This window comes from Litoreibacter ascidiaceicola (genome assembly GCF_900129235.1).
Classification (GTDB): Bacteria; Pseudomonadota; Alphaproteobacteria; order Rhodobacterales; family Rhodobacteraceae; genus Litoreibacter; species Litoreibacter ascidiaceicola.
The window spans coordinates 115,344-169,562 of the sequence record NZ_FQUV01000003.1 but is presented as its reverse complement, the minus strand read 5'-3'; the positions used below and the strand labels follow the sequence as shown (position 1 = coordinate 169,562).

General features: G+C 57.5%; 63 protein-coding genes and 1 pseudogene (2 of these 64 running past the window's edge). 25 read left to right on the top strand and 39 right to left on the bottom strand.

What is annotated here, in order from left to right:
* Positions 1–382 carry the 5' end (the start) of a DUF6473 family protein gene (locus tag BUB72_RS06915; RefSeq protein ID WP_073142137.1) on the bottom strand. It extends 425 nt beyond the left edge of the window, so only the first 382 of its 807 coding nucleotides appear in the window; it begins with the start codon at positions 380–382; the stop codon falls past the left edge of the window.
* A gap of 160 nt (positions 383–542) precedes the next feature.
* On the opposite strand from BUB72_RS06915, the gene BUB72_RS06910 reads away from it, so the two are divergent.
* Positions 543–1,418, top strand: coding sequence for a 3-hydroxybutyryl-CoA dehydrogenase (locus BUB72_RS06910; protein WP_073142135.1), 876 nt, complete (start codon positions 543–545; stop codon positions 1,416–1,418).
* Positions 1,419–1,421: 3 nt separating this feature from the next.
* Here BUB72_RS06910 and BUB72_RS06905 read toward each other — a convergent pair whose 3' ends face one another.
* Genes BUB72_RS06905 through BUB72_RS06875 form a run of 7 tightly spaced genes read right to left on the bottom strand, consistent with a single transcriptional unit; the run spans position 1,422 to position 6,838 of the window.
* Positions 1,422–2,315, bottom strand: a complete 894-nt coding sequence (locus BUB72_RS06905; RefSeq protein ID WP_073142132.1) for a lysophospholipid acyltransferase family protein — start codon at positions 2,313–2,315, stop codon at positions 1,422–1,424.
* 14 nt (positions 2,316–2,329) lie between these two features.
* Positions 2,330–2,599, bottom strand: a complete 270-nt coding sequence (locus BUB72_RS06900) for an HPr family phosphocarrier protein (RefSeq protein WP_073142130.1) — start codon at positions 2,597–2,599, stop codon at positions 2,330–2,332.
* Positions 2,600–2,601: 2 nt separating this feature from the next.
* Positions 2,602–2,991, bottom strand: a complete 390-nt coding sequence (locus BUB72_RS06895; protein ID WP_073142127.1) for a PTS sugar transporter subunit IIA — start codon at positions 2,989–2,991, stop codon at positions 2,602–2,604.
* Positions 2,992–3,007: 16 nt separating this feature from the next.
* Positions 3,008–3,910, bottom strand: coding sequence for an RNase adapter RapZ (rapZ, locus tag BUB72_RS06890; protein ID WP_073142124.1), 903 nt, complete (start codon positions 3,908–3,910; stop codon positions 3,008–3,010).
* Positions 3,907–4,356, bottom strand: a complete 450-nt coding sequence (locus tag BUB72_RS06885; protein WP_073142122.1) for an HPr kinase/phosphorylase — start codon at positions 4,354–4,356, stop codon at positions 3,907–3,909. The genes rapZ and BUB72_RS06885 overlap by 4 nt, the downstream gene beginning before the upstream one ends.
* A gap of 59 nt (positions 4,357–4,415) precedes the next feature.
* Entirely contained in the window at positions 4,416–6,134 is a 1,719-nt protein-coding gene (locus tag BUB72_RS06880; protein ID WP_073142119.1) for a sensor histidine kinase, read from the bottom strand.
* Positions 6,135–6,136: 2 nt separating this feature from the next.
* Positions 6,137–6,838, bottom strand: a complete 702-nt coding sequence (locus tag BUB72_RS06875) for a response regulator transcription factor (protein ID WP_073142117.1) — start codon at positions 6,836–6,838, stop codon at positions 6,137–6,139.
* A gap of 309 nt (positions 6,839–7,147) precedes the next feature.
* Between BUB72_RS06875 and BUB72_RS06870 the strand changes: the two genes are divergently transcribed.
* Both BUB72_RS06870 and BUB72_RS06865 read left to right on the top strand, forming a co-directional pair.
* On the top strand, positions 7,148–8,746 hold the full coding sequence (locus tag BUB72_RS06870) for a phosphoenolpyruvate carboxykinase (RefSeq protein ID WP_073142115.1): 1,599 nt from the start codon (positions 7,148–7,150) through the stop codon (positions 8,744–8,746).
* Positions 8,743–9,312 (top strand): DUF3859 domain-containing protein, encoded by a 570-nt coding sequence (locus BUB72_RS06865; protein ID WP_073142113.1) that lies wholly within the window; start codon positions 8,743–8,745, stop codon positions 9,310–9,312. The genes BUB72_RS06870 and BUB72_RS06865 overlap by 4 nt, the downstream gene beginning before the upstream one ends.
* Here the strand turns inward: BUB72_RS06865 and BUB72_RS06860 are convergent.
* A complete protein-coding gene (locus BUB72_RS06860; RefSeq protein WP_073142111.1) occupies positions 9,309–10,076 on the bottom strand; it encodes a sulfite exporter TauE/SafE family protein in 768 nt (255 codons plus the stop codon). The genes BUB72_RS06865 and BUB72_RS06860 overlap by 4 nt on opposite strands.
* A 147-nt stretch (positions 10,077–10,223) precedes the next feature.
* On the opposite strand from BUB72_RS06860, the gene BUB72_RS06855 reads away from it, so the two are divergent.
* Together BUB72_RS06855 and BUB72_RS06850 are read left to right on the top strand one after the other, a co-directional pair.
* Positions 10,224–11,915, top strand: coding sequence for an acyl-CoA dehydrogenase family protein (locus BUB72_RS06855; protein ID WP_073142109.1), 1,692 nt, complete (start codon positions 10,224–10,226; stop codon positions 11,913–11,915).
* A gap of 46 nt (positions 11,916–11,961) precedes the next feature.
* Positions 11,962–12,348, top strand: coding sequence for an META domain-containing protein (locus BUB72_RS06850; RefSeq protein WP_073142107.1), 387 nt, complete (start codon positions 11,962–11,964; stop codon positions 12,346–12,348).
* Here the strand turns inward: BUB72_RS06850 and recO are convergent.
* The 13 genes from recO to folK form a co-directional block, all read right to left on the bottom strand.
* A complete protein-coding gene (gene recO, locus BUB72_RS06845) occupies positions 12,332–13,063 on the bottom strand; it encodes a DNA repair protein RecO (RefSeq protein ID WP_073142934.1) in 732 nt (243 codons plus the stop codon). The genes BUB72_RS06850 and recO overlap by 17 nt on opposite strands.
* Before the next feature lie 13 nt (positions 13,064–13,076).
* Positions 13,077–13,409 (bottom strand): DUF1491 family protein, encoded by a 333-nt coding sequence (locus tag BUB72_RS06840; protein WP_073142104.1) that lies wholly within the window; start codon positions 13,407–13,409, stop codon positions 13,077–13,079.
* Positions 13,402–14,316 carry a GTPase Era gene (era, locus tag BUB72_RS06835; RefSeq protein ID WP_073142102.1) on the bottom strand — a complete coding sequence of 305 codons (915 nt, stop codon included), beginning with the start codon at positions 14,314–14,316 and terminating at the stop codon, positions 13,402–13,404. Before era ends, BUB72_RS06840 begins: the two co-directional genes overlap by 8 nt.
* A complete protein-coding gene (rnc, locus tag BUB72_RS06830; RefSeq protein ID WP_073142099.1) occupies positions 14,313–14,993 on the bottom strand; it encodes a ribonuclease III in 681 nt (226 codons plus the stop codon). Before rnc ends, era begins: the two co-directional genes overlap by 4 nt.
* Before the next feature lie 7 nt (positions 14,994–15,000).
* A complete protein-coding gene (lepB, locus tag BUB72_RS06825; protein WP_073142097.1) occupies positions 15,001–15,792 on the bottom strand; it encodes a signal peptidase I in 792 nt (263 codons plus the stop codon).
* A gap of 53 nt (positions 15,793–15,845) precedes the next feature.
* Positions 15,846–16,259, bottom strand: a complete 414-nt coding sequence (acpS, locus tag BUB72_RS06820; protein ID WP_073142095.1) for a holo-ACP synthase — start codon at positions 16,257–16,259, stop codon at positions 15,846–15,848.
* Positions 16,259–16,702: a hypothetical protein gene (locus BUB72_RS06815; RefSeq protein ID WP_073142092.1), complete on the bottom strand. Its 444-nt coding sequence runs from the start codon at positions 16,700–16,702 to the stop codon at positions 16,259–16,261. Before BUB72_RS06815 ends, acpS begins: the two co-directional genes overlap by 1 nt.
* Positions 16,699–17,322 carry a LysE family translocator gene (locus BUB72_RS06810; RefSeq protein ID WP_073142090.1) on the bottom strand — a complete coding sequence of 208 codons (624 nt, stop codon included), beginning with the start codon at positions 17,320–17,322 and terminating at the stop codon, positions 16,699–16,701. The genes BUB72_RS06815 and BUB72_RS06810 overlap by 4 nt, the downstream gene beginning before the upstream one ends.
* On the bottom strand, positions 17,319–18,062 hold the full coding sequence (locus tag BUB72_RS06805; protein WP_073142088.1) for a pyridoxine 5'-phosphate synthase: 744 nt from the start codon (positions 18,060–18,062) through the stop codon (positions 17,319–17,321). Before BUB72_RS06805 ends, BUB72_RS06810 begins: the two co-directional genes overlap by 4 nt.
* Before the next feature lie 69 nt (positions 18,063–18,131).
* On the bottom strand, positions 18,132–18,806 hold the full coding sequence (locus tag BUB72_RS06800) for a DUF2062 domain-containing protein (RefSeq protein ID WP_073142085.1): 675 nt from the start codon (positions 18,804–18,806) through the stop codon (positions 18,132–18,134).
* 17 nt (positions 18,807–18,823) lie between these two features.
* Complete coding sequence (locus tag BUB72_RS06795) at positions 18,824–20,947, bottom strand: RelA/SpoT family protein (protein WP_073142083.1); 2,124 nt, start codon at positions 20,945–20,947, stop codon at positions 18,824–18,826.
* Positions 20,948–20,977: 30 nt separating this feature from the next.
* Positions 20,978–21,331: a DNA-directed RNA polymerase subunit omega gene (gene rpoZ, locus BUB72_RS06790; RefSeq protein ID WP_073142081.1), complete on the bottom strand. Its 354-nt coding sequence runs from the start codon at positions 21,329–21,331 to the stop codon at positions 20,978–20,980.
* Between the two features lie 91 nt (positions 21,332–21,422).
* Positions 21,423–22,010 carry a 2-amino-4-hydroxy-6-hydroxymethyldihydropteridine diphosphokinase gene (folK, locus tag BUB72_RS06785; protein WP_073142078.1) on the bottom strand — a complete coding sequence of 196 codons (588 nt, stop codon included), beginning with the start codon at positions 22,008–22,010 and terminating at the stop codon, positions 21,423–21,425.
* A 94-nt stretch (positions 22,011–22,104) separates the two neighbouring features.
* Between folK and BUB72_RS06780 the strand changes: the two genes are divergently transcribed.
* The gene (locus BUB72_RS06780; RefSeq protein WP_073142076.1) at positions 22,105–22,683 is read left to right on the top strand and encodes a LabA-like NYN domain-containing protein; all 579 of its coding nucleotides are present in this window, start codon (positions 22,105–22,107) and stop codon (positions 22,681–22,683) included.
* A 37-nt stretch (positions 22,684–22,720) separates the two neighbouring features.
* Here BUB72_RS06780 and BUB72_RS06775 read toward each other — a convergent pair whose 3' ends face one another.
* On the bottom strand, positions 22,721–23,179 hold the full coding sequence (locus BUB72_RS06775; protein WP_073142074.1) for a GNAT family N-acetyltransferase: 459 nt from the start codon (positions 23,177–23,179) through the stop codon (positions 22,721–22,723).
* Between the two features lie 55 nt (positions 23,180–23,234).
* Entirely contained in the window at positions 23,235–23,678 is a 444-nt protein-coding gene (locus tag BUB72_RS06770; RefSeq protein ID WP_073142071.1) for a c-type cytochrome, read from the bottom strand.
* 146 nt (positions 23,679–23,824) lie between these two features.
* On the opposite strand from BUB72_RS06770, the gene ispH reads away from it, so the two are divergent.
* The 7 genes from ispH (at position 23,825) to BUB72_RS06735 (ending at position 28,496) form a co-directional block, all read left to right on the top strand.
* Complete coding sequence (gene ispH / locus BUB72_RS06765) at positions 23,825–24,775, top strand: 4-hydroxy-3-methylbut-2-enyl diphosphate reductase (protein WP_073142069.1); 951 nt, start codon at positions 23,825–23,827, stop codon at positions 24,773–24,775.
* On the top strand, positions 24,772–25,728 hold the full coding sequence (locus BUB72_RS06760) for a serine hydrolase domain-containing protein (RefSeq protein WP_073142066.1): 957 nt from the start codon (positions 24,772–24,774) through the stop codon (positions 25,726–25,728). Before ispH ends, BUB72_RS06760 begins: the two co-directional genes overlap by 4 nt.
* A gap of 73 nt (positions 25,729–25,801) precedes the next feature.
* A complete protein-coding gene (locus tag BUB72_RS06755) occupies positions 25,802–26,416 on the top strand; it encodes a LysE family translocator (RefSeq protein WP_073142063.1) in 615 nt (204 codons plus the stop codon).
* Entirely contained in the window at positions 26,413–26,850 is a 438-nt protein-coding gene (locus BUB72_RS06750) for a DUF3429 domain-containing protein (RefSeq protein ID WP_073142061.1), read from the top strand. The genes BUB72_RS06755 and BUB72_RS06750 overlap by 4 nt, the downstream gene beginning before the upstream one ends.
* On the top strand, positions 26,847–27,437 hold the full coding sequence (locus BUB72_RS06745; protein WP_073142059.1) for a class I SAM-dependent methyltransferase: 591 nt from the start codon (positions 26,847–26,849) through the stop codon (positions 27,435–27,437). Before BUB72_RS06750 ends, BUB72_RS06745 begins: the two co-directional genes overlap by 4 nt.
* Positions 27,430–27,879, top strand: coding sequence for a ribonuclease HI (gene rnhA / locus BUB72_RS06740; protein ID WP_073142056.1), 450 nt, complete (start codon positions 27,430–27,432; stop codon positions 27,877–27,879). The genes BUB72_RS06745 and rnhA overlap by 8 nt, the downstream gene beginning before the upstream one ends.
* Positions 27,876–28,496: a trimeric intracellular cation channel family protein gene (locus BUB72_RS06735; RefSeq protein ID WP_073142054.1), complete on the top strand. Its 621-nt coding sequence runs from the start codon at positions 27,876–27,878 to the stop codon at positions 28,494–28,496. Before rnhA ends, BUB72_RS06735 begins: the two co-directional genes overlap by 4 nt.
* On the opposite strand, the gene fmt is transcribed toward BUB72_RS06735, so the two are convergent.
* The 4 genes from fmt to def (BUB72_RS06715) are packed head-to-tail and all read right to left on the bottom strand — an operon-like array spanning position 28,493 to position 30,862.
* Complete coding sequence (fmt, locus tag BUB72_RS06730; RefSeq protein ID WP_073142051.1) at positions 28,493–29,401, bottom strand: methionyl-tRNA formyltransferase; 909 nt, start codon at positions 29,399–29,401, stop codon at positions 28,493–28,495. The genes BUB72_RS06735 and fmt overlap by 4 nt on opposite strands.
* Positions 29,398–29,892 (bottom strand): peptide deformylase, encoded by a 495-nt coding sequence (def, locus tag BUB72_RS06725; RefSeq protein WP_073142049.1) that lies wholly within the window; start codon positions 29,890–29,892, stop codon positions 29,398–29,400. Before def (BUB72_RS06725) ends, fmt begins: the two co-directional genes overlap by 4 nt.
* A complete protein-coding gene (gene def / locus BUB72_RS06720; protein WP_139250627.1) occupies positions 29,889–30,344 on the bottom strand; it encodes a peptide deformylase in 456 nt (151 codons plus the stop codon). Before def (BUB72_RS06720) ends, def (BUB72_RS06725) begins: the two co-directional genes overlap by 4 nt.
* A complete protein-coding gene (gene def, locus BUB72_RS06715) occupies positions 30,341–30,862 on the bottom strand; it encodes a peptide deformylase (protein ID WP_073142046.1) in 522 nt (173 codons plus the stop codon). Before def (BUB72_RS06715) ends, def (BUB72_RS06720) begins: the two co-directional genes overlap by 4 nt.
* A gap of 154 nt (positions 30,863–31,016) precedes the next feature.
* Here def (BUB72_RS06715) and BUB72_RS06710 point away from each other — a divergent pair, with 154 nt between their 5' ends.
* Positions 31,017–32,186 carry a MalY/PatB family protein gene (locus BUB72_RS06710; protein WP_073142043.1) on the top strand — a complete coding sequence of 390 codons (1,170 nt, stop codon included), beginning with the start codon at positions 31,017–31,019 and terminating at the stop codon, positions 32,184–32,186.
* 11 nt (positions 32,187–32,197) lie between these two features.
* On the opposite strand, the gene BUB72_RS06705 is transcribed toward BUB72_RS06710, so the two are convergent.
* Both BUB72_RS06705 and BUB72_RS06700 read right to left on the bottom strand, forming a co-directional pair.
* The gene (locus BUB72_RS06705; RefSeq protein WP_073142041.1) at positions 32,198–34,705 is read right to left on the bottom strand and encodes an ABC transporter permease; all 2,508 of its coding nucleotides are present in this window, start codon (positions 34,703–34,705) and stop codon (positions 32,198–32,200) included.
* The gene (locus tag BUB72_RS06700; protein ID WP_073142039.1) at positions 34,702–35,397 is read right to left on the bottom strand and encodes an ABC transporter ATP-binding protein; all 696 of its coding nucleotides are present in this window, start codon (positions 35,395–35,397) and stop codon (positions 34,702–34,704) included. The genes BUB72_RS06705 and BUB72_RS06700 overlap by 4 nt, the downstream gene beginning before the upstream one ends.
* Positions 35,398–35,476: 79 nt before the next feature.
* Between BUB72_RS06700 and BUB72_RS06695 the strand changes: the two genes are divergently transcribed.
* Together BUB72_RS06695 and BUB72_RS06690 are read left to right on the top strand one after the other, a co-directional pair.
* A complete protein-coding gene (locus BUB72_RS06695; RefSeq protein ID WP_425435154.1) occupies positions 35,477–36,079 on the top strand; it encodes an arylesterase in 603 nt (200 codons plus the stop codon).
* 142 nt (positions 36,080–36,221) lie between these two features.
* Positions 36,222–37,178: an L-malyl-CoA/beta-methylmalyl-CoA lyase gene (locus BUB72_RS06690; RefSeq protein ID WP_073142034.1), complete on the top strand. Its 957-nt coding sequence runs from the start codon at positions 36,222–36,224 to the stop codon at positions 37,176–37,178.
* Between the two features lie 40 nt (positions 37,179–37,218).
* On the opposite strand, the gene BUB72_RS06685 is transcribed toward BUB72_RS06690, so the two are convergent.
* Positions 37,219–38,055 carry an AraC family transcriptional regulator gene (locus tag BUB72_RS06685; protein WP_073142032.1) on the bottom strand — a complete coding sequence of 279 codons (837 nt, stop codon included), beginning with the start codon at positions 38,053–38,055 and terminating at the stop codon, positions 37,219–37,221.
* Positions 38,056–38,172: 117 nt separating this feature from the next.
* Here BUB72_RS06685 and BUB72_RS06680 point away from each other — a divergent pair, with 117 nt between their 5' ends.
* Positions 38,173–39,135, top strand: a complete 963-nt coding sequence (locus tag BUB72_RS06680; protein ID WP_073142030.1) for an acetyl-CoA carboxylase carboxyltransferase subunit alpha — start codon at positions 38,173–38,175, stop codon at positions 39,133–39,135.
* Between the two features lie 18 nt (positions 39,136–39,153).
* On the opposite strand, the gene BUB72_RS06675 is transcribed toward BUB72_RS06680, so the two are convergent.
* From BUB72_RS06675 to BUB72_RS06660, 4 genes are all read right to left on the bottom strand, one after another.
* Positions 39,154–39,756 (bottom strand): pyridoxamine 5'-phosphate oxidase family protein, encoded by a 603-nt coding sequence (locus BUB72_RS06675; RefSeq protein ID WP_073142028.1) that lies wholly within the window; start codon positions 39,754–39,756, stop codon positions 39,154–39,156.
* Positions 39,757–40,494 (bottom strand): lysophospholipid acyltransferase family protein, encoded by a 738-nt coding sequence (locus tag BUB72_RS06670; protein WP_073142025.1) that lies wholly within the window; start codon positions 40,492–40,494, stop codon positions 39,757–39,759.
* A gap of 2 nt (positions 40,495–40,496) precedes the next feature.
* On the bottom strand, positions 40,497–41,312 hold the full coding sequence (locus BUB72_RS06665) for a cell division protein FtsX (RefSeq protein WP_245814762.1): 816 nt from the start codon (positions 41,310–41,312) through the stop codon (positions 40,497–40,499).
* Between the two features lie 104 nt (positions 41,313–41,416).
* Positions 41,417–42,094, bottom strand: coding sequence for a cell division ATP-binding protein FtsE (locus BUB72_RS06660; protein WP_073142022.1), 678 nt, complete (start codon positions 42,092–42,094; stop codon positions 41,417–41,419).
* Between the two features lie 159 nt (positions 42,095–42,253).
* Here BUB72_RS06660 and BUB72_RS19275 point away from each other — a divergent pair.
* Both BUB72_RS19275 and BUB72_RS06655 read left to right on the top strand, forming a co-directional pair.
* Positions 42,254–42,349 (top strand): annotated as a pseudogene (locus BUB72_RS19275) (zinc-ribbon domain-containing protein); the annotation flags it as partial.
* Positions 42,350–42,391: 42 nt separating this feature from the next.
* Positions 42,392–43,099 (top strand): hypothetical protein, encoded by a 708-nt coding sequence (locus tag BUB72_RS06655; protein WP_245814760.1) that lies wholly within the window; start codon positions 42,392–42,394, stop codon positions 43,097–43,099.
* 2 nt (positions 43,100–43,101) lie between these two features.
* Here BUB72_RS06655 and BUB72_RS06650 read toward each other — a convergent pair whose 3' ends face one another.
* Genes BUB72_RS06650 through BUB72_RS06640 form a run of 3 tightly spaced genes read right to left on the bottom strand, consistent with a single transcriptional unit; the run spans position 43,102 to position 47,310 of the window.
* Positions 43,102–45,693 carry a TIGR02302 family protein gene (locus tag BUB72_RS06650; RefSeq protein ID WP_139250626.1) on the bottom strand — a complete coding sequence of 864 codons (2,592 nt, stop codon included), beginning with the start codon at positions 45,691–45,693 and terminating at the stop codon, positions 43,102–43,104.
* 34 nt (positions 45,694–45,727) lie between these two features.
* A complete protein-coding gene (gene lysA, locus BUB72_RS06645; RefSeq protein WP_073142015.1) occupies positions 45,728–46,993 on the bottom strand; it encodes a diaminopimelate decarboxylase in 1,266 nt (421 codons plus the stop codon).
* Complete coding sequence (locus BUB72_RS06640; protein WP_073142013.1) at positions 46,993–47,310, bottom strand: DUF2834 domain-containing protein; 318 nt, start codon at positions 47,308–47,310, stop codon at positions 46,993–46,995. Before BUB72_RS06640 ends, lysA begins: the two co-directional genes overlap by 1 nt.
* Before the next feature lie 151 nt (positions 47,311–47,461).
* On the opposite strand from BUB72_RS06640, the gene BUB72_RS06635 reads away from it, so the two are divergent.
* The 4 genes from BUB72_RS06635 (at position 47,462) to BUB72_RS06620 (ending at position 52,803) form a co-directional block, all read left to right on the top strand.
* Positions 47,462–48,427 carry a phosphatase PAP2 family protein gene (locus tag BUB72_RS06635; protein ID WP_217653845.1) on the top strand — a complete coding sequence of 322 codons (966 nt, stop codon included), beginning with the start codon at positions 47,462–47,464 and terminating at the stop codon, positions 48,425–48,427.
* 66 nt (positions 48,428–48,493) lie between these two features.
* Positions 48,494–50,128: an electron transfer flavoprotein-ubiquinone oxidoreductase gene (locus tag BUB72_RS06630; protein WP_073142009.1), complete on the top strand. Its 1,635-nt coding sequence runs from the start codon at positions 48,494–48,496 to the stop codon at positions 50,126–50,128.
* A 117-nt stretch (positions 50,129–50,245) separates the two neighbouring features.
* On the top strand, positions 50,246–51,955 hold the full coding sequence (locus tag BUB72_RS06625; protein ID WP_073142007.1) for a tetratricopeptide repeat protein: 1,710 nt from the start codon (positions 50,246–50,248) through the stop codon (positions 51,953–51,955).
* Complete coding sequence (locus BUB72_RS06620) at positions 51,955–52,803, top strand: 4-(cytidine 5'-diphospho)-2-C-methyl-D-erythritol kinase (protein WP_083588597.1); 849 nt, start codon at positions 51,955–51,957, stop codon at positions 52,801–52,803. The genes BUB72_RS06625 and BUB72_RS06620 overlap by 1 nt, the downstream gene beginning before the upstream one ends.
* Positions 52,804–52,808: 5 nt before the next feature.
* Here BUB72_RS06620 and BUB72_RS06615 read toward each other — a convergent pair whose 3' ends face one another.
* Positions 52,809–53,810, bottom strand: coding sequence for a polyprenyl synthetase family protein (locus BUB72_RS06615; RefSeq protein ID WP_073142003.1), 1,002 nt, complete (start codon positions 53,808–53,810; stop codon positions 52,809–52,811).
* 57 nt (positions 53,811–53,867) lie between these two features.
* Between BUB72_RS06615 and BUB72_RS06610 the strand changes: the two genes are divergently transcribed.
* Both BUB72_RS06610 and BUB72_RS06605 read left to right on the top strand, forming a co-directional pair.
* Positions 53,868–54,083 (top strand): putative signal transducing protein, encoded by a 216-nt coding sequence (locus tag BUB72_RS06610; protein WP_073142001.1) that lies wholly within the window; start codon positions 53,868–53,870, stop codon positions 54,081–54,083.
* Between the two features lie 6 nt (positions 54,084–54,089).
* A protein-coding gene (locus BUB72_RS06605; RefSeq protein WP_073141999.1) for a tRNA1(Val) (adenine(37)-N6)-methyltransferase crosses the window boundary here: on the top strand, positions 54,090–54,219 show its start. It continues 620 nt past the right edge of the window; the window shows 130 of its 750 coding nt (coding positions 1–130); its start codon is at positions 54,090–54,092; its stop codon lies off the right edge, out of view.

Below are 54,219 nucleotides of genomic sequence, written 5' to 3'. Positions count from 1 at the left end.
GAAGAAGCGTCGACGCCTTCAGAAACCGATCATTGCGGCGCGCATGAACCGAATAAAACCGGTTTGACATGTTCTGAGCGCCCATCACCTGAATGACGGTCGTTTGCGATCGGTTGAACAGGCCCAAAAGAGATGGGTCATGGATGAAGGCGTCAACACCCGCATTCATTGCACTGAAATTCGCGCAGGGAATGCCCATGGCCTCTTCAACCATCTCCACGAACGGTGTTTCAACAAACTTCCCATATGTCTCGCTGCTACCGACAAAGGAAATGTAGTCACTTTTCAGACTGCGTCTTGGCCCACGAAACAAGAGCTTCGATTGACCGTAACGGCATTGATTGTAATTTAAAGGACTTGCGTCCACTCTTTCAAAGGCCATTGCCCCACCTCTATTTCGACTCACCCAAAGCCAGTTTTGCAGCCGCAGATTGCCAAAATGCTAAAGTGTTAATTTCTGATAACTTTTAGGTTTCTTGCGCCCCTTGCACCCTGCCCATACCGCGGCCTATCTTGGCGACAACCCGATGGAGTATGCGGCTATGGAAATCTCGAAAATTGGTGTTGTTGGCGCAGGCCAAATGGGAAATGGCATCGCTCACGTATTGGCGCTTGCGGGCTACCAAGTGCTCATGAACGACATCTCCCAAGACAGTCTCGACAAGGCGATAGAGATTATCCAAGGCAATCTGGACCGCCAAGTCAGCCGCGAAAAGATCACCGCTGAAGAGCGCGACGCAGCGATGGCCAATATATCGACCACGCTTAAATTGACCGATCTTGGCCCGTCAGACCTGATCATCGAAGCCGCCACCGAGCGCGAAACCGTCAAGGCCGCCATTTTTGAAGATTTGTTGCCACATCTGTTGCCGCATACAATCCTGACGTCGAACACATCCTCGATCTCCATCACGCGACTGGCGTCGCGTACTGACCGGCCCGAAAAGTTCATGGGCTTCCACTTCATGAATCCGGTGCCGATTATGCAATTGGTCGAACTCATCCGCGGGATCGCAACCGATAAGGAAACCTATAACGCATGCTTGGCAGTCGTCGACAAGCTGGGCAAAACCGCAGCCAGCGCCGAGGATTTCCCTGCCTTCATCGTCAACCGTATCCTGATGCCAATGATCAACGAGGCTGTTTACACGCTCTATGAAGGTGTCGGATCGGTTAAATCCATTGACGAGTCTCTAAAGCTGGGTGCGAACCACCCTATGGGGCCGCTCGAGTTGGCGGACTTCATTGGGCTCGACACCTGTTTGGCGATTATGAACGTGCTGCATGACGGGTTAGCCGATACCAAATATCGCCCCTGCCCGCTGCTGACGAAATATGTAGAAGCCGGATGGCTTGGCCGCAAATCGGATCGCGGATTCTACGACTACCGACAAGACCCACCAGTCCCGACACGCTAGCTCTTACTTTTTCGCTTTCGGCTTCAATGCTAGTGTTTTCTCGCGCAACCAAGCAACAAAGCCGCGCGGGTTACTGGCCCATTTCTTGATGTCTTCAGGGTCGACAGGCTCGCCCACGATTGGGGCTTGAGGTTTATAAAGCGCATGGCGCACTTCGTAAATGAGGAGACCCTGCCTTAGCGTGGCCGAAATCCGGTTCGCGATTTGGTAGGCGCGTGAGTTCTGGCCTTGGAAGTAAATCGGCACAACCTTCGCACCGGAGCGATGGATCATCTTCGCGGTGAACGGGTTCCATTCCGCCTCAATCGCAGGTCCAAATGCCGTCTCCGAGGTCGCCACGACGCCGGAAGGGAACAACACAATCGCGCCGCCCTCTTTCAAATGCTCCATCGCCTTCCGGCGCATCTCCAGGTTTTTCTGTAGCGCATCATCTTCATGCGGGAACGGCACAGGGATCATGAACATGTCGATTGCATTCACGCCCGTTAGCAGCGATCGGGTCAGGATTTTGTAGTCCGTGCGCACCCGCCCAATCAGCTCCGCCAGCACCATGCCATCCACAAGACCATGTGGGTGGTTGGCGACAAAAATCACGGGGCCGTCCTTGGGAATATTGTTGATCTGCTCCTGTGGGGTTTGCAGCTCTATGCCCATCACATCCAGCGCATCACGCCAGAAGCCTTGGCCAAACTTCACGCCACCACGCTCAAATTTCCGGATGAGGAAAAGTAGATGAAGCTTGCCCGTAAACAGCTCCATGATGCGAATGGTCCAAGACTTCCACGGGTTGGTAAAGGTGTTGGCATAGGACAAGTTGCGCTTGTCATAGGCCACGTATTCGGGATGGTCGTAGGGAAGATCCTCGGTTCGAGGCGGGTCCTGCGGTGCGTCGTTCATATCTCGCTCCGCGGTCACATATCTTCGCCGAACTTATCCGCCACCAAAGCAGCCAGAGCGTCCATCGCGGCATCGGCATCTTTGCCATCGGTCCGCACATCAATCGAAGTTCCACGCGACGCGGCAAGCATGAGCAAACCCATGATGCTGTCACCGGATACATCCATCCCATCTTTGCACACTGTGACCCGCGCATCAAACTGCTCTGCCACTTCGACGAATTTGGCGCTGGCACGCGCGTGGAGGCCCTTTTCGTTAATGATGTTCAGAGTGCGTTCGCTCATCGTTATACTGGCCCGTCAAAACTGTTTATATATTTGCGACCCGCTTCCATCGCGAGATCCACGGCGACCCCTACGCTTTGACTACGTGATTTAGCAAGCTTGATAAGCATCGGCAGATTGGCACCATAAAGGATCCGGCGATTATCAGGGCTGCATGCCAGAAGCGACAGATTTGACGGGGAGCCACCAAACATATCGGTGACAACAACCACGCCATCGCCCTGATCCACACTGTCGGCAGCCGCGCATATCTCGTTCTGTTTGTCAGTACGGTCGTGATTTTCTTCAATGGTGATCGCACGGATTCCGGTTTGCGTACCGACAACGTGCTCAACCGCTGACAGGTACTCCCTTGCCAGCCCGCCATGCGCGACGATGACTATTCCGATCACCCGACAAACATCCCGTTTACGTATCCCCAGAGCCAGGTTTCGCCTGACGCTCCAATTCCCGATGCCTTATAGACACTTGCCACCCCTTATTTGCAAGGGTCTTGCCCATCATTTCCGCAACGGCAACTGACCTATGCTTTCCGCCAGTACAGCCAAGGCCGATTGTAAGGTAGGATTTTCCTTCATCGTGAAACGCCGGAAGCAACAAATCCGTCAGGTCGTTGATCTTCTCGAAGAAGGCGTCAAAGCGTTCATCATCTGTAACATAGTTCGCCACACGCTGATCTTTACCAGTCAAGCTGCGCAAATCAGGTTCCCAATGCGGGTTCCGCAAAAACCGGCAGTCATAGACCATATCGACACCGTGCGGGACGCCGCGTTTATAGGAAAATGAATTCAAAAGCACCGACATTCTTGTTCCGTCCGGTGCAGCAAACAGCGTCGTCAGTTCGTCGCGCAATTCATGCGGGGACAGGTCAGAGGTCTCGATGACCACGTCACTTCGCGATTGTATCGCACCAAGCAACTCACGCTCCCGGCGGATGCCTTCTTGTAGGCTCTCATTCGGGGCCATCGGGTGCGGTCGGCGTGTCTCCGAATATCGGCGGATCAGCACGTCTTCGCGGGCGTTTAGGTAGAGCAAGCTAACCTCTGCATCCGTTTGTGCAGGCAGCGCATCCACAAGCTGCATCAAAGCTTTAGTGGTAAAATCACGGTTTCGAACATCCACCCCCAGAGCGACCGAACGAGTCAGCGGCGGGCCGTCAAGAAGTCTTGGGATAAGCGATAACGGCAAGTTGTCTATTGCCTCGAATCCCAGATCTTCCAGCGCATTAATCGCCGTACTGCGCCCCGCGCCAGAAGGGCCGGTGACAATTACAATTTGATGCGGGTTGGCCTTTGTGCGGTCAGTGTTCATGCGCCCATAGAACCGTGAAATCCATACTTTAGAAAGTGGAAAAGAGCAGCTGGCATATGTGGCGCGTCGAAACTCGAGAGCCGCCGCACCAAATGGTCACCCAGTCGGACCTCGCTCGAAGCAGGCACACGGCTCTGCGCTGTGCAATCCAGATCAACTATCGCTGAAATCATCACGGGACCTGTACTCGGGGCGGATAACACCCCAATCCCGCGCGCTTCAATGGCTTCCGGTAATTCATCTGGGCGACGTGCCATGACACCCCGAGAGCTGTCCGAAAGTTCGCACCTGTCATCCGCCACCAACTCCGCCCCGAACGCCATCAATTGTAAAGCAAGCGCAGATTTCCCGGCACCGGAGTGACCGACGATCAATAGCCCACTTTCATCTACGGCAACACAGGTTGCGTGGATTTGGCAGGGTAATGAGGAGCATGAAAACGTCATAGCGGGAAACTAAAGCGGAATATCTTTGTCGCCCAGCCCAATTCATAGAAATGCTTGGATCAGGTTGGAAGACCAACCACAAAACGCGCGCCGAGCGGTTCGGATGTGATGTCAGCATCGGTCGGGCGAATGTTTTCGGCCCAGATCACACCACCATGAGCTTCGATGATCTGCTTTGAAATCGCCAATCCGAGACCGGAATGGTTGCCGAACTGACGCTCTGGGCGCTCGGAGTAGAAACGGTTGAACACTTTGTTCAATGCCTGTTCGGGGATACCAGGGCCGGTGTCCTCGACCACGACCAGAACGCGGTTGTCGCGACGGCGTGCCCAGATACGCACTGCATCACCCTCTTCGCAAAAGGATGTCGCGTTGGTGATCAGATTTACGAAAACCTGCGCCAGACGCGCTTCTAGGCCGTGAATGACAATCGGCTCGTTAGGGACATCTTTGATAAATTCGACGCCGTTCTCGGCAGCTTGCTGGCCCAAATACTCGGTCAGGTTGTTCAACATCCGCATCAGATCGAACGGCTCTTCGTCTTCCTTCACCAGCTCGCTATCAAGACGCGAGGCGTTGGAGATGTCGCTCACAAGTCTGTCCAAGCGACGCACGTCATGCTCGATGACATCCAGCAAACGGCCGCGCTGCTCGTCGGTTTTTGCCACATGCAATGTGCCGACAGCAGAGCGCAACGACGCCAACGGGTTTTTGATTTCGTGGGCGACATCAGCGGCAAACTGTTCGTTTGCGTCAATGCGTTCATACAAGGCCGAGACCATCCCCCGCATCGCACCAGACAATCGCCCGATCTCGTCAGGGCGCGCGGTAAGGTCCGGTATGCGAACCCGGCTTGGGCTAACTTTACGAGCGTTCTTGTCCTGTCCCAACTCTGCTGCTGCAGCAAGATCGGACAACGGGTTAGCGATGGTTGATGCCAGCACAAGGCTAAGACCGATCGAGACCAGTATCGCGATGACAAACATCTGTAACACTTGCTCGCGCTCGCTGCGGACCAATTGATCAATTTGTCCTGCGACGGTCGACAAGGCTATGACACCAAGCACCTGGCCATTGCGTTCGATTGGCGTTGCGACGGAAAAGATACTGCCACCAGCACCATCTAAACCTGTTCGACTTTCAGTTTGACCATTGGCCGCTTGCGCAAACAGCTTTCTTGCCTCGTCCTCACCGCTTACGTTTGGAACCTGTTTTTGATTGGACCCGAAGGCGCTGGAAATCGTTTCCCATACGCTGTTTAGAAATCCAGTGATGACTGTGCCATTCCGGTCGCTCTGAAGTCCTTCGGTTCCCGCGAGCTCCGGGCGATCGGCCCCCATCGTGCTGGCCAACAATGCTTCGTTTGAAGAAAACACATAGACTTCAACACCTGGAGCGATGTCCAAAGCGCTGAGTGTTGCCGATGGATTTTCCAAAGTGGCATCCTCACCGGACACCGCGAGTTGGGCTTCAAACACATCCGCGATCAGCTGTGCTTCGGAGACCAATGCGACTTCTCGCTGAGCAACAAGGCTGTCTCGAAATGGGTTGAGGAACAAAACACCCGCAACCATGAGGAGCAAAGCCAGCAGGTTGAAGGTGATAATTTTGCGGGCCAAGGGGGAGCGGTTCAGCGAAATCAGATTTCGCTTCTCCCGTTTGGTTCTAAGCTCTTGCTCGACGCCGTCGCCTGACTGCGTCCAGTCTTCGCCCATAACCAATTCTGCGTTTTTTGCTGGCTTAGAGTTCGCCACAGAAAACCTCGACACTAAAGACATAGCTACTCTTCGTTGTATCTGTAACCGATGCCGTAGAGGGTCTCAATCGCCGAGAACTCATCATCGGCTGTGCGCATCTTCTTGCGCAGACGCTTGATGTGGCTGTCGATCGTGCGATCGTCGACGTAGACCTGATCGTCATACGCCACGTCCATCAGCTGATCGCGCGATTTAACGAAACCCGGACGCTGCGCCAAAGCCTGCAGCAGCAGGAATTCGGTCACGGTCAGGGACACATCATTGCCCTTCCACGTCACAGTGTGACGCAGGGGATCCATTGTCAGATCGCCGCGCACCATGGTTTGGGCGACTTCGCCCTCACCGGCATCATCTTTGGCAATCGCTTCTTTGCGGCGCAAGATTGCACGGATACGTTCGACCAGCAGGCGTTGCGAAAATGGCTTCCGCACATAGTCGTCAGCCCCCATACGCAGGCCAAGAACCTCATCGATCTCATCATCTTTTGAAGTCAGGAAAATCACCGGGACTTCGGATTTTTGCCGCAAGCGTTGCAACAAATCCATGCCGTCCATACGCGGCATCTTAATGTCGAGAACTGCCATGTCCGGCATTTTGCGGGTGAAAGCGTCCAGCGCGCTTTGACCATCGTTGTAAGTTTCTACCTCAAAGCCTTCGGCCTCAAGAGTCATTTGAACGGACGTCAGGATGTTCCTGTCGTCGTCCACCAACGCGATTTTTGACATTGGGTGGCCCCTTTTTACTGCTCGTTGCTCTTATTTTTTTCTTACCATCGGCTCTTGGCCCTGCGGAATCAATGAAATTGTGGCGAATCAAGGCCTGTCCATCCTCATTTAGGCAATTACCCCCTAATGTTTGACTAATATGCCGCACCTTATGCCAATGATAACGCTATCACGTCGCGCCCGACCGGTTTCCTCCCAAAACCGACGTGGTATACGGAGATTAATCACCTCGTCGGGGTGACGCCGACGGACACAGGACCCGTTCGGACCTAAAGATGCGCGGGAATTTCTCGCTACAGGAGCAAGCTCATGATCACAGGACGCGTCAATCCAGCTCAAATGTTGGACCAACAGGGTATTTCCGGCCTTGGGAGCGTCTTCTATAACTATCTGGAGCCTGCTTTGGTCGAAGAGGCCCTCAAACGCAACGAGGGCACTTTGGGCAAAGGTGGCTCGTTCCTGGTGACCACCGGCAAACACACCGGTCGCTCTCCAAAAGATAAGTTTGTTGTGCGGACCCCGTCGGTTGAGAACACCATCTGGTGGGAAAATAATGCCCCGATGGAGCCGCAAGCCTTTGACGTTCTGTATGCCGACATGATCGAGCATATGAAGGGTGGCGACTATTTCGTGCAGGATTTGTTTGGTGGGGCCGACCCGCTTCACCGCCTCGACGTTCGCGTCGTTACCGAGCTGGCATGGCACGGCCTATTCATCCGCCACCTGCTGCGACGCCCAGAAGCAGAGGAACTGGCGACATTCGTCCCGGAGTTCACTGTCATCAATTGCCCGAGCTTTCAGGCTGATCCAGCGCGCCACGGGTGCCGCTCCGAGACAGTAATTGCAATGAACTTCGACAAGAAGCTGATCCTGATCGGTGGCACGGCTTATGCAGGCGAGAACAAGAAATCCGTCTTCTCGCTGCTCAACTATCTGTTGCCCGAGAAAAACATCATGCCGATGCACTGCTCGGCCAACCATGCCCACAACAACCCCGCAGATGCGGCCGTGTTCTTCGGACTGTCAGGCACCGGTAAAACCACGCTGTCAGCCGATCCGTCCCGCACGCTGATTGGCGATGACGAGCACGGCTGGTCCGATCGCGGCATCTTCAACTTTGAAGGTGGTTGCTATGCCAAGACGATCTCCCTGTCTGCAGAGGCTGAACCAGAGATCTACGCTACAACCGAGAAATTCGGTACTGTGATCGAGAACATGGTGTTCGACAAAGACACCAAAGAGTTGGACTTTGAAGACGACAGTCTGACCGCGAACATGCGTTGCGCCTATCCGCTGCCCTATATCTCCAACGCCTCCGACACGGCGCTTGGCGGCAACCCCAAGAATATCATCATGCTGACCTGCGATGCATTTGGCGTATTGCCACCCATCGCGCGTCTGACGCCAGCGCAGGCAATGTATCACTTCCTGTCAGGATTTACCTCAAAGGTCGCCGGCACGGAGCGCGGTGTGACCGAGCCGGAGCCCACATTCTCCACCTGCTTCGGTGCGCCTTTTATGCCCCGCCGCCCAGAAGTTTACGGCAACTTGCTGCGCGAAAAAATCGCTCAGCACGGCGCATCTTGCTGGTTGGTCAACACCGGCTGGACCGGTGGTGCGTATGGCACAGGCTCGCGCATGCCGATCCGCGCAACCCGTGCCCTGCTCACTGCAGCCCTGAACGGCTCCTTGAACGAAGGTGAGTTCCGTAAAGACCCTAATTTCGGCTTTGAGGTTCCGGTCACCTGCGATGGCGTCGACAATCGGCTTCTTGATCCACGCAGCACATGGGACAAAGAGTCTGAGTATGACGCTCAAGCCGCGAAGCTGGTGGAAATGTTTGCCGAAAACTTCGGTCAATACGTCCCGTTCATTGATGACGACGTGAAAGACGCCGCGATCGGATGATCCGCACCTTGCTCAACGCGGTCGTAACGATCAGCCTTCTGAGCCTGAATACTCCGGCACAGGCGCAGCACTTGGACAGTGTTGCGCCTGACCTGATTTTTGATGAGCGCATCTTGTCCAGAATTGACTATGGACTGGTTTGCCCTTCAGGCACCGCTAAGAAGCTCGCCGCTCCGGACACACATTTGGGCTTCATCACCCAACGCGACCAGCGACAGCGGATCGAGCACACAACCCAGATCGTTCCGCTCTCCAAAGGCATTGGATTTGGCGTAGATGTGCAGTTACCGGAAGGCACGGAACTACGGGACGTGGAAATCTCTGTTTTTCACCCCCCCTATATCGGCACCGATGTGACCGAAGAAAGCTGGCAAAGCGATTTGCTACCGCACGCCTCCAACCTGAACTTCTTCATGTTCGAGTTCCCGTTCGAAATGGTGGCAGGGGACTGGGCACTGCAGGCCAGTCACCAAGGCACCCTACTCTACTCGGTGAATTTCAAGGTCGTCGACCCGTCGCACATTCCAAACCTGTCGAGCTATTGTTCGGGCGCATTGCTATCCTAACCCATCACCCCGCGCCGGATCAGGTTGAGGCCAGCCAAAAGCAACACCCACGACGTCACTTTGCGAAACGTGGCCTGATCAATTCGGTCCTGCACCTTAAACCCCAGCCAGATGCCAATAAGTGCGGGCGGGATCAATACCGCTGAAAACGGTAGTGTTTCCGCCCGCAAAACCCCTGATTGCAAATGCGCTGCCAAAAGCATGACCGCGCCAAGTCCAAATACCACACCCTGAACGCGCATTTGCTCCTGCTTGGGAGTGTTGACCGCCGTCAGGTATAATACAGTCGGCGGCCCCCAGATACCTGACAGCCCCGCAACAAAACCGGCGAAGGCACCAACGGCTGCCTCAATCCCACCGTTGCGACGGGCCAAAGTCGGGTTCCAACCCAGCAACTGCACCGCAGTAAAGCCGGCCACCGGCAAGCCGATGGCAAAATAGAGGATATTCGACGGGATCATCGTCACCAATTGAGCGCTGAGAACCAGCATGACTGCACCAACACCCAAAAACAGTTTGTAATGGGTAAGAGATGTCCATGCCGCCCGCGCGCCCTGCCGCAAGGCCTGAATGCCATTGGTCGCCACCGTGGGCAGGATCAGCCCTGCCAAGGCCAACTCTGGTGATAAGAAGGTGCTGAGGCCCGAGATGAATATCGTCGGCATGGCAAAACCCACGACACCCTTCACGAAACCGGAAAGTATGCCAATAAACATGGCCAGTATCAAAAGCTCCGGCGAAATGATCGAGGAAAACAAATCCATAAGCTTTGGTAGCCTGCCAATTTTACAAACGCATCAAATTAAACTTCGCGACATTTTCGTTCTTCGGCCTACATTTTCACGCATCAAAGTTGCGCTGCACCTGCAAAAGGATTATTTCAGTGAAAAGCTTTATAAAGGATTCGAGACATGGCCCATGATGGACAGGATATGACCCTTGCGACCCCAACCCAGTCGGTTCTGCCGGATCTGCTAACATTCACAGCAGCCTCCCTTGGCCCAATCAGCGAATTGCTCAATAAGGCGAAAGAAGCTGTGCGGGCGCAAGTCACTGAAAACGGACGTATTTCAGCAGCTTTACTAGAGCAAAATCAAACCGCTGCACACGGGCTTGCATGGCTTGCCACCTATGTGCAGTCCCTGACCCAGATGCAAAAATGGGCTGAAAAACTAACCGCCGAGGGCAAATTTTCCGAGGTTGAACAGCTGATTCACCAGATCGCCTTTGGCGAGTATCTTGGTCAAATCCAAGGTGGCATTCCCATGTCACAGGGTGAAATTCTGCGACTGCAAGATATTGGTCTGTCGCAAGACGACCAGAACAGCGCCATCACGGTCGAGATCACAGCCCTCGCCCGCACGGCTAATACACAAGCCGCACGTACGCGCCTTGTGGAATTGATGCAGGAACGCTCCGCGGAAATCATCACAGGCGCTTCTGGCCTTGATGACGAACTCGAAATGATCCGCGAACAGTTCCGCCGCTTTTCCGTAGAAAAGGTCGAACCCTTTGCGCATGACTGGCACCTCAAGGACGAGCTGATCCCGATGGAGATCATCGAGGAACTGGCAGAAATGGGCGTCTTCGGCCTGACGATCCCCGAAGAGTATGGCGGGTTCGGGCTTTCCAAAGCCTCCATGGTCGTTGTCTCCGAAGAACTATCGCGCGGCTATATCGGCGTGGGGTCCCTCGGCACCCGCTCCGAAATCGCGGCAGAGTTGATCTTGTGCGGCGGCACCGACGCGCAGAAAGAAAAGTGGCTGCCCAAACTTGCCTCCGCCGAAACCTTGCCAACTGCCGTGTTTACCGAGCCAAACACCGGCTCCGACCTAGGCGCGTTGCGCACCCGCGCAGTCAAGGATGGTGATGACTATAAAGTCACCGGCAACAAAACATGGATCACCCACGCCGCTCGCACGCATTTCATGACATTGTTGGCGCGCACCGACCCGGACACGACCAACTATAAGGGCCTGTCCATGTTCATCGCTGAAAAAACGCCCGGCGACGATGCGAACCCGTTCCCGACCGACGGCATGACCGGTGGCGAAATCGAGGTGCTCGGCTATCGCGGCATGAAGGAATACGAACTAGCCTTCGATAATTTCCACGTCAAAGGCGAAAACCTGTTGGGCGGTGCGGAAGGCCAAGGATTCAAACAGTTGATGCAAACCTTCGAGAGCGCGCGCATCCAGACCGCAGCACGCGCGATTGGTGTGGCGCAGTCAGCCATCGACGTCGCCATGCAGTACGCCAACGACCGCAAGCAATTTGGCAAGTCGCTGATCGAGTTTCCGCGCGTGTCCGGCAAAATCGCCATGATGGCGGTCGAAACCATGGTCGCGCGGCAGTTGACGTATTTCTCGGCGGACGAGAAAGACCACGACCGCCGCTGCGATCTGGAGGCGGGCATGGCCAAGCTGCTTGGTGCTCGCGTCGCGTGGGCATCAGCCGACAACGCGCTGCAAATCCATGGCGGCAACGGCTTCGCGCTGGAATACAAGATCAGCCGCATCTTGTGTGACGCCCGTATCCTCAACATTTTCGAGGGAGCTGCTGAAATTCAGGCGCAAGTTATTGCCCGTCGCCTGCTGGATTAAGAAACGTGACTAAACATATGGGGCGCGGCCTGTTAGACCGAGCCCCATGAAACAGCTCGCACTCATCGCCTTGATCTTACTTGCCGCTTGTAAGGACGAAACCATTTCCGGATACGCAGAAGACGGTGCAGTTTGGCAGCTCGAGTCGATTAACGGTGCCGCGTTCAAGGCCCGCGCCACGCTCACCTTTCCACAGCCTGGAAAAATCGCGGGCTCCGGTCCTTGTAACCGCTATTTCGGCAAGCAAACCGCTCCCTATCCGTGGTTTTCTGTCGATGGCGTCGCTAGCACAAAGCGCGCTTGCCCCGATATGCGAGCCGAAAGTGTCTTCTTTGAATCCCTAAGAAAGATGACCTTGTCCGAGGCAACGGGTGCAACACTCATCCTGTCAAATGACGCGGGCGATCAAATGATCTTTAAGACGTCCGAGTAGCCCCCAGCGCCTCGACCAATCGATCCCGCGCGGGCGGTAAAGGTTTGTTACCCAATTGCGGGGCCATCCACGTCGTTAAAAAGTGCCCGGTCGTCGCCAACGCATCCGGCACGCCCTCAAGCGATCCATCACCGACACCTCGCAAACAGTTCGGCAGGTTCAGGAGGCGCGACGCCCATTCTCCTGCTCCTTGTCGTGACACCGCACGGCCAGTTCGGGGCGAGACATATATCAACTCCTGCATGGACCCCGTCACGGCACACGATGACAGATCCAGCCCGAAACCCAACTCCTCCAACAACGCCAGTTCCCACTGCACATAGGCGAGCGGCCACGCATCACTTTCTCCCAGAAGGTCGAACACCAACAAAGTTCGATCGTAGAGTTCGGGGTGGGGGTCACGTTCCGCGAGTGCGAATTGCAGTAACCCACAGAGCGCATTCAGCCCCGCTAAGGCTTTGCGGTCTCCCATGACTGCCGCCGCGCGGGATTTAACCGGCTCCACGGTAAACGCCCCCAAATGCCCTTCAAGACGCGCGCGCCACGAGACATCCAACTGCGCTCCGGGTTGCAATATCGGGGCCATTTTACGCCCCGCACCTCCGCGCACGACACCTGCATGCCGGCCATAGTCAGGAGTAAAGACATCAATGATGGCTGCGTGCTCGCCGTGGCGGCGCGCTGATAGCAAGACCCCTTGGCTCCGCCAATCCATCATTCACACTCCGTTAAGTTAGGCCTTCTTGGTCCAAAAGATGCCGACCCAATTTGTCCTCGACTTCGATCACCCATAGATCAGGGTCGAAACTCAATTGTTTGGTGATGGCCTCGTCGACCTGTCGCTCTTCACCTTCGCTCAAGACAATCCAAGCCCGCTCGCCGCTCATCAGATCAAAAGACCGTTGATAGGCAACCGCCTGCCCATCCAGCGTGTTCAACTTGACCATGACGACGCCCGCTGTCGGATCACCCTTGGAAGTTACAAAGGCCGGAATATTGGCCAGCCGCAAGCGGTTCAGGTAGGCCGAAACCCAGAAATCTGTTGTTAGGCGATTACTCATTACCGTCTTTGAAATCCAAGCCCATCTCGGAGTAGCGTTCGCTTTCCTCCAGCCAGCCGGGTCGCACCTTCACCTGCAAAAACAGGTGAACCTTGCGGCCTAGAAACTCAACCAATTCCTCGCGAGCAGCTTTGCCCACTGCTTTGATTGTCTCGCCCTTGGCACCCAGAACGATGCCCTTGTGGCCATCTCTGATCACATAGATGAGTTGCTCGATACGGGCAGAACCATCTTTCTGCTCCTCCCAGTTCTCTGTCTCGACAGTCATCTGATAGGGCAATTCCTGATGCAGACGCAGGGTTAGTTTCTCGCGGGTAATCTCGGCGGCAATCTGGCGCATCGGCGCATCGGCCAATTGGTCTTCAGGGTACAGCCAAGGACCTTCCGGCACTTTACCTGCAAGCCACTGCCGCAACGCGTCGACCCCATGGCCCTTCTCGGCGGAAATCATAAACGTCTCTTCAAACGCGAAACGGTCATTCAATTCCTTGGTCAATCCAAGCAGCACGTCCGACTTCACGCGGTCGATCTTGTTGATTGCTAGAACCACCGGCGCACCGCTGGTGCGCTCCGCCAACCCGTCCAGAATGGCGCCGACGCCTTCGGTGATACCCCGATGCGCTTCGACAAGCAGCACGACGATATCCGCGTCCGACGCGCCAGACCAAGCGGCGGCGACCATCGCGCGGTCCAACCGGCGGCGGGGCCGGAACAGGCCGGGGGTGTCCACAAACACCAGTTGCGCCTGCCCTTCCATCGCCACGCCGCGGATACGCGCGCGCGTCGTTTGAACCTTGTGCGTAACGATCGACACTTTCGCGCCGACCATGCGGTTGAGCAGCGTCGATTTGCCGGCGTTCGGCTCTCCGATCAGCGCGATGAAGCCCGCGCGCGTTGCCTCGGTCATAATTCCAGCCTTTCCAAAAGCGCCTTGGCCGCAGCCTGTTCCGCTTGCCTCTTGGCCCCTGCCTTCGCTTCGGCGCGCTCGCCTGAGGCGAGTGTTACCGCGATGGTAAATTCCGGCGCGTGGTCGGGGCCTTCGCGCTTGATGATCTCATATATTGGTGTGGTCTCGCCGCGCGCTTGCACAAATTCCTGCAGGGCTGTTTTCGGGTCGCGGGCATCTTCTTCGACTTCGTGAACCCGTTGACCCCAAAGTCTAAGTATCAGGTCACGGGCCGCGGCGAACCCGCCGTCGCGGTACACGGCAGCGATCAGTGCTTCCATCCCATCGCCCAGCAACGCCTCTTTGCGGCGGCCTCCCGATACCATTTCCGACTTACCCAACTTCAGCACCGCGCCAAGTTCAATGTCCCGCGCGACAGCAGCACAGGTCTCTTTACGCACCAACGCATTGTAACGCGGGGCTAAAATCCCCTCGGTCGCTTCTGTGTCAGCGTCCAGCAAAGCCTCGGCCATAACAAGGCCAAGCACGCGGTCGCCCAAGAACTCTAACCGCTGGTTGTCGGGGCGCGTGGTCGACGAAATCGAACCATGGGTCAGCGCGCGCACCAGAAGCTCGGGCTGCTGAAACCGGTATCCGATCCGGTCACAAAAAGCCGAAAGCTCTGCCGACAGTTTCATCGCGGGCCTACTCAATCGCTTTGAAGAACCGGTCGCCGCGCCAGGTCCAGAAATATAACATACGTGAGCCTGCAGACGAGAAGATTACGCGATCTGCACGGCCCAGAAGATTGGCAAACGGCACCATGCCGACACCACCGCCAGCTTGTGCAAAACGGCTGTCGATGGAGTTGTCGCGGTTGTCCCCCATGAAGAAGAAATGCCCTTCCGGCACATCGAACACAGGTGTGTTATCCGCGCCCAACCCGTCACGAATGTTCAGGATCGCATGTGTCACACCGCCCTCCAGCGTCTCCATCGCGCGCTCTTTCTCGCATTCGCCACCAATACCGACTGCACCATTGCTGCACGCCGGGAAGCCACCAACCGAACCTTGAGCCTCATAGGTCTCGACAAACGGATCAGTCGGCACTTGCTTTTGCGCTTGGCCGTTCAAGAACAGAACCCCGTTCTTTACCTGCACCTTGTCACCCGGCAGGCCGATCAGACGCTTGATGTAATCCTGCCCGCTGACGGGATGCCGGAACACCACCACGTCGCCGCGTTCCGGCTCGTCGCCGAACAGGCGGTCAGGGATCGGGCAAACGCCGAACGGACAGCTATACTTGGAGTAGCCATAGGCCATCTTGTTGACGAACAGAAAGTCACCAACCAGCAACGTGTCCTTCATAGAGCCTGACGGGATCCAGAACGGCTGGAAAAACAACGTGCGGAACACCGCGGCAATTGCCAACGCGTAGACCACAGTCTTAACGGTTTCCATGATGCCTTCCGGCTCTTTGTCACTGCTGCGTGCCATCAATATTCTCTTTTTAAAGGTTGGGTGCTACATGCGACCAGCGGGGGTCGGAGTCAAGCCGCTGCCACCGCGATGGGCCGCGCTTCGATCACGACAAAGGCCTGCGCCCAAGGGTGATCGTCGGTCAATGTGACGTGGATAACAGCCTCGTATCCGTCAGGCGTCATTTCGCGCAATCGTTCCGCCGCCCATCCGGTGACCTCCATAACTGGTTGCCCTGTGCGAAGATTGCTCACCGCCATGTCTTTCCACGAAATTCCCATGCGAAGACCTGTTCCCAATGCTTTGGAACACGCCTCCTTTGCAGCCCACCGTTTGGCATAGGTTCCGGCCACATCCTTGCGCCGCTCGGCTTTTCGTTGCTCGATGTCCGTGAACACGCGATTGCGAAACCGGTCGCCGAACCGCGCCAGCGTGCCTTCGATCCGTTCGATATTGGCCAAATCCGTCCCGATCCCAAGGATCATCAGAACCCCGCCGTGATTGCGCCAGTGGACTGGTTCAGCGTCACATTCAATACCTTGTCATCGAACCCGCCGGTGCTCGCGTTGTAGGTCTTCACCTTTACGCCCCAAGTAAGTCCTTTGGCGGGATCGTAGCTGCTGTCCAATCCCTCCAACGTCATGGCGCCAAAACCCAAGCTGCCGCTACTGCCGACCATCATGCACTGGCGGCCACCTACTTCATCAAACGGCGGGGAGAGGATGAGCAGTTGAAACGCCGCCGCCGCGGGTTCCAACGTGTCGATCACAACAAGCCGTACGCGGTTGCCAGCGAAGGTTTGTGTATAGGCCGCCCAAGGCTCGCCAATTGCATCTACGCGGGCTAATTCGTCACACGGGCGTACCTCTTGGGCGGATGCCGGCAGTGTGAGCAACCCGAGCATTATCGCGCTTAGAAATCGTTTCATGTCAGCCTCGCTGTTAGAATTTTCAAACCCGCAAGCCCGAACATAAGACCAAAGCTGATTTCAAACCACCTCCGCAGCTTCTGATAGCCACGGATGAACGCCGCCGTTGAAAACAGCAGCGCGTAGCCGAAAAACACCAAGTTGGACACGATGAACAATGCGCCGAAAGTCTCCCATACCGCCCGAGGGTCGGATCCCGGCGGCACTGCAATGGCAAAGATAGCACCCCAGCCAAAGACTGCCTTGGGATTTGTAAGATGCAGTAGCAGCCCCTTCAAATAGACCGAGCGCAGCCCGCCGCGCTTGGCCTGAACCTTCGCCAACGGCTTATCTGACAGACCGGAGCGAAGCGCTTTAAAGCCCAAATACATCAAATAAGCGGCGCCCACGTAACGCAGCACTTCCACCAGCCACGCATTCGCAAGCATCAATGCGCTCATCCCCAGGGCAGCCGCAACGCCCCAAGTCGCGGAGCCGCAAACGATACCAGCAGCAACTGCCAATCCCGCTGCACGACCGCGTTCCATAGAAGTGCCCGCAATCGCCAGCGTTGCAGGCCCTGGAGAAGCCCCGCCAATTGCCCACGCCAAAAGCAGCAAGGCAAATTCGAAACCCGTCACGCGCGCGCCTCGTCCATCAGACGGCGCATTTCCTTGATTGCGGGGGCCAGTCCCGTGAATATCGCCTCTCCAATCAGGAAATGTCCGATATTCAGCTCCACAATTTCCGGCAAAGCCGCAACCGGTTTCACGCTGTCAAAGGTGAAGCCATGCCCTGCATGAACCTCAAGGCCCAACGAATGCGCGAGTTTGGCCATGTCGCGCAATCGCACGAACTCCGCATCCCGTGCATCAAAGCGCCCTTCGGCATGGGCGTCGCAATAGCTGCCCGCGTGCAGCTCGATTATGTCCGCGCCAATTCGTGCTGCGGCGCGGACCTGCCGCTCGTCGGACCCGATAAACAGGGACACCCGGATACCTGCATTCTTGAAGGGAGAGATATAAGCTGCCAGCCGATTGTCGTCGCCTGCAACGTCAAGCCCACCTTCCGTTGTTCTCTCTTCGCGCCGTTCCGGTACAAGGCAAACCGCATGCGGCTCGGTCGCCAACGCAAGTTTCTGCATCTCGTCCGTCGCCGCCATCTCAAAATTCAGCGGAACAGAAATCGCGTCTTTGATTGCAGCCATGTCAGCGTCGCGGATGTGGCGGCGATCTTCACGCAGATGCGCAGTGATCCCGTCCGCTCCTGCCTCTTGCGCCATTAGCGCGGCGCGAACCGGATCAGGATTGTCGCCACCGCGGGCATTTCGAACTGTTGCAACGTGGTCGATATTCACGCCAAGGCGGAGCTTGTTGGTCATCGGTGCAGTCCTTTGGAGATGGCTCTTCACCTCAGATCATAGGACAACGCGCGGCAAGCTCAACATCGCTTATTGTGAGCGACTGTCTTCAGCTTTCTTGGCCGCCTTGCGGAGCCGGATTTCTTCCAGCTTTGCCTTGATCCGCCCCTTACGGCGGTTCTGATACGCCGCAATCACCGGAGCGCTGAGATAGTAGGCGATAGTCCCCGCAATCACACCGGGAATGAGCCCACCCACCATATAGGGAAGGAACACCTCGTTATAAAAGCCGGCCAGTCGATCCCAATGGGCCACGTCATCGGTAAACATCGCCCAGAAGTTATCTTTCAAGTCACGCCAGGCACCCGCGAACCGCCGAGCGAGGTTCATGTCCGGCTCAAACTCGGTGCCAAGCAAGAAGTGGCCTGTCTTTAGCGACACGACGCCAATCGGCAAGTATGTGAGCGGGTTGCCAAAAAAGGTCGCCATCAACGCGGCCAGAATGTTGCCACGCATGACTTTTGCGATGAAGGCCGCGATGAAAAAATGAAAGCCGTAAAATGGGGTGAAAGTTGTAAACACACCCGCGAAAATGCCCCGCGAAATACGGTGAGGCGCATCAGGCAAGCGACGAACGCGGTGTTTAACATACCCGAACGCCCGCCCCCAGCCACCTTGCGGCCAGATCAAATGCCACGCCCACAGGGCCCAGCTTTTTGGCGTTCGGCGTTTGAACACGTCTGGTCTTTCACCTCTCCGCCCCATTGTTTCGGGGCCACTCGTTACGGTTTGCGGCTCAAATCTCGGTGCCGTTCCAACCCAGCCACGTCACTATCTGCCTCGATAGCGGTCATGACCCCGTGCAGATGCTCGGAATCCCTGACGTCGACATCCATCAATAACTGGAAATAGTCCGGCTTGCGGTCGATAAAATGCATGTCCGAAATATTCGCCTTCTGCTCCCCGATCAATGTGCAAATACGTCCCAGAACCCCAAAGCTATTGCCAATCGTTAACGCCAGAGTAACCGTATTGGTTGCCGCGTGTCGGCCAGAATGCCAGCGAATATCAAGCCAGCGCTCTGGCTGGTCCTCCAACTCGACGAGCGCGTCGCAGGCGATGGCGTGAACAAACACCCCCTCACCCTTGTACTTGATCCCGACAATCCGCTCTCCCGGCACGGCCTGGCAACAAGCAGCGCGTTTGACCTGAACACCCTCGGGCAGGCCGACAACGGGGCGTTCATTATCCGCGGGCTCCATATCCGCCTTGCTCGCGAGTTCTGGATACAGCGCGGTCACAACTTCGCGTGCCGACAACTCGGTCGAGCCAACATATTCCAGCAATTGAGACGCGTCGGTCAGGCTCAACTCCTTCGCGGCAGTCTCTAACGCCTTATCCGATGCCTTCTTGCCGACATGTTCAAACGCCACGCGGGTCAATTCACGACCCAGCTTGATATAGCGGTCACGATGCTCTTCACGCAGGGATTTGCGAATTGCCGATTTCGCCCGCCCGGTGACCGCAATGTCGATCCATGTCGGCTGCGGCTTTTGCCCTTCGGCGGTGATGATTTCAACCGATTGCCCGTTGCGCAACCGTGTCCAAAGCGGCACCCGCAATCCATCAACCTTCGCCCCGACGCAGCTATGCCCGATCCGGGTGTGGATCGCATAGGCATAGTCTAGCGGTGTTGCACCCCGCGGAAGTTTGATCACCTCGCCTTTCGGAGTGAAACAGAACACTTGGTCCGAATACATCTCCAATTTCACATGCTCGAGAAAATCGTCATGGTCGTCGGCTTGATCGAACCGCTCTGTCATCGAAGACACCCAAGTGGACGGGTCGACGGCAAACGGGTTTTCGACCCGCTCTCCGTCACGATACGCCCAATGTGCGGCGACACCGGCCTCGGCAACATCATGCATCTGGCGGGTTCGAATCTGGATTTCTACGCGTTTGCCGTCGCGCCCCGATACGGTCGTGTGGATCGAACGGTAACCATTAGTCTTTGGCTGGCTGATATAGTCCTTGAAGCGTCCGGGCACCGAGCGCCAGCGGCGGTGCAAAACCCCCAAGGCACGGTAGCAATCATCCTCGGAATTGGCGATGACGCGGAAGCCATAGATGTCGGACAGACGTGAGAAGCTTTGCTTCTTCTCCTCCATCTTGCGCCAGATGGAATAGGGTTTCTTGGCGCGCCCAAACACCTTGCCTTCAATATTCGCGCGGGCCAACTCGGTGCGGATGTCTTCGGTGATTTTCGGGACAACATCGCCCGTCTCTTTTTGTAGTGTGATGAAGCGCCGGATAATTGACGCCCGCGCATCCGGGTTCAGGACGCGAAACGCTAGGTCTTCCAGCTCTTCGCGCATCCAATGCATCCCCATCCGCCCTGCCAAAGGCGCGTAGATATCCATTGTCTCGCGGGCCTTCTGAATCTGCTTGTCCGGGCGCATGTGTTTGATCGTGCGCATATTATGCAGACGGTCTGCAAGTTTCACCAAAATGACCCGAAGGTCCTTGGACATCGCCATAAATAGCTTGCGAAAGTTTTCCGCCTGCTTGGTCTCGGTCGAGTTCAATTCCAGATTGGTCAGTTTGGTGACGCCATCCACCAGTTCCGCGATCTCGGAGCCAAAGCGGCGTTCCACCTCGGAATAGGTCGATCCCGTGTCTTCAATCGTGTCATGCAGCAATGCTGTGACGATCGTTGCATCATCCAGCCAACGCTCGGTCAGCAGGGCGGCAACTTCAACAGGATGGGAGAAATATGGCTCGCCGGAATGCCGCGTCTGCCCTTCGTGCATTTTCGCACCGTAGGCATAAGCATCCCGGATCAGGGCTTCGTTGGTGTTCGGATTGTAGGCGCGGACCATTGCGATCAGGTCGCTGTCAGAAATCATCCGTTGGTCCGCCGCCAATTTTGTAGAGCCTTACTTTGGCCCTTGTGCTTCCATCAAGGCCCGCAACAGCTTCTCTTCGGACATGTCGTCATCGGCAGGTTTGTCCTGCTCAACACCCATGAGAAGCGCCATGGCGTCTTCTTCAGGCTCGTCCACTTCGATCTGTGTCTGGTTGCTTTCGATCATGCGCTCGCGCAACTCGTCAGCAGTCTGGGTCTCTTCCGCAATCTCGCGCAGTGATACGACAGGGTTCTTGTCGTTATCACGATCAATAGTGAGCGCGCCGCCGGCCGCAATCTCACGGGCACGATGGGACGCAAGCATAACCAGTTCAAAGCGGTTAGGTACTTTGTCTACGCAATCTTCAACCGTCACGCGGGCCATGGGGGACTCCAGTCATTCACAGGGGATGTCAGACGGCACAATTAGGACCGTTACAGGACGAATACAACCTCAAAACCCGCAAATTTGGCCTTCACAGAGGGCAAATCGTGCCTTTTTCCGCATCCGGCAAGGCTGATAACATATCTGCAAGGCTACGACCGCTTAAAGGATGCACCCAATCAGGCGCAATATCAGCCAATGGAATCAATACAAATGCGCGGTCCTGAATCCTGGGATGCGGCAAAATCAGACGGTCCGGCGCATCCTTCTTTTGACGCTCCAACGGCAGATCAACCCAATGCGTCACTGTCGCGGCATCTGGGAGTATCCTGCCTCCATAATCCAGCAGATCAAGATCAAGTGTCCGTGCGGCCCACCGCGCCTCGCGCACCCGTCCGAAAACAGCCTCAACGCGGTGTAAATACGCCAAAAGAGCGTCTGCAGACAGGCTGGTCTCGAGGGTTATGGCGGCGTTCACATAGTTCGGCCCGCTGCCTACCGGAAACGCGGGGCTTCGGAAAAAGCGACTTTCCGCCAGCACGTTAACTGAGTCGCAAGAAATTGCTTGTTTCACGTCGCGCAGGGTGAATTCCGGTGATCCAGAGCTTGACGTCGCGTTACTACCCAGCGCAACATGGGCTATTATCAGCCCTTTGTGACCCCCCGTGGGTTGCGGCATAAGCTTTTTTCCTTATGTTTGCTGAAGCGCGTACGCCTGCGCCCTTCACTCGGGGACTATTAAACAGGCTGAGCGATTATCGGAAGGACATTTGATGTTTTACAAAGACGAAAGGCTGGCACTGTTTATAGACGGGTCGAATCTATATGCCGCAGCCAAGTCTTTGGGGTTTGATATTGACTATAAACTCCTGAGACATGAGTTCATGCGTCGCGGCAAAATGCTACGCGCATTCTACTATACAGCCCTACTCGAGAATGACGATTATTCGCCCATTCGTCCGCTTGTGGACTGGCTGCATTACAACGGCTTCACCATGGTCACCAAACCGGCCAAGGAATACACCGACCGTGAAGGTCGTCGTAAGGTCAAAGGCAACATGGATATCGAACTTGCTGTCGATGCCATGGAACTCGCCCCGCATGTCGATCACATCGTGATCTTTTCGGGCGATGGCGACTTCCGCCCCTTGATCGAAGCAATCCAGCGCAAAGGCGTGCGTGTGTCGGTCGTGTCGACGATCCGCTCCAACCCGCCAATGATCTCTGATGAACTGCGCCGTCAGGCCGACAATTTCATCGAACTCGACGAGCTGCGCGAGGTGATAGGCCGCCCGCCACGGGAAGGCGACATGAGCTTCACCCGCGAACGGGAACGCGAAGTCACTGAATAAGACAAAACGCCGGGGCATCGCTCCGGCGTTTTTCGTTTCAGACCGTTTCGCCGTCAACATCCAGATCATACGTCACCCAACCGGTGCGCGTCGCCAGTCGGTCGTATAATCCACGTGCGCGGTAATTGTCATCCGCGGTGATCCAGCGAACGACGCCCCAACCACGATTGCGACCCTCAGCCTGCACGGCGGAAATTAGCGCCTCGCCCACCTTCAGGCCTCGCGCGTCAGGATTCACAAACAAATCATCCAGAAACCCGCCCGTCCCCGCTGCCAGCGGCCGCGCAAAAGGCCGGTAATGGGCCAACCCTACAAGCGCGCCATCCACCTCAGCTACAAATCCGTTGACCTCATGGTCGGAGTCCATCAGCCATTCCCAGACTCGGTCACGCATGTCGTCAGTCTGCGCGACCCCGTAGAACGCGGCATACCCTTTATAGAGTGCGCCCCAAGACTTCCGGTCACCTGCGGCGACCGCTCGAATCTTCATCGCCATAGTAAAATCTCCATTCCACCGGACCCTAGCCGATGCCGTATTTGCAAAGCCACCCCTAACGGCTCATCGCGCTATGTCGTTCTTGGATATCCTCAGGCCATGTACTCTTGATATAAGCGAGGACCGCCTTGATCTGTGCATCCGTCAATTCACCCTCAAACCCGCGCATGTCACTTTTGTAATCCCCACCGACTAGCGCCTCCGTCCCGTATTTTGTGATCGCGAACAGTTGCTCGTCTGCGTGGTGCCACGTGTGGCCCGTGATGTCATGCGGTGGTGCGGGCAGCCGTCCATTGGCACCGCGTTGCCGCCAGTTAGGTTGTCCTTCCAGATCGCCTCCGTGGCACGAGGCACAGGCCCCATCGTAAATCAGCTTGCCCTCGGCGATGACCTCCGGATTGGCATACGGTGCGGTTTGAGCGCTTACGTTGGACACCTGAACGGTTGCCAAAATCGCCACAAGAATAGCGCCGCAGGGAGTGAGAATATGCCTGATCATGGTGTTAGATGCTCCTTCTATGAAAAACTCTTATCCGGCTTCCAGCAGGTGGAGGGTCAAGCGCCCAAATCACACATTTCCGCGAGCCACCACTGGACCCCGCCCACTCAAGCCCTTAATTCATGCCCCAAGCAGGAGCGCATAACATGACCAAGCCCCCCCTCACCCTCTACCTCGCCGCCCCGCGCGGATTCTGCGCAGGCGTGGACCGCGCCATCAAAATCGTGGAGATGGCGTTGGAGAAATGGGGCGCACCCGTCTATGTGCGCCACGAAATCGTACACAACAAATACGTGGTCGACGCCCTGCGCGACCAAGGTGCGGTGTTTGTCGAGGAGCTTGACGAATGCCCCGACGACCGCCCCGTGATCTTCTCGGCCCACGGCGTTCCGAAAGCGGTCCCCGCCGCTGCCGCCAAGCGCGAGATGGTCTATGTCGACGCGACATGCCCGCTGGTCTCCAAGGTCCATATCGAGGCGGAGCGTCACCACGCCAACGGTCTGCAAATGGTGATGATCGGCCATGCCGGTCATCCCGAAACCGTGGGCACCATGGGCCAGTTGCCCGAGGGCGAGGTGATCTTGGTCGAGACCTCCGAAGACGTCGCCACCATCGCCCCGCGCGACCCCGAAAAGCTAGCCTTCATCACCCAAACGACCCTGTCGGTCGATGACACCGCTGATGTGGTCGCGGCCCTGCAAACCCGCTTCCCCGCGATCATCGGGCCGCACAAGGAAGACATCTGTTACGCCACCACCAACCGCCAAGAAGCGGTGAAAGCGATGGCCACGAAGACCAACGCCATGTTGGTCATCGGCGCGCCGAACTCCTCCAACTCCAGACGGCTGGTGGAGGTCGGGGCCAAAGCGGGCTGCACCTACGCACAACTGGTGCAACGCGCCGCCGACATCGACTGGCGCGCGCTGGACGGCATCGACAGCATCGGCATCACAGCAGGTGCCTCCGCGCCGGAAGTGCTGATCAACGAGGTCATCGACGCCTTCAAGGCCCGCTACAAAGTGACCGAAGAGGTTGTCGAAACCGCCGTCGAAAACGTGGAATTCAAGGTCCCGCGTGTGCTGCGAGAACCGGCATGAGCCTGCGCGCGCTTCTGATTGGCGCTTTATTTCTGACCACGCCTGTGGCCGCACAAGACGATCGCCAAACCGCCATCGTGACTTCGTTCGAGGCTTGGATGACCGACCACGGCGTCACCGAAGCTTCCATCGCCGTACTTGCTGGCGACGCCCCCGCACCGACACTGACAAAGGGCTATGGCCGTGACGCTGCCGCGCCTGTCACATTGGCCAGCCTGTCAAAAGCCATCACCGGGGCTTGCATCGCCGTGTTCCAGCAAGAAGGCGTCTTCGACCTCGACGCGCAGATTTCAACGCTAATTGACGCCCCTGAAAGCACGGGCAGTTTGCCCGATTTCCTGTCGCAGACCTCCGGCTTTGACGAAGACCTGACCCAAGGCCAGCCGTGGCATCTGGAAGCCGACCGCACGCCGCGCCATAAGCTCGCGACCAAACTGGCGCTGGATGCCCCCCGGGCAGATGCGTCCTTCCGCTACAACAACACCAACTACGCCGTTCTGGGCGCCGTGATCGACGCCCATGCGCAACAAGACTACGAGGCCGATTGCCGGTCGTTGGTCCTTGATCCACTCGGCATCACCACCGCAGCACTCGATCCTGTCTGGGGCCCGCTGGGGGCGTGGGGCGGTTGGTCCATGTCCGTTGGCGATTACGCCCGGTTTGCAAAGGAGTGGTTCGGCAGCCCCCGCAACATCGGGCGCGCGCCGCTTGACTGGCCCCATTCTGAGCTTGGGCGCGGTGCGAAGTATGTGATGGGGTCATTCTATCGTAATATAAATGGGCGCAACCTCTTCTGGCACGCAGGGTTGCTGTGTTGGGACGGCAAGGGCGACGGCTCCTATTTTGCCAGCTACGGCGGCGAAATGGTCGTGGTAGTCAGCTACGCGGCCTGTCTGGAGGACGGAGCTCTAGGCGACTTGGACACGGTCCTTTTCAAGGCGGCACTACGTTAGAAGGGGCCGTGCGGCGCGTGACATCTTCGCCTGCCATGATATCTCTGTATCACGCAACCGGAGCACCCGTCCCATGATCACCGCCCAATACCTGCTGACAGCCCTCGTCGTCGTCCTCGCCCCCGGCACCGGCGTCATCTACACGTTGGCCATGGGCCTCGGCCAAGGCCGCCGCGCCGCACTCTGGGCGGCGTTGGGCTGCACTTTCGGCATCGTCCCCCACCTCGCCGCCGCAACGCTAGGGCTGGCGGCGGTGCTACACACCTCCGCCCTGCTCTTCCAGATCGTCAAATTCGCGGGCGTCGCCTATCTGCTCTACCTCGCGTGGCAGATGCTCAGATCCGGCGGCACCCTGTCCGTTAACGGCACGCAAACTGCGCAAAACGGCTGGCGCACCGCACGTCGGGGCGCATTGATCAACATCCTGAATCCCAAGCTGTCGATCTTCTTTCTGGCCCTGCTGCCTCCGTTCCTGTCTGGAAACCCTGCGAACGTAACGGCAGAAATGGCCCTACTCGGAGCAGTCTTCATGGCTCTGACCTTTGCTGTTTTCGTGATCTACGGCCTCTTCGCCGCCCGCGCTCGCGACGCGATCCTAGGCTCCGAGCGGGTGCTAAAATGGCTCAACCGCTCCTTCGCCGCAATCTTCGTGGGCCTTGCGGGAAAACTGGCGTTGGAGCGCGCATGATCCCCCGCTCTGCTCTTACCCTTGGCCTCGCGGGGCTGCTGCCATTCTTGTGGGGGGCGCTCGGTATGCTGGTCCCTGCCATCGACGAGCAGACCACGGCCTTGTTGGGCCAGCGGTTCGGCGCGTCCTATATCCTGATCTCCTACGGCACCGTGATCTTGTGCTTCATGTCCGGCGTGCTCTGGGGCTTCGCGACCAAAACCAACGCAGCCATAGCCTACGCGCTGAGCACCCTGCCCGCGCTCTGGGCATTCTTCACCATCGGCGGTGGTGGCACCCGCGCGACCATCGCCGTGCTGATCGGCTTCCTGCTGGTCTTCGCCTGCGACGTGCAATTCGCCCGCTGGAACCTGACACCCCCATGGTGGCTCAAGCTCCGCGCACTTCTGACGGTGATTGTCTGCGGCTGCCTCCTCATAGGAATTTTCGCATGAGCGACAAGGAAACCATCGACGTCTACAACGCCCGCGCCGCCACCTATGCGGACACTTTTGCGCGCACCAAACCCGACGCCGACCTGCTGGCTTTCATGGACGCGGTCATCCCCAAGGGTCACATACTCGATCTTGGCTGCGGCCCCGGCAATTCGGCCGCAATGATGCAGGCGGCGGGCTTCACGGTCGAGGCCACCGACGCCTCCCCCGAGATGATCCGCATCGCCCGCGAGCAGCACAAGGTCGACGCCCGCCTCGCAACCTTCGAAGACATCGCGGGCACCGACATCTTTGATGGCATCTGGGCCAATTTCTCGCTGCTCCACGCGCCGAAAGCCGACATGCCCCGTCACCTGTCCGCCCTACGCAAGGCGTTGAAACCCGGCGGCATATTCCATATCGGTCTCAAGATCGGCGACAACGCCAACCGCGACAAGATCGGGCGGCTCTACAGCTACTATCAGGAAGACGAATTGAAACACCTCCTTGCCAACGCAGGCTTCACCCCGCGCACCACCCGCCTCGGCGCGGAGCCGGGTATGGACGGCACAGTCGCGCCCTTCATCATCGTGCTGTCCGATGGCTGAGCTGTTTGCCTACACGGACGGCGCATGTTCCGGCAATCCCGGTCCCGGCGGCTGGGGCGCGATCCTCATCGCGCGCGAAGGAGAAGAGGTAGTCAAGGAACGCGAGCTGAAAGGCGGTGAGGCAAACACCACCAACAACCGCATGGAAATGCTGGCCGCGATCAACGTGCTGGAAACCCTCAGCCGGGCGTCCGAGTTGACCATCGTGACCGACAGCTCCTACGTTAAAGACGGCATTACCAAGTGGATCCACGGCTGGAAGGCCAAAGGCTGGAAAAAGAAAGGCGGCGAGATCAAGAACCTTGACCTCTGGAAGCGCCTCGACGAAGCCCAGTCCCGCCATACCGTCACATGGGAATGGGTCAAGGGCCACGCAGGTCACCCCGAAAACGAGCGCGCCGACGAGCTTGCTCGCGCTGGTATGGCCCCGTTCAAGCCATGACATCTCTCGTCTATCTCGACTACGCGTCGGTCTTCGTCTTCGCCCTGACCGGTGCGCTGGTCGCCAGCCGCGCCCAGCTCGATATCGTGGGTTTCATCTTCATCGCGTGCCTCACGGCAGTCGGCGGCGGCACGGTGCGCGATGTGCTGCTAGACCGCGCCGTGTTTTGGATGGAGGAGCCGACCTTCATCATGGTCGCCTCCGTCGCAGCCTTCATCGTGTTCTTCACCGCCCACCTGCTGGAATCCCGCTACCGCTCGATCCTCTGGATAGACGCACTGGCGCTTGCCGTGGCCGTCCCCGCTGGGGTCGCGGCAGCCGTGGCAATGGACGCGACATGGCCAATCGTGCTGATTATGGGCATCTCCACCGGCTGTTTCGGCGGTCTCATGCGTGATGTCGTCTGCAATGAAGTGCCTCTTGTCCTAAAACAGGGCGAACTTTACGTGACTTGTGCGTTTGCGGGGGCTGGTGCTGCCATTGGCTTACTAACCCTAGGTCAACCACTTCCCATCGCACTTATCGGCTGCGCACTCGTCACCTTGGCTTTGCGCACAGGCTCGATTGCCTTCGGATGGAGCCTTCCCGTTTACAAAAGCCGTCCACCGCGTGTTTAGGAAAACCGTTTCGGCGGCGTCCAACCTTGGGTCACGACTGAGGCCTCGCCAGCTTTCTTGCCTGCGCGTTGCAATGTCAGCACGGAAACCGCCCCGTCGCCGCATCCAACGTCGAGACTGTCCTTCGAGACGATAACTTCTCCCACAGGAAGGTCCCTGTCCGCTACTTCCGCTCGCAAGCATTTGATCCGCTCGCCATCCGCCTCGGTCCAAGCACCCGGAAACGGCGACAGCCCGTTGATCTGGCACACAATCTCGGCAGCGCCCCGCATCCAGTCGATCCTCGCCTCCGCCTTGTCGATTTTGGCGGCGTAAGTCACGCCGTCCTCCGGCTGCGGCTCCGGCACCAGTTTGTCCAAACGCGCAAGCGCTTCGACAATCATCTTTGCTCCGATGGCACTCAGCCAGTCGTGCAACTGGCCCGTTGTCTCTGTCGCGCCAATCTCCGTCGCCTGACGTAGTAATACGGGACCGGTGTCCAGCCCTGCCTCCATCTGCATGATGCAAACGCCAGTCTCAGCATCGCCCGCCATGATGGCACGATGGATCGGCGCGGCCCCGCGCCAACGCGGCAACAACGAGGCATGAATGTTCAAGCACCCGTGCTTCGGCGCGTCCAGTACTGCTTGCGGCAGGATCAGCCCATATGCCACGACCACAGCGACATCCGCGCCCAGCCCAGCAAACTCCGCCTGCTCATGCGCACCCTTTAGTGACACCGGATGGCGTACAGCCAAGCCCAACTCCTCGGCCCGCGCCTGCACAGGTGACGGGCGGTCCTTCTTGCCGCGACCAGCCGGACGCGGCGGTTGCGAATACACGGCGACGATTTCGTGACCCGCCCCGACCAGAGCCTCCAGAACCGGAACAGAAAACTCCGGCGTACCCATAAAAACGATTTTCATCGCACCAGCTTCCTTGCCTTTTTCACCAGCATTTCCCGCTTGGTGCGGCTCAGATGATCGAAGTACATCTTGCCACGCAGGTGGTCGATCTGGTGCTGCACCGACGTCGCCCAAAGCCCGACAAAGTCGCGTTCTTCAACCTCACCCGCCGCGTTTAAAAATCGTACGGTCACCGCGCGCGGCCGCGAGATCACCGCCGAAACACCCGGCAAATTCGGCGACGCTTCTTCATGCTCCCGCATCTGACCGCTGGCATGCAACACTTCAGGGTTCGCCATTAACACCGCTTGCCCGCGCGTGTCCGAGGCATCCACAACAGCCAGCCGCTGCATCACCCCGATCTGCACCGCAGCCAAACCAACTCCGGGCATCGCGTCCATGGTCTCGACCATATCGGCCCAAATCGTACGGATCTCGTCGGTGATCTCGGACACATCCTCCGCCACAGTCCGCAAACGCTTGTCCGGCCACATCACAAATGGACGCTTCATGCCGTCTCCTCATAGTCCAAAATCAACACCCCATCGAGATGGTCCATTTCGTGCTGCACACAGGCCGCCGCGATCCCCTCAAATGCGCCGCGACGCTGTGCTCCGGTTTCGTCCATCCACATCACCTCAATGCGCTCGGGCCGCTTAACCCAAACGGGGTGCTTCGCAATTGACAGGCATCCCTCTTCATTGCGCTGCATTTCAGGGGAACGGGACAAGAATTCCGGATTAATCATCACAACCGGAGTCCGCTCTCCCTCTTTCCATGTGGTATCCATCACGAACAAGCGGACCGGTCGCCCCACCTGAGGCGCGGCCAGCCCTCGCCCGGGCGCATCATACATGGTGTCGAACATGTCATTGATCAGCCCACCAAGCGCCGCCACGTCAAAGACCGGCTGGCATAGCTGGCGCAGCACAGGATCAGGATGCTGCACGATCGGCAAGATCATCCGATGCGGGCCATTTCGCGCTTCAGCTTGACCATCTTGCGAGTGATCATCTGGCGTTTGAGCGGACGCAAATAGTCAATGAACAGCTTGCCATCCAAATGATCAATCTCGTGCTGCACGCAGGTGGCCCAGAGACCATCAAAGGTCTCTTCCTGCTCTGCTCCGTCGCGGTCCATCCATCGCACGGTAACGTCTGCGGGGCGGGTCACATCGGCGTACTGTTCAGGGATCGACAGGCAACCTTCCTCGTAAGTGTTTTCTTCGTCAGAGTAGGCGACCACTTCGGGGTTGAACATCACTAGCGGGCGGGGTGCCTCGCCCTCTTTCTTAATGCAGTCCAAAACGATCAGCCTATCGAGCACGCCGACCTGCGGCGCGGCCAACCCTATGCCCGGCGCGTCATACATGGTTTCCAGCATGTCATCGGCCAAGGCCCGCAGCGCGTCCGAGACGTCAACAACAGGTTTTGCCAGTTTCTTCAGGCGCGGGTCGGGGTGGATCAGGATCGAGCGTTTCATGCCGCCCAGATAACCGTTCCGGCCTTTCGGAACAAGAGCTTCAGGCCGAACTCTGCCTTAGCCAGAACACACCTTGCGAGCTCCACGCATTTTGGCACTTGCAGCCTCTCAGGAATCCCGCAACCTTGCGCTCGATAACAAGGAGAGCTGTTCCATGAGTTTCGACACCCAAATCGACCGCCGCGGCACCCATTGCGTAAAATGGGACAAGATGGAGGCGCTTTACGGCGTTTCGCCCAAGGACGGCATCGCGATGTGGGTAGCGGATATGGAATTCCAGCCCCCCCAATGCGTTCAAGACGCGATCAAGAAAATGCACGAGCACGGCGTCTACGGCTACTATGGCGACGAAACCGAATACCGCGCAGCAATCCAGTGGTGGATGAAGACCCGTCACGGATGGACCTTGAATCCTGATCACATTTTTACCACGCATGGGCTAGTTAACGGGACCGCGATGTGTATCGACGCCTTCACCTCACCCGGTGATGGCGTTGTCCTGTTCACCCCCGTTTATCACGCGTTCGCCCGCGTTATCAGCGCTGCGGGTCGCGAGGTGGTCGAGTGTGAGTTGGTCAACACAAACGGCCGCTACGAGATGGATTTCGACGCCTACGACTCGCAGATGACAGGCTCGGAGACAATGCTTATTCTGTGCTCACCCCACAATCCCGGCGGTCGCGTCTGGACCAAGGGAGAGTTGCAAGCTGTTGCCGCCTTTGCCAAGCGCCACGACCTGATCCTCGTGTCGGACGAAATCCACCACGACCTCGTCTTCCCCGGACACACACATATTCCCATGACGAACATCGCTGGTCTGGAAGACCGGCTGGTGATGATGACCGCGACGACGAAGACCTTTAATATCGCGGGTTCCCATTCTGGAAATGTCATCATTGCGGATTCTGATTTACGCGCGCGTTTCGCGGCACGGATGGCCGCAATGGGCCTTAGCCCTAACAGCTTCGGATTGTTCATGGCCACTGCCGCATACTCGCCGGAAGGCGCGGAATGGGTGGATGCGTTGGTTGCGTATCTCGACACCAACCGCAAAATTTTTGACGCAGGGATCAACACAATCCCGGGACTGGCGTCAATGCAGATGGAATCCACGTATCTGGCATGGGTCGACTTCTCAGGAACCGGCATGACCCGTGAGGAATTCACGTCGCGAACCCAAGACGCCGCGAAAATCGCCGCCAATCATGGCCCGACTTTCGGCAAAGGTGGCGAGGGTTTCCTCCGCTTCAACATCGCTGCACCGCGCGCAGTGGTTGAGGATGCGGTCGCCCGTATGCAAGCCGCGTTTTCGGACCTGCAATAGGCGCAGAAAAACTACTCGCTGGCGCGAAGCACCTGCGCTGGTCGCGTTGCCAAAGGGCGCCATGCAAACATGAGCCCTGTCACCAACGTGGCCAGCACCCCGCCAGCGATGATCGTCAGCGCCGAGCCGATTGCCACTGTGAAATCCGACTCCATGACGAACACCATAACGCCCCATCCCGCGGTAATTCCGGTCACCAGTGCGATCCCGCCCGCGGTTAGCCCCAACAGCGCCGAACGTAACGCGAAATTGCCCAGTACCGCAGCGCGTGAGGCGCCCAGCGTCTTCAGCACCGCGCCTTCATAGACCCGCGCCTTTTCTCCGGCGGCTGCCGTGCCGATCAACACGATGCCGCCCGTCACCAACGTCGACAGCGCGCCGTAGGTGATCGCCGCCGCGATGCCTTGCAGAACCTCGCTGACACGGTCGATTGCGTCACGCACGCGGATCGCGGTTATGTTCGGATAGGTCTTCGCCATGTCTCGCAAAATCGCGCCTTCATCGGCTTCCTCGGCGTAGATCGTGGCGATATGCGTGTGCGGAGCGCCCCGAAGCGCCGCCGCATTCATCGACAGCACGAATCCAAGTCCTCCGGTCGAGAAGTTAACTTCGCGAAAGCTGGTAATCGTAGCGGTGATGTCGCGCCCCAGCACGTTCACATTCAGGGTGTCGCCCAGTTTCAAACCAAGCTCCTCCGCCTCCTCGGCAGCAAAGCTGATCTGTGGGTCGCCCTCGTACCCCTCACCCCACCATTTGCCTGCAGTAATGTCGGTGCCCGCTGGCAGCGCATCCGCATAAGTCACGCCACGATCACCGCGCACGACCCAGTGGTCCGGCGCCACCTCCATCGCGGGTTTGTCGTTGATCTTGGTAATCACACCGCGCAGCATCGGCGCGCTTTCGATCTTCGACACGCTCGGGCGCGCGCTCAAGGAGGCCACCAGCGGCTCCAATTGGTCGGGCTGCACATCCACTATAAAGTAGCTCGGTGCAATCTCGGGCAAATCCCCCGCAATGGCGTTGCGCAGGTTCCAGTCGATTTGTCCCACTGCCGCCAGCACCGACAGACCCAACCCCAGCGAGACCACCACGGCCTGCGCCTCTCGCCCAGGCCCGCCAACAGCGCCCAGCGCAAAGCGCAACGTCTTGAAACCGCGCAACCGCCGCGCCAGCCAGCGCGCCAGCACCCGCACGCCCATCGCCGCCAACACCAGCAGTACAAACGCCGCCATGATGCCACCCGCCGCCCACAGCGTCAGCATGACCAAACCTGAAAGCAACGCCGCAGAGCCTACCAGAGCCGCCAAAATCAACCCGCACACGACAATCCAGACCGGCCTCGGCCAACCTTTGACACCGCTTTGCGCATCCCGAAACAACGCCGCTGCGCGGATATGCTCCGACTGGCCCAACGGCCACAGCGTAAACAACGCCGCTGCCAACGCCCCATAAAGCGCCGCTTCCGCCAAGGGCCGCAAGCGTAGCGCCAAATCCACCGGCACCGGCAAGCTCGCCTCGATCAACGGGCCGAACGCCAAGGGCAACAGCCCGCCCAGAACCAGCCCCATGGCAATGCCCAACACCGCGAGGACACCCACCTGCAACAGGTAGACCCGAAACACCAAGCCCCCCGACGCGCCCAGACTGCGCAAGGTGGCGATCACCTCCGTCTTGCCCGCCAGATAGGCCCTGACCGCCGCCGATACGCCGACGCCGCCCACGGCCAATCCCGTCAGCCCCACCAGCACCAAAAACGCCGACAACCGCTCCACAAATCGCGAGATCCCCGGCGCGCCGTTGCGCCGGTCCCGCCAGCGAAAGCCGGTGCCTTCCAACGCCGCTTCGGCCTGCGCTTTGGCGGCCTCCAGATCCAACGCCTCGGGCGTCCTGATCCGGTATTCCGTCTCGAATAATGTCCCCGGCGTCAAAAGCCCCGCGTCCTGCAAGGCCGCACTTGCTACCAGTGTCGGCGGCCCCAGCGAGAAACCCGCCCCCGCACTATCCGGCATCCTCTCCAACGCGGCCATAACGATGAACTCTTTGACCCCCAGCTTCACCCGGTCGCCCACGTCCAAGCCCAGCCGCGACAGCAGCACCGGATCAACCGCCGCCCCTGCAAACCCGTCGCGCCCTGCCAAAGCCTCTGCCAAAGGCATATCAGGCGTCAGCTGAACCGCTCCATAAAGTGGGTACATGTCGTCAACGCCCTTGACCTGCGTCAGGGCGCGTTCTTCCCCTGTCGCCAGCATGGAGCGGAAATCGACAAGCTCCGACACATCCCCCAAGCTCTCGAAAAACGCGCGCTCTTCAGGTTCTGCAAACCGGTAGGTCAGTTGCACCTCCGCGTCGCCGCCAAGGATCACCGCGCCTTGCTCGGTCAGCCCCGCCTCGATCGCACCGCGCACGGTGCCGATCGCGGCAATCGCGGCCACGCCCAGCGCCAGACACGCCAGAAACACCCAAAACCCACGCAGGCCGCCCCGCAGCTCGCGCCGCGCAATCCGCCACGCAAGACTCATTGCGCGGCCATCGCAAGGCTGTCGCTCATAATCTGCCCGTCGCGCAACTGCACCACGCGGTCACACCGCGCCGCCAGCTCCGGCGCGTGGGTCACAAGGATCAACGTCGCGCCGTGGCGGTCGCGCAAGTCAAATAGCAAATCCATCACCATCTCGCCGGTCGCTGCATCCAGATTGCCCGTCGGCTCGTCGGCCAGCAAAATCTCCGGACGCCCCACAACGGCCCGCGCCAACGCCACGCGCTGCTGCTCCCCGCCCGACATCTGAGACGGGTAATGCCCGCCGCGCGAGGCCAGCCCAACAGCGGTCAATTCCGCCTCTGCCCGCGCAAACGCATCCTCGGCCCCTGCCAATTCCAAAGGTAGCGCTACGTTCTCCAAAGCAGTCATTGTCGGAATTAGGTGGAAGGATTGGAAAACCACCCCCATATGGTCTCTACGGAAGCGGGCCAGCCCGTCCTCGCCCATCGGCGTAAGGTCTTGGCCCAAAACTGATACAAGCCCCGATGTGGCGCGCTCCAGCCCGCCCATCACCATCAGGAGAGACGATTTGCCAGAGCCCGACGCCCCCGTAAGCCCCAAGGTTTCCCCTGCGCTCACCTCCATAGAGATGCCCTTGAGTATCTCGACCACGCCGGCATTGCCGTCCAGTGACAGGGTCAAATCTTTCAGGCGCATCACGGGGTCGGTCATCACTTGGTCCTTGGGCTTGGGGCGTGGCCTTCTAGATAGACCCTTCCGCACGCTTCGCAACCTTGCACTTGCATCCATTTTGGCACACCCCGCGATGGCAGAGCCTGTGACCATCGCCGCACTCGGCGACAGTCTGACCCAAGGCTACGGCCTACCCGCCGAAGACGGCTTCGTGCCGCAGCTTCAGGCGTGGCTGACCGCACAAGGCGCGGACGTCACCTTAGTCAACGCAGGCGTCTCGGGCGACACCACCGCAGGCGGCCTATCACGCATTGATTGGACACTGACGCCAGAGGTCGACGCCGTGATCGTCGCCTTGGGTGGCAACGACGTGCTGCGCGGTCTGCCACCCGAACAGGCGAAATCCAACCTTGATGCCATCCTAACCAAGATTGAAGAGCGCGGCCTGCCGGTCCTGCTGGCCGGAATTGACGCCCCGTCCAACTACGGCCCCGACTACGAAACCGAATTCGAGGCCATCTACACCGATCTCGCCGCGAAGCATGACGTGCTTCTGGTCTCGAATTTTCTCGAGGGACTGACCCGTATCGACGACCGCGCCATGGTCATGCGTGAACACATGCAAAGCGACGGCATCCATCCCGATGCCTCCGGCGTGGCGCTGATCGTAGAGGCCGTCGGCCCGGTGGTTCTGAGTCTCATAGCCGGCGCTAAGCCCTGATTTCGTTCAGAGTGGCAGAAGCGATGTACCCGGGGTACGTGGGAACATCGCTTCGCCGCAGCGCAGCGCTTGCACAGCATCGCGCAATATCCTATCCCTGATCGCAGCAAACACGAAACATCCTTACGCGAAAGAAATGCCCATGAGCTTCCGCCTACAACCCGCCACCCCTGCCCGTCCAAACCGCTGCCAGCTCTTCGGCCCCGGCTCCCGCCCCGCACTTTTCGAGAAGATGGCGGCCTCAGCCGCTGATGTCATCAACCTTGATCTGGAAGACTCCGTCGCACCCTCCGACAAGGACACCGCCCGCGAAAACGTCATCAAGGCGACGCATGAGGTCGATTGGGGCAACAAGTATCTATCGGTGCGGATCAACGGGTTGGACACCCCCTACTGGTATCGAGATGTCGTTGATTTGCTTGAAAAATCATCCGAACGCCTTGACCAGATCATGATCCCGAAAGTCGGCTGCGCCGCCGATATTTATGCCGTCGACGCACTTGTCACTTCCATAGAGGCCGCGAAGGGCCGCACCAAGAAAATCAGCTTTGAGGTCATTATAGAAAGCGCCGCAGGCATCGCCCATGCCGAGGAAATCGCCGCCGCCTCGCCCCGTCTGCAAGCCATGTCGCTGGGTGCCGCCGATTTCGCCGCTTCCATGGGGATGCAAACAACCGGCATCGGCGGCACGCAGGAGAACTATTACATGCTGCAAGGCGGCAACCAGTACTGGTCCGACCCATGGCACTGGGCACAAGCAAAAATCGTAGCCGCTGCAAGAACTTACGGCGTCCTGCCCGTAGACGGTCCGTTCGGTGACTTCTCCGATGACGAAGGTTTCCGCGCACAAGCCCGCCGCTCCGCCGTGCTGGGTATGGCTGGTAAATGGGCGATCCACCCGAAGCAAATTGCCCTTGCAAACGAGGTGTTTACCCCCTCGGAAGAGCAAGTCACCGAGGCCCGCGAAATCCTTGAAGCAATGGAAACCGCCAAGGCCAATGGCGAGGGTGCGACCGTCTACAAAGGCCGTCTGGTTGACATCGCCTCGATCAAACAGGCCGAGGTTATCGTCAAGCAATTCGAGATGATAAACAGCTAAAAACGGCGCTGCCCCAATGTTTCAGGGGCAGCGCGCCACCTCACTTCAGGGGCAGATATATCTCTGTCACCAGCTCTTCGGGTGCCGTATCCGTCGGGTCGTTCAGGTAAACCTCCATCGCAGGCGCATCCCCCGGCTCCTCGCCACTTTCCGGCAACCAAACCCCATACAGGTAGTCATACGCGGCTTTCAGCCCCGAATACGGGCCGGTATAGGTCAGCACACCAACCTTGCCCGCGGGGATTTTCAAGTCCTCCATATCGTCGGGCATCTCGAATTCCTCGCCGACCAATATCCCCGCATAGCTGCGCAACTCTGCCTCCGGCACCGCGTTTGGATCGTCATAGTAGACCCCCGCCATCCCACGCGCCGAGGGCCACAGCCCGCGTGACGAGAACATCGAGGCGATGGCTTCGAACTTCTTACCGATCTCAAGATAAGGACCTTTATGCGCCAACGCGGCCATTCGACCTTTGGGACGTTCTTTCATTTCAACAGGATACATGGAAAATTCTCCTCTGTGTGTTTCGGGACTTGGTGACATCAAAGCCCCGCGTTTGCGAAACGCTGCCGGAGTCAGACCGAACGCCTCGCGAAATATCCGCGTGAAGCTGGCGACGTTGTCATAGCCGCATCGCGCCGCAACCTCTCCGATCGACCAGTCCTTCTGCACCAGCCAGCACGCCGCCCGATGCATCCGGATACGCCGCACCGCAGCGGCGCATGTCTCTCCGGTCATCCCGTGAAACACCCGATGCCAGTGAAACCGGCTCATCGCCGCCACATCCGCCAACGCGTCCAGCGACAGGTCCGCTGCAGGGTTGTCGTGAATGTAGTCCTTCACCCGCAACAGCCGCGCCTCATAGGGATTGGTCATAAATCGCTCCGTCTCGTCTCACCTTTGGTTCTAGCCTAGCCCCAATTCACAAATCTTGCTGAGTTGCATCTGTCGTGAAGCATGGTCATATATCCCCCACACAATCGGGAGTCCCAAATGACCAATTACCTTGAGTTCGAAAAGCCTCTGGCCGAAATCGAAGGCAAAGCCGAGGAACTGCGCGCCATGGCGCGTCAGAACGAGGAAATGGACGTTGAGAAAGAAGCCTTGGCTTTGGACAAAAAGGCTGCCGACCTGCTGAAAGAGATGTATAAAGACCTGACGCCATGGCGCAAATGCCTGGTCGCACGACACCCCAACCGCCCGCATTGCAAGGACTATATCGAAGCGCTGTTCGATGAATATACCCCGCTTGCTGGTGACCGGAACTTTGCCGATGATCACGCCGTCATGGGTGGTTTGGCGAGGCTTGGTGACCGTTCTGTCGTGGTCATTGGCCACGAAAAAGGTCACGACACCAAAACCCGCATTGAGCGTAATTTTGGCATGGCCCGTCCTGAAGGGTACCGAAAAGCCATTCGCCTGATGGACCTTGCTCATCGCTTCGGCCTTCCCGTCATTACCATCGTCGACACCCCCGGCGCATATCCTGGCAAGGGCGCAGAAGAGCGCGGTCAATCCGAAGCCATTGCCCGTGCAACGCAAAAATGCCTGGAAATTGGCGTGCCGCTAGTTTCTGTCATTATAGGCGAAGGTGGATCGGGCGGCGCAGTGGCTTTTGCAACGGCCAACCGCGTGGCCATGCTGGAGCATTCAATTTACTCCGTGATTAGTCCCGAGGGATGCGCCTCGATCCTGTGGAAAGACTCAGAAAAGATGCGCGAAGCGGCAGAAGCCTTGCGGCTCACAGCGCAGGATTTGAACCAACTGGGCGTTTGCGACCGCATCATCCCAGAACCTGTTGGCGGTGCGCAACGCGACGCCAAGGCGGCTATTGCCGCTGTCGGTCAGGCCTTGGGTGAAATGATTGATGATCTGTCCAAGATGGACAGCGACGCGCTCATCAAAGACCGTCGCAGCAAATATCTAAAACTGGGCTCAAAAGGTTTGGCTGCTTAACTGAGCCAGTTTTGCGGATCACCACATGGTGTCCTTCGCCCGATCGCCCCATTCTGCGTCATAAGACTTGCCATCAAAGCCAGTCTTGAGCTCGGCGAGCATGTCACCAACTGACGGCAAATCGATGTCTGCGGGTTGACCGCGCCACAACTCTGCACGCATCAGCGCCCGGGCGCATTGAGAATACACCTCTGCAATCTTGATGACGATGACGGATCGGGGGGTGCGCCCTTTGTCGCTAAAGCGCCCTCGCAATTCGTCGTCGAAGGTCAACTTAGCCTCTCCGTTGACACGGATCACAGTGTCACTGCCCGGAACCATGAACATCAACGCGATACGCGGGTCGCGCACGATATTGCGCAAGCTATCCATTCGGTTGTTGCCGCGCCAATCAGGCAGCGCCAAGGTCTGCGCGTCGAGCTCCAGCACGACAGGGCCGTCATCCCCACGAGGGGAGCCATCCACGCCTTCTGGACCAACGGTGGAGACCACGCAAAAGCGCGATGCAGTGATCCATTTCCGGTAAGCTGGCGTTAACTGCTTGGCTACTTTCACCAGCGATGCCTCGCCCGGCTTGCCGTAGCATTCTTCGAGCTCGGATATATCGGAAACGAACTCCACTCAGCCTTCCTTGGGAACGAACCCAGCCTCTACAAGCAGGCGGTCAGAGGCCGCTTCAACCTCAGCCTCGAGTTTGGCTAGAAACTGATCTTTTGGCAGCCCCGGTGGAATTGGCTCCAGAAATTCAACCACAGCCACACCCGGCTTACGGTAAACACCACGGCGCGGCCAAAAAACACCCGCATTTGTCGCCACCGGATAACAGGTCTGGTTCATTTGTTCATATAAAACAGCAGTACCAACCTTGTAGGGACGTTTCGCCCCGGGCGCGAGGCGGGTGCCTTGAGAATAGATCACCAATTGCCCCGGTAACTTGTCACCCTTTTCCACATCCGCCAACATCTTCGCAATTGCAGCTCCGCGCTTGCCTCGGTTCACAGGGATACAGCCGATGCGGTAGGCATATTGACCCAAGATAGGCGCATAGAGCAGGATCGCCTTCATGATGAATTTACCATGCGGGATCGCATCGAAAATCATTAGTATGTCTAGAAATGACTGATGCTTGGCGGCAACCAAAGCCTCTTCCGTAGGGGGCGTGCCACGTACTTCACTTTTCAACCCGACCATCCAGCCTGCCGTCCAGATCACATAGCGTGCATAGGCATGGCAGGCCGCAACGGCACCATATGGGCTGAACATGGCCCAAGGCAGATAGACGATCGCAAGGACCGGCATCGCCGCGTACATCGATAGGTTGAACACCAAGGATCTGACCCACTGAATGGCATATTTCATGATCACGTCACCTCGTTCAATGTGCGTAGGGCGGCACTTCGCGTAGCCCAGAACGCCACCAAAGCGGCCAGCGGCGGAATGGTCAACGGCCAAAGCCAGTGCCACCCCTGAAAACCAAGTCCCGTGAGGAAGGCACCCTCATCAGCCGCACTGGGCAGCAGGGCCACCGCAATGCAGCCCGCTATCGTGCCAACAGCAGCGCCAAGCAATGCGCGGATCGTGAAGCGTCGAACGAACGCGCGGGCGATATAGACATCGCGCGCGCCCACCAAACGCGTAACGCGAATAACCTGAGCGTTTGCGGCAAGAGCAGCACGCGCGGCGAGCGTAATCATGGCCGCCGTCGACAAGCCAATCAGGGCGATGGCTATCCAGCCCAATCCACGCAACCGCTTTGCGGCATCGACCAGCGGACGCCGCCAGCGTGTGTGATCGTCCAGAAACGCTCCCGGAGCTTCCCCCGCCAAACGCAGTCGCAAACCGGCGGCGTCATACCCGCTTTCCTCTTCGACTACTTCGATAAGTCTCGGAATGGGAAGATCTTTCAGCGGTAGGTCAGGTCCGAACCATGGCTCAAGAAGCAGCATCTGCTCTTCTTCGGACATGATGCGGGAGCGGGCAACGCCGGGCGTGGTCCGCAACACTTCTTGTGCAGCGAGAGTCTGCGCCTCGATTTCCTCCAGTGGGGCTGAAATCCGGACAGTTGAGGTTTGTGCCAACTCGCTTGCCCAACGTTCAGCCAAACGGCCGGTCGCCAAGGACAAAGCTAAGGCGAATACCGCCAGAAAGGCCATCGATCCGGCTGTGAAAGTCGTCAACGTTGCAGTGAATCCAGTTGGTGGCACTACTCGGTCCGCCGCTCGGTCACCGCCGGCAATCTCTGTTATCGTAGCCAAAGCCGAACGCAATTTATCCAAAATACTCACAGGTCTGCCCCCGCAAGTTGTAACCGTTTGTCCTTGATCCGAAGCACGCGTGCCGCGACCTGCGCCTTGGTGTTCCGGATCAAATTGAGATCGTGGGTCGCCACCAGAACTGACTTGCCCATCTTGTTGAGCTCGATCAGCAGCGACATAAGGCGTTGCGACATTTCCCAGTCAACATTCCCAGTGGGCTCGTCCGCCAGTATGACGTCAGGACCCATGATCACCGCACGCGCCAAAGCGGCACGCTGGCGCTCACCACCCGACAATTCAGGGGGCAATTGGTTTTGCTGCTTGGTCAAACCGACCCAACCGATCAAATCCTCAAGGTTTTGCCGCTCGGCCCCGACATCGCGGCCAGACACGGTCAACGGCAGGGCGATGTTTTCTGCAACGGAAAGGTGGTCAAGGAACTGGCACTCTTGATGAACAACCCCGATCCGCCGCCGTGCCAATGCGATTTGATCACGGCCCAGTGTTGCCACATCCTGATCAAATACCTGCACCAACCCTTTGGATGCGGCCAATTCCATATAGCATAGCTTGAGAAATGTGGATTTTCCCGCACCCGACGGGCCAGTCAGAAAGTGGAACGATCCTGCTTGAAGCCTTAGCGAAATGTCGGTTAGCAAGTCACCACCGCCATAGCTATAGGCTACGTTTTCCAGTTCTATCACAGGGCCTGCTCCAAGTTTGATTGCGCAACAATTACGCCATAGGCAGCAACAGTTGCAATCAATTGGAAACAACAATGCTTGGAATACACATTTCCACAGGCTAAGACTTGATTAGATGTGAGGCGCGCCAAGGCTTTAGCGCGAAAAAGCGGGGATTTCATGCGGCTGGTTTGCCCAAATTGCGATGCGGAGTACGAGGTTGATGACGGCCTAATTCCGCCCGAGGGGCGAGATGTCCAATGCTCCAACTGTACAACGACCTGGTTTCAAGCGGCACCGGAAGCCGCCAGTCCGGACATGCCAGCAGCAGAAACCGAGCACGAGCCGCAAGCCGAGGAGCTGGATGATGATCCCGATCTGGCGGCGATAGCGGCTGCGACAGCTGCCGCAGCGGGCCTCACGCCGCGCAAACCTGCCGTAGATCAAGCAGCGATGGATGTTATTCACGAGGAAGTTGAACGTGAAACAACAGCCCGCAAAGCAGAACTCGGCGGAATCGAGACACAACCGGATTTAGGCCTAGACGATTCAGATTCTGAGGTTCGCGCATCGGCCGCCCGCGACCGGATGGCGCGACGCCGTGGATTAGATCCGCAGGCCGCGACGATCGAGGATGATGATCAGGCGTTGACCGCAGCACCAAAGCGCGAAGAGGCGGCGACGAAAAAAGAGCTGTTCCCCGATATCGAGGAAATCAATTCGACGCTGTCCCCGGAAGCCGCAGAAGCCGAAGCCGAAGCGGCAAGGATTGCTGCCGAAGGCGGCGATGTCAGTCAGGTTCAAAAGAGAAGTGGTTTTCGGCTGGGCTTTGGCTTGATGCTTCTGCTCGCCGTCGGATTGCTGATCCTATACGTCTATGCACCGCAAATCTCTCAACGGATGCCAGCCTTGTCTGGCGCGCTAGATAGCTACGTTGCATCAATCGATAGCCTGCGCGTCTGGCTCGACACGGCGGCGCAAGGACTTGTTGAAAAGATTGGTGTCACGCTGGACGATCAATCTTAGGCCTAGAACTGATCCAACAACCTTTTCAGGTAATCCCGCTCGATTTCGGGGCGGTTCTGTTCGCCAGAACGGCGGCGGATTTCATCTAGAAGCTCACGCGACCGGCGCTGCGCATTCTCGCCTTGCAGCATATTCTCTTCTGAACCGATCATCCCGTCGGAGCCTTGCTCACGCCCGAGTGGATCCTTGTTCTGACGATCCGCGCGGCCTTGGGTCTGGCCTTCATTGCCCTGACCGTCCCGCTGATCTTGCGCCATAGCCTCACTAAGATTGCGCATACCTTCACGCAAAGCTTCCATCGCATCTGACTGAGCACCTAGCGCGTCTGCTGTTTGCTCGTCCCGCAACGCCTCCTCCGCGCGGTCCATAGCTTCACCGGCACGGTCAAGCGCTTCGCGTGCAGCGTCTCCTTCCGGAGTGCCTCGGCCCGGCAAATTGCGTTGTTGGCGGTTCAGCTCGTCACGCAACGCTTGCTGACGATCCGCCAATGACCGCTCACTGCCTTCACCGGGCTGCTGGCCCTCGGATTGCTGGTTCCCTTGGCCTTGCTCGCCTTCCTGTTCACCTTGCCGTCCACCTTGGCCATCATGGCTCTGCCCGCGGCCCTGCCCGCCATTGCGCCCCTCATTGCCTTCGCTTTCGCCGGCCTGCGCACCGGGGTTGAATTGTTCTTGAAGGTCACGAAACGCCTCATCGCTTAGGCCTTGCTGTTCACGTAGCGTGTCTTGAAGACCCTCCATCGCCTGTTGGCCCGGACCTTGCTGGCCTTCGCCACTCTGACCTTCGGCAACCTGCATGTTCTTCATCATTTCCATCAACTGGTCGAGCAAGGCCTGCGCCTCGGCCATTTTGCCTTCTTCCATCAGACGCTGAATTTCGTCGAGCATCTCTTGGAGTTGATCATCCGTAACTTCTTGCGAGTCGCCCTGCGCTTGTTGCTGGGGCTCACCATCCTGCCCCTCTTGCGCTAGCTGCTCCATATATTGCTGCATGGCCTCACTGAGTTCTTGCATCAGCTCGGCGATTTCCTCGCTTGTCGCACCGTCCTTCATCGCATCGGAAAGCCGCTCCTGCGCGCGCTTCAGGCGTTCTAAGGCGTCGGAAAGCCGCCCGTCTTCAAGCAGCGTGGCAGCTTGCCATAACATATCAGCGATTTCGGTCTGCTTCTCGTCGGTGATCCCGAACTCTGTCGCCAGTTCCAACCGCGTGATCGCCATGCGAACGGTCAGATATGCGACCTCGCTGGGAAAAAACCCCTCTGGGTCGTAGGTAATCGTTCTAAGAAGCTGGCTAATTCGCCCCGCATTCTCGCGGGACCAGAGAAGATCACGACGTTGCTCCACCAATGCTTTGGCGATGGGTTGGAAAAAGCGCCGCCCCGGAAGTTCCGCCTTGACGGACGCCGGCGCGCTGGATTGCTCCGACGCATCTATGACGGACAAATCGATCTTAACCGGTAAATTGGCCCATGGATGCTCTGACAGGTTCTCGATTAGTATTTCATCGAAGTTTTCTCTGCCGCCGGAATACGGCATCGGTAAATCAAGAACGATTGCTTCTTGCGGCTCCGGGTCAACGACCAATCCGTAACGGCGATCAACTTCGGCCAAATCCAGCGATATCGTCGCGGTTCCGCGCTCCACGCCGTAGTCATCGGATGCAGTAAAGGGCAATTCCATCTCGCCATTGATTTGCCGAGAGACCTCAGCCCCCGCTGCAACAATCGGCGGCTCGTCCGTCTGGGCCGTGATTGTCCATTCTGCTTCGCCATCGCCTTCTATACGGATGATACCGTCGTTCTCGATTACTCTGCTGAACGCAGTTTTTTGCTCTTCCGTTTCCGGCTGCTCAACGCCTGATACAGTCTCGGAAAGCGTCAGACTTCCGACCTGACCGTACAGCCGCACCGTCAGGTCGCTGCCCTTCGGCACCGTCAAACTGGAGACCTTTACGTCGTTCAAGTAAAGGCTGGGCTTCCCAGTATAGCTTGGCGGCTCAATCCAGATTTCCCAAGCTGGACCTGCAGCCACGGCCTTCCCTAAACCGCCCGGCGTCAGATCATCCAGCGAACCCGATCGCAAAAGACTTCCGAACCCGAGAGTTGTTACCAGCAACAGCAACGCGACATAGCGCATTGCATAGGGGTCTTGCGCGGACACGCGCAAATCCGGTGACACGGCCTCAGCTTCAGCCAATCGGGCCTGCATTTTTGCCTTGTGTGCCTGCCAAATTGCCTGCGACGCGGCATCGCTGCCGCCAAGCGCTTGTGTATCAAGAGCCGCAGTAACAGATCGTCCCGGCATCGTGCGGTCGATCCGGTTCAGCGCGTCCGCCCATGTTGGAACCCGAAATTTTTTCCATGCATAGTAGAGCGAAGCGCCAAAACCGAACGTCGCCGTCAGGGCAAGCGTCCACAACGCCCACATTGGCAGGGAAGCACCGCCTACAAATATTAGTACAACGACACCAAAAAACAGAACGGTCCAAAGTGGCCAGAACGCATGCGTGATGCGCTCAGCCCAAAGGCCCAGCAACGTAAACCGTGTGGGCCACGTCAGTGCAGAAAGGTCTAGCTCGGTGTCAGGCTTGCTCATCAAGTCATCCCGTTGGGCCCGACGCACCATAGCGTCAAAGCCACGAAGGAATGGTATCCCGATTTATCATCTCGTCAAAGGTCGGACGCTCCCGAATGACGGCGAATTGATCTTCATGGACCAAAACCTCGGGGATAAGTGGCCTAGAGTTGTACTCGGATGCCATAACGGCACCATAAGCACCTGCCGACCGGAAGGCCACCAAATCGCCTGCCGCAACAGGCGGCATCATGCGTTGCTTGGCGAACGTATCGCCACTTTCACAAATGGGCCCGACAATATCGTATTTTACCTGCTCGACACCCGCAGCTGGCTCGATCACCGGAACGATATCGTGATATGCACCATACATCGCTGGCCGGATCAGATCGTTCATCGCCGCGTCTATGATCATGAATTGGCGGTCTGCGCCTTCTTTGACGTAAATGACCTCCGACACCAAAAGGCCCGCATTTCCGGCAATCAAGCGCCCTGGTTCAATCTCGATTTCGCACCCCAGATGCCCGACTTTGTCCTGCGCAAGTTGCCCGAATTCCTGCGGCAAAGGCGGTGCATCATTGGAGCGCTCATAGGGGATGCCCAATCCGCCACCCAGATCAAGACGTCGAATATCGTGACCTTCAGCGCGCAAGAGCTTTGTTAGTTCGGCAACTTTTTCAAACGCCTGACCAAACGGCTCCAGCTGGGTAAGCTGGCTGCCAATATGCACGTCGATCCCGATCACCTCCAAGCCCGGCAAGGCAGCCGCCGCAGCATAGACTTCTTTAGCCCGCGAAATCGGGATGCCGAACTTGTTTTCTGATTTTCCTGTCGCAATTTTCTCATGGGTTTTCGCGTCCACATCAGGGTTTACCCGAATGGTGACCGGCACGGTGACCCCCATCGAAGAGGCAACTTCTGACAGCGCCTGCATCTCTGGTTCGCTCTCGATATTGAACTGGCGAATGCCACCCTCTAGCGCCAAACGCATTTCAGCACGCGTTTTGCCAACCCCTGAAAATACGATGCGCTCACCCGGAATGCCTGCAGCTTTGGCCCGCATATATTCACCGCCGGACACGACATCCATGCCTGCGCCAAGGTCACCCAAAAGCTTCAAAACCGCCTGATTGGAGTTCGCTTTCATCGCGTAGCAGACCAGATGGTCAGCCCAATCCAGTGCTTCGTCAAACAAGCGGAAATGGCGCGTCAGTGTCGCGCTGGAATAAACGTAGAACGGCGCGCCTACTTGCGCGGCGATATCAGCAATGGCGACATCTTCGGCATGCAGATTGCCGTCGCGGTAAAGAAAATGGTCCATCAGTCGAGCGGCCTTGTGCGCAAAAATAAATAGAGCGGCAAGCCGCAGGACACACCGATACAGAATGTCGCCGGGATCGCAACCAAGGTCAGCCAATTTCTGCGCACAGAAACCTCGGCAATGATCCAGACGGTCAGCGCTATCGCGGCGATCGTGAGATCCCAAACCAAGCCAGACGATGCGGCATTTGCATGCCATGCTTCAACCATCAACCCCAACGAAAAACCGTGTTCGGAAAACCACTTCATAAAGTAATACATCGGGTGGATCGCCCCCCAAATCGCAAGGGCAAGATAGATCATTCGCAACACAGACATCGCGGTAGCTCCTGTACCAGTTGAGCGGCGATGTAGCTCATTACCTTATCGTCGGAAAGGTCCGAGGCCCCCCGATAACCCTGCATTTTCCTTATTTTCGCCCAATGAGCACGGCAAATTGCGCCAAAGGGCTTAGGGGGCCTACGATATGATGCGACACTACTTACTGTTTTCATTGGCATATTTCGCCTGCGCCGTGGCGTTGGTTTTTGCTATGCGTGAACAGCCTGCCGCGTTGCTACTGGGCGCGGTTCGCACATCCTTTTACCTGCTAAAGTCATTTGCTGAATGGATGCCAATCTTGGGCATCTTCCTTGCCGGGTCGCTCTATCTGACCCGAAAATATGGTGTCCGCGCACGAATAGTTCCGACAATCTACGCATTGCTTGGATGCCTTATCTTTTCCATGGCCTTCTCGCTGGTCAAAACTTCTATCCCTTACATTCAGCCATTTTACGCAGACCCGCTCTTTGCAGACCTAGACGCAGCACTACATTTTGGCGTCGACCCTTGGCGGATCACGCACTTGGTTGCGACATTCGTGCCGCCTTCAGTCATCGTTGTCCTGTATTTTATGGTCTGGTTTCTGCCTGCTGTCTTTCTGCCAGCCTTTATCGCGCTCACGGATACCGACACAGAACGATCCAAGCGCTTCATGATCCTCTATGTTATATCTTGGATCGGCCTAGGAAACGTGATGGCAATGTTGGGCAGTTCTGCGGGTCCGGTCTATTATGATCGCCTGATTGGCGGCACGCGCTTTGCAGATTTGACAGCAGCACTAGAGAGCAGCGGAATTGCCGCGTCGGCCTTAGGGCGCGTGCAGGACAACCTTTGGCAATTTTATTCTGATGGGGGTCAAAGTGTTGGCTCCGGCATCTCTGCTTTCCCGTCGGTCCATGTCGGTCTGGCAGCCGTCACGCTGCTATATCTTTGGGAAAGGTCGCGTGCTCTGGCACCTTTCGGCGTGCTCTTTGCTGCAATGATCATGTTCGCATCGGTCTATCACGGCTGGCACTATGCTGTTGACGGATATGTGTCGATTATTGCCGTAACCGCACTCTGGGCCGTGCTACGGCGACGCAACGTCGCAATTGCCACTTACATTCCTGCTTGATTGAAGGTTTAAAGCTAACAAAGTTGCGAACCCGTCCCGCAGGGGCGTTGCGAGAGGAATTGACACATGGCCGAGATTGAACGCGAAAGCATGGAATACGATGTGGTAATCGTGGGGGCCGGTCCTGCCGGTCTAAGCGCTGCCATCCGCCTGAAACAGCTGGACGCCGACCTCAATGTCGTTGTCTTGGAAAAAGGCTCCGAGGTCGGTGCGCATATCCTATCCGGCGCGGTTTTGGACCCTTCGGGTCTTGATGCGCTGCTGCCAGATTGGCGCAATATGGATGCCCCGATCAACGTGCCCGTGACATCGGACAATTTCTATATGCTGGGCGAGGCCGGTCAGGTCCGCATTCCCAACTTCGTGATGCCCCCACTGATGAGCAATCACGGCACCTACATCGTCTCCATGGCCAATGTCTGCCGCTGGATGGCCGAGCAGGCCGAAGGTATGGGCGTAGAAATCTTCCCCGGCATGGCGTGTTCCGACATCGTCTATGGCGAGAATGGCGAAGTGAAGGGCGTCGTGGCTGGCGTCTTCGGACTGGAAGCCGACGGCTCCTATGGCGAAAACACCGAGCCGGGTATGGAATTGCACGGCAAGTACGTTTTCCTGTCGGAGGGTGTCCGGGGGTCGCTGTCCAAACAGGTGATCGAGAAATTCGATTTGGCCAAAGACGCGAGCCCCCAAAAATATGGCCTCGGCATGAAAGAGATCTGGGAGATCGACCCAGCCAAGCACAAAGAAGGCACCGTGACCCACACAATGGGCTGGCCTTTGGGCAAGAATGCGGGCGGTGGATCATTCATCTACCACCTCGACAACAACCAAGTTTACGTGGGCTTCGTGGTGCACCTGAACTATGAAAACCCGCATCTATTCCCCTACATGGAGTTCCAACGGTTCAAGCATCACCCCATGTTGGCCGAGCTTCTTGAAGGCGGTAAACGCGTGGCTTATGGCGCGCGCGCAATCACCGAAGGCGGCTGGCAGTCCTTGCCCAAAACCGCATTCCCGGGTGGCGCTTTGCTGGGTTGCTCCGCTGGTATGGTCAACGTGCCGCGGATCAAGGGCAACCACAATGCGATGCTGTCTGGCAAAGCCGCAGCAGAAGCGGCCTTTGAAGCCATCGGCGCGGGCCGTTCGGGTGACACATTGGACGGTTACGACACCGAAGTGCGAACCGGCGCAATTGGCAAAGACCTGAAGCGCGTGCGCAACGTGAAGCCGTTGTGGTCAAACTACGGCCTAACCGCATCGTTGGCGATCGGCGGGGCGGATATGTGGTGCAACAACATCTTCGGCACCTCACCGCTGAACTTGAAGCACGGAAAATCCGACGCCGAAGCCACTGGCAAAGCGGCCGATTTCAAGCCAATCGACTACCCCAAACCTGACGGCAAGCTGTCCTTTGACCGGCTGACCAACGTGGCATTCTCGTTCACCAACCACGAAGAAAGCCAGCCCGCGCATTTGAAACTGATTGATGACAGTATCCCAATCTCGGTAAATTTGCCGCAATATGCCGAGCCCGCGCAACGCTACTGCCCGGCAGGTGTGTATGAGGTGGTCGACAACAATTTCGTCATCAACTTCCAGAACTGCGTTCACTGCAAAACTTGCGATATCAAAGACCCGTCGCAGAACATTGTGTGGACCACGCCGCAAGGTGGTGATGGGCCAAACTATCCAAACATGTGACGATCTAATGGCGCGGCGGGAGACACCCCGCGCCATTGTTACCAAACGCGTCATGGACAACCCCTCTTCGCGCACCTATTTCTCTAGGTGACGCAAGAAGAATTGGGCCCGACTAATATGATCAAGACTCGTATACAACGCCGCGTAGCGGGGCTTTTACTGTCACTGGCCGCTAGCACTGCACCAGCCATTGCAGCCGAACTCGGGTTGGCTGGGCCATATCTTGCCGCACGTCAGGCGACGATCTCCTTCGACTACAGCGAGGCTGCGCGCTATTACCGCCGCGCAGTCGCGGCTGAACCACACAACCTCCTGCTTAAGGAAAGTGCCATCATCGCGATGATCGGCAAGGGTGATATTAACGGCGCAACAGTGATCGCTTTGGAACACGAAGCAGCTGGCGGGCGGAACCAAATTGTCGACCTTGTTCTGGACACCGTCGCCGTTGCGAACGGCGATTTCGACCGCGCATCCGAAGAAAGCCCGGAAACCACGGGGCTTGCTCCGCTTCTCGGCGGTTTAACAAGAGCATGGGCCTTGCTCGGCCAAGGCAAAATGTCAGACGCGACAGATGCCTTTGCGAAAGTAGCCGAAACCGAAGACTTCGCTTCATTTTCCCACTATCATAACGCTCTGGCGCTCGCTTCCGTGGGTGATTTCGAAGGTGCCGATAACATCCTGTCAGGCAAAGAATTTGGACCTCTAATTCTTAGCCCACGCGGAATTGAAGCTCACGCCCAGATACTTGCACAGCTAGAGCGCCGGAGCGATGCAATCGAGCTATTGAACGTTACGACCGCGAACGGTTTCAGCGCCGAACTGGAATCCCTGAAAGCACGCCTCGAAGCTGACGACGTGGTCAACTATGACTTTGTAAGCAATGCGAGCGAGGGTATCGCGGAAGTCTACTTCAACTTGTCTGCGGTGCTCGACGGTCGCGCAGCTCCAGAGCATGTTCTGCTTTATGTACGAATGGCGCAACACATCCGCCCTGATCACGCTCCGGCAGTTTTGATGGCTGCAGAAATTCTGGAGGGGATGGGTCAGTTCGACCTGGCAACGGAAGCCTATGCCTCTTTGGACGCGAGTTCCCCAGCCTATGTGCTGGCCGAAATCGGCCGCGCCAATGCGCTTTATTCTGATGACCGCAAAGACGCGTCAGTCGAAGTGCTGACGGCGTTGTCCAAATCACATGGCGACATTGCTATGGTCCATTCAACGCTTGGCGATATCCTTAGCAGAACGGAACAAAACGAAGGGTCTGTGGCTGCATACTCACGCGCGTTGGACCTCAATGGCATCGGGAACCGCAGCAACTGGCGCATCATGTATGCACGCGGGATCGTAAAAGAACGTATGGGTGATTTGGTTGGAATGGAGCGCGATTTCCGCACGGCTCTGGAGCTATCCCCGAACCAGCCTGACATTCTGAACTACCTTGGCTACTCGCTGGTCGAGCAACGCATCAAGCTCGATGAAGCGCTTCAAATGATCCAGACAGCCGTGAAGGAAAGCCCCGATAGCGGCTACATCACGGACAGCCTTGGATGGATATTCTACAGGCTTGGTCGCTTTGAAGAAGCCGTGGCTCCGATGGAGCGCGCAGTTGAGCTTCTACCCGTTGATCCAATCGTCAATGACCATCTGGGCGATGTCTATTGGAAGGTTGGCCGCGAACGTGAGGCAGAATTCCAGTGGAAACGCGCCTTGTCCTTTAAGCCGGAAGAAGCAGAAGCTGAGCGTATTCGCGAGAAACTCTCCCGCGGGCTGACAGCTGTACTGGAAGACGAAGCCAAAGCCGGAACGACGCAAACCGCGAACGACTGATGCTAGAGCAGTTCGCTCCAGCAAAGGTGAACCTGACGCTTCACGTCACCGGGCAAAGCGCGAACGGATACCATTTGCTAGACAGTTTGGTGATGTTTGCCTCGGTGGGTGATCACCTGACGTTTGAGCCCGCTGATGCATTATCCCTTACCATTGATGGGCCCGAAAGCGGCGCGATCCCCACCGACGGCAATTCCGTCTTATCTGCCGCTCACCTAATCGACCCACAGAAATCTGCGCACATTCATCTAACGAAAATTCTTCCGGTCGCCTCTGGTATCGGAGGCGGAACAGCAGATGCCGCTGCTGCCTACCGTGGCTTGTCGAAGCTGTGGGGTTTACCGGATGCCGTGCCGGGCAGCGAAACCTTCGCGCATGTCGCAAAGTTGGGGGCAGATGTCCCGATCTGCCTATTTTCGCAAACCGCGCGAATGTCAGGTATCGGTGAAAAAATTGAGTTCATGCCAGACTTGCCTGCGCTGGATGCGGTACTTGTAAATCCCCGCGTTGAAGTGTCTACACCCGCAGTTTTCAAAGCCATTTCATCCAAAAACAACGCTTCAATGAGAATGATACCTTCCAACTTCATTGATCAGACAAGGTTTATAACTTGGCTGCGACACCAACGAAATGACATGCAGGACGCAGCCGTGTCTATCGCACCGATGATTGAGAACGTCTTATCGGCGCTTTGGGATACTAAGAATTGTCAGTTAGCTCGGATGTCCGGTTCCGGAGCGACTTGTTTTGGAGTGTTCCCAAGCGCTGAAACCGCTCGGTACGCCGCATTACAAATCAGCCGTGAACATCCGGACTGGTGGGTGAAACCCTGTGCTCTCGGCGCGTGACGGACCTAGTCGAGACGTGACACCACGTAATCGGCCAAATCACGAAGCATATCCGTCAAATCCCCCTGCGGAACCGCATCAAGGGCCGTTTTTGCCTTAGCAGACCAAGCCAAAGCGTCTTCACGTGCCGCGTCCAATGCCCCGTGCTTTTCGAAAAGCGTCAGCACGTGATCAAGATCGCCGTCTTGTTGCTTTCCTTTTTCAATCGTGCGGACCCAGAAATCGCGATCTGCATCGCCACCGGATGCAATCAATTTGATGAGAGGCAAGGTCAGCTTCCGCTCGCGAAAATCGTCGCCAACATTCTTGCCCGTCTTCGCGGTGTCACCGGCAAAGTCCAAAATATCATCGGCAATTTGGAAGCTGATACCCAGCGCATCACCATATGTGTACAAGGCCTGAACGACCTCATCTGGGGCGTCGGCGATCATCCCGCCAACCTGTGTTGCGGCCGAGAAGAGCGCAGCGGTTTTGCCTCGCACCACCTGCAGGTAAATATCTTCGGTCGTTGCCAAGTTTTGGGCGGCAGTCAACTGAAGCACTTCGCCTTCTGCAATCACAGCCGACGCATTAGAAAGCACTTTCAAGACGTCCAACCTGCCCGCTTCCGTCATCAGCTGAAACGACCGCGCGAACAGGTAATCCCCGACCAGAACCGAAGACTTGTTATCCCAAAGCAGATTAGCCGCAGGTCGCCCACGGCGTTGTTCACTGCCATCAACAACGTCGTCATGCAAAAGCGTCGCTGTGTGAATGAACTCCACCGTTGCGGCAAGATGAATATGATACGGGCCGCCGTAACCACACAACCGGGCCGCTGCCAGCGTAAGCATCGGCCGGACACGCTTGCCGCCTGCATCAACAAGATGCGCTGTAACCTCTGGGATACGCGGGGCGTGCTCTGACGCCATGCGTGTGCGGATCAACTCCCCAACAGCGTCGAGATCATATGCCAAAGCGCCCTTAAGGCGGTCATGGGGCTTAACAGAGGGGGTATCCAAACTCATTATCTCGTTCTGCCTCGTCTCTCGACAAACGTGCTGGCCTGTCGTTAACTCTATCTCATGAAAGAGCTTTTGCGCAGCAACGATCCCACAATCATAGCCTTCTCTAAAGCTCTTTTATCAGGAGAAGATATAGGCGTGTTCGAAATGGACGTCCACATGAGTGTTCTTGAAGGCTCCGTTGGCATATTGCCGCGCCGCTTGATGGTTCGGGAGCAGGACCTGTTCTTGGCGCGAGCGATCCTACGTGACAATGACATTCATCTGAGCGACTGACGACCTATGGGATTTGCTTCTGACGAGCTTACGCATGATGCTTTTCTGGGTGGAAAATTGCATTTATGGCAGCCGCGCAAAGGATACCGCGCCGCCACTGATCCCGTGCTTCTTGCCGCGTCCTGCCCTGCAAAAC

Bases quoted from the DNA above. Each gene is read 5' to 3' on its own strand.
- BUB72_RS06910 (WP_073142135.1), top strand. From the start codon at position 543: ATGGAAATCTCGAAAATTGGTGTTGTTGGCGCAGGCCAAATGGGAAAT.
- BUB72_RS06905 (WP_073142132.1), bottom strand. From the start codon at position 2,315: ATGAACGACGCACCGCAGGACCCGCCTCGAACCGAGGATCTTCCCTAC.
- BUB72_RS06900 (WP_073142130.1), bottom strand. From the start codon at position 2,599: ATGAGCGAACGCACTCTGAACATCATTAACGAAAAGGGCCTCCACGCG.
- rapZ (WP_073142124.1), bottom strand. From the start codon at position 3,910: ATGAACACTGACCGCACAAAGGCCAACCCGCATCAAATTGTAATTGTC.
- BUB72_RS06885 (WP_073142122.1), bottom strand. From the start codon at position 4,356: ATGACGTTTTCATGCTCCTCATTACCCTGCCAAATCCACGCAACCTGT.
- BUB72_RS06880 (WP_073142119.1), bottom strand. From the start codon at position 6,134: ATGTCTTTAGTGTCGAGGTTTTCTGTGGCGAACTCTAAGCCAGCAAAA.
- BUB72_RS06875 (WP_073142117.1), bottom strand. From the start codon at position 6,838: ATGTCAAAAATCGCGTTGGTGGACGACGACAGGAACATCCTGACGTCC.
- BUB72_RS06870 (WP_073142115.1), top strand. From the start codon at position 7,148: ATGATCACAGGACGCGTCAATCCAGCTCAAATGTTGGACCAACAGGGT.
- BUB72_RS06865 (WP_073142113.1), top strand. From the start codon at position 8,743: ATGATCCGCACCTTGCTCAACGCGGTCGTAACGATCAGCCTTCTGAGC.
- BUB72_RS06860 (WP_073142111.1), bottom strand. From the start codon at position 10,076: ATGGATTTGTTTTCCTCGATCATTTCGCCGGAGCTTTTGATACTGGCC.
- BUB72_RS06855 (WP_073142109.1), top strand. From the start codon at position 10,224: ATGGCCCATGATGGACAGGATATGACCCTTGCGACCCCAACCCAGTCG.
- BUB72_RS06850 (WP_073142107.1), top strand. From the start codon at position 11,962: ATGAAACAGCTCGCACTCATCGCCTTGATCTTACTTGCCGCTTGTAAG.
- recO (WP_073142934.1), bottom strand. From the start codon at position 13,063: ATGGATTGGCGGAGCCAAGGGGTCTTGCTATCAGCGCGCCGCCACGGC.
- BUB72_RS06840 (WP_073142104.1), bottom strand. From the start codon at position 13,409: ATGAGTAATCGCCTAACAACAGATTTCTGGGTTTCGGCCTACCTGAAC.
- era (WP_073142102.1), bottom strand. From the start codon at position 14,316: ATGACCGAGGCAACGCGCGCGGGCTTCATCGCGCTGATCGGAGAGCCG.
- rnc (WP_073142099.1), bottom strand. From the start codon at position 14,993: ATGAAACTGTCGGCAGAGCTTTCGGCTTTTTGTGACCGGATCGGATAC.
- lepB (WP_073142097.1), bottom strand. From the start codon at position 15,792: ATGGCACGCAGCAGTGACAAAGAGCCGGAAGGCATCATGGAAACCGTT.
- acpS (WP_073142095.1), bottom strand. From the start codon at position 16,259: ATGATCCTTGGGATCGGGACGGATTTGGCCAATATCGAACGGATCGAA.
- BUB72_RS06815 (WP_073142092.1), bottom strand. From the start codon at position 16,702: ATGAAACGATTTCTAAGCGCGATAATGCTCGGGTTGCTCACACTGCCG.
- BUB72_RS06805 (WP_073142088.1), bottom strand. From the start codon at position 18,062: ATGACCAACAAGCTCCGCCTTGGCGTGAATATCGACCACGTTGCAACA.
- BUB72_RS06800 (WP_073142085.1), bottom strand. From the start codon at position 18,806: ATGGGGCGGAGAGGTGAAAGACCAGACGTGTTCAAACGCCGAACGCCA.
- BUB72_RS06795 (WP_073142083.1), bottom strand. From the start codon at position 20,947: ATGATTTCTGACAGCGACCTGATCGCAATGGTCCGCGCCTACAATCCG.
- rpoZ (WP_073142081.1), bottom strand. From the start codon at position 21,331: ATGGCCCGCGTGACGGTTGAAGATTGCGTAGACAAAGTACCTAACCGC.
- folK (WP_073142078.1), bottom strand. From the start codon at position 22,010: ATGCCGCAACCCACGGGGGGTCACAAAGGGCTGATAATAGCCCATGTT.
- BUB72_RS06780 (WP_073142076.1), top strand. From the start codon at position 22,105: ATGTTTTACAAAGACGAAAGGCTGGCACTGTTTATAGACGGGTCGAAT.
- BUB72_RS06775 (WP_073142074.1), bottom strand. From the start codon at position 23,179: ATGGCGATGAAGATTCGAGCGGTCGCCGCAGGTGACCGGAAGTCTTGG.
- BUB72_RS06770 (WP_073142071.1), bottom strand. From the start codon at position 23,678: ATGATCAGGCATATTCTCACTCCCTGCGGCGCTATTCTTGTGGCGATT.
- ispH (WP_073142069.1), top strand. From the start codon at position 23,825: ATGACCAAGCCCCCCCTCACCCTCTACCTCGCCGCCCCGCGCGGATTC.
- BUB72_RS06760 (WP_073142066.1), top strand. From the start codon at position 24,772: ATGAGCCTGCGCGCGCTTCTGATTGGCGCTTTATTTCTGACCACGCCT.
- BUB72_RS06755 (WP_073142063.1), top strand. From the start codon at position 25,802: ATGATCACCGCCCAATACCTGCTGACAGCCCTCGTCGTCGTCCTCGCC.
- BUB72_RS06750 (WP_073142061.1), top strand. From the start codon at position 26,413: ATGATCCCCCGCTCTGCTCTTACCCTTGGCCTCGCGGGGCTGCTGCCA.
- BUB72_RS06745 (WP_073142059.1), top strand. From the start codon at position 26,847: ATGAGCGACAAGGAAACCATCGACGTCTACAACGCCCGCGCCGCCACC.
- rnhA (WP_073142056.1), top strand. From the start codon at position 27,430: ATGGCTGAGCTGTTTGCCTACACGGACGGCGCATGTTCCGGCAATCCC.
- BUB72_RS06735 (WP_073142054.1), top strand. From the start codon at position 27,876: ATGACATCTCTCGTCTATCTCGACTACGCGTCGGTCTTCGTCTTCGCC.
- fmt (WP_073142051.1), bottom strand. From the start codon at position 29,401: ATGAAAATCGTTTTTATGGGTACGCCGGAGTTTTCTGTTCCGGTTCTG.
- def (WP_073142049.1), bottom strand. From the start codon at position 29,892: ATGAAGCGTCCATTTGTGATGTGGCCGGACAAGCGTTTGCGGACTGTG.
- def (WP_139250627.1), bottom strand. From the start codon at position 30,344: ATGATCTTGCCGATCGTGCAGCATCCTGATCCTGTGCTGCGCCAGCTA.
- def (WP_073142046.1), bottom strand. From the start codon at position 30,862: ATGAAACGCTCGATCCTGATCCACCCCGACCCGCGCCTGAAGAAACTG.
- BUB72_RS06710 (WP_073142043.1), top strand. From the start codon at position 31,017: ATGAGTTTCGACACCCAAATCGACCGCCGCGGCACCCATTGCGTAAAA.
- BUB72_RS06705 (WP_073142041.1), bottom strand. From the start codon at position 34,705: ATGAGTCTTGCGTGGCGGATTGCGCGGCGCGAGCTGCGGGGCGGCCTG.
- BUB72_RS06700 (WP_073142039.1), bottom strand. From the start codon at position 35,397: ATGACCGACCCCGTGATGCGCCTGAAAGATTTGACCCTGTCACTGGAC.
- BUB72_RS06690 (WP_073142034.1), top strand. From the start codon at position 36,222: ATGAGCTTCCGCCTACAACCCGCCACCCCTGCCCGTCCAAACCGCTGC.
- BUB72_RS06685 (WP_073142032.1), bottom strand. From the start codon at position 38,055: ATGACCAATCCCTATGAGGCGCGGCTGTTGCGGGTGAAGGACTACATT.
- BUB72_RS06680 (WP_073142030.1), top strand. From the start codon at position 38,173: ATGACCAATTACCTTGAGTTCGAAAAGCCTCTGGCCGAAATCGAAGGC.
- BUB72_RS06670 (WP_073142025.1), bottom strand. From the start codon at position 40,494: ATGAAATATGCCATTCAGTGGGTCAGATCCTTGGTGTTCAACCTATCG.
- BUB72_RS06655 (WP_245814760.1), top strand. From the start codon at position 42,392: ATGCCAGCAGCAGAAACCGAGCACGAGCCGCAAGCCGAGGAGCTGGAT.
- BUB72_RS06650 (WP_139250626.1), bottom strand. From the start codon at position 45,693: ATGAGCAAGCCTGACACCGAGCTAGACCTTTCTGCACTGACGTGGCCC.
- lysA (WP_073142015.1), bottom strand. From the start codon at position 46,993: ATGGACCATTTTCTTTACCGCGACGGCAATCTGCATGCCGAAGATGTC.
- BUB72_RS06640 (WP_073142013.1), bottom strand. From the start codon at position 47,310: ATGTCTGTGTTGCGAATGATCTATCTTGCCCTTGCGATTTGGGGGGCG.
- BUB72_RS06635 (WP_217653845.1), top strand. From the start codon at position 47,462: ATGCGACACTACTTACTGTTTTCATTGGCATATTTCGCCTGCGCCGTG.
- BUB72_RS06630 (WP_073142009.1), top strand. From the start codon at position 48,494: ATGGCCGAGATTGAACGCGAAAGCATGGAATACGATGTGGTAATCGTG.
- BUB72_RS06625 (WP_073142007.1), top strand. From the start codon at position 50,246: ATGATCAAGACTCGTATACAACGCCGCGTAGCGGGGCTTTTACTGTCA.
- BUB72_RS06620 (WP_083588597.1), top strand. From the start codon at position 51,955: ATGCTAGAGCAGTTCGCTCCAGCAAAGGTGAACCTGACGCTTCACGTC.
- BUB72_RS06615 (WP_073142003.1), bottom strand. From the start codon at position 53,810: ATGAGTTTGGATACCCCCTCTGTTAAGCCCCATGACCGCCTTAAGGGC.
- BUB72_RS06610 (WP_073142001.1), top strand. From the start codon at position 53,868: ATGAAAGAGCTTTTGCGCAGCAACGATCCCACAATCATAGCCTTCTCT.